Below are 55683 nucleotides of genomic sequence, written 5' to 3' on the forward strand. Positions count from 1 at the left end.
GTCGGCGATCTCCAGCCGCAGGGCGGTCAGCGCAGCACTGGTGGCTTCGCGACGGTAGGACGGCTGGCCGCCCACCTCGAAGGTCTGGGACAGACCCGCACCCCACTCACCGCGGCGTTCCGACCCGGTGGTCGAAGGCACGGATCGTCGCGTCTGGTCGACGGACAACTGCGGGTTGTTGTAGAGCCACGCGCTTGCGTCGGCACGCTGCCCTTCGGCCGCCGACAGTTCGGCCATCTTCAAGCGCAGGGTCGGGCTTGCCGCCTCGGCCAGCGCAAGGGCTTCCGCAAGGCTCAGACCCTGCTGGGCCTGATTCGCTGAGGCTTCAGGGGGGAGGACGCCAGGCTTTTGCGCCGGGACTTGCGCCTGCCCGATGTTGGACAGGCAGAGCAGGGCACCGGCAAGGGCCAGCGACTTCGTTCGCATCGAATTCTCCAGGTTGCAATGAACAACAAGGCGGAAGAATTCGGCGAGGAGTAAGTCGCAAGGGGGCAACCTCAATGGATGTGACAGTCCCTCGCCGAATCAGGCGGCGAGGAGCCATTTGGGGCGTTCGATTCGGCCAGGGCGACCGGAATCCGGAAGAAGAAGCGTGGTCAGCGCCAGGACGGAGGACTGGATCGCAGAAACCGAAGCGGTCTGACTGGCACAAGGTTGCACACAACCCAGGTGGCAAAACGCACAGTCTAGATCGTCTGCGAGCACCGAGGACGTTTTGGCAGCGGAGCCTGAATCGGACTCCGCCTTGGCTTGGTGCTGATGGCTATGGTGCCCGAAGTGCCCTGAACTCGGAGCCTTCTCATGTCCGCAGTAGGGCGCAGCCGCACCCCAGGCAAACTGGAGCGGCAGAACGGCCAACAGGAAGAGTAGGACCAAGCGACGCACAACAAGAGTTTAGCGGACACGGACGGAACGCTGCTTGCCTGACCTCATCGCGGACATTCCGGTGGAATGTGAAACGCCCGCACGGCGCGACATGTTGCCGGTTTGGGTCGGCACCCCCAGTGGCTCAGTTTTCGGTCGGCGCCAACAAGGTGGTCGGTTACAAACTGGCAGCAGGTGGTCCAGGCGACCCGACCTTGCACTGGACGGTGCTGCCGCAACGGCGAGAGGTAGTTCGTCAAGGCAACTAGGTGCAGATGTGGGTCAGCCACTGCTTGAACGCATCGACCCTGCTGGACCTCTGGCCATCGCGCCAGGATCTGGATGAGTTCATGGTCAACGGTGTGCAGCAGGATCCCAAGCGCCAGCGCCGCAAGCCCTTGTCATGGTGGGCGTGGCTGGCGACGGATGGCAACCTGCAGTTCGGCGTCTACCGGCGCGCGCCTGGCTGGATTGCAGCGCCCCGCACCGGCAAGGCTGAACGGCGGGCTATCCTCGTTGCGCGCTATGCCGCACAACAGCGAGAACTCGCCCAGATCGTCAGCGAACCAGCGATGACTCGCGACGCTGATGGGCAGTGGCGCAGCGAGGGTCGTTTGGATCTGGCGGCGGGAACGACCTACAAGCGGACTTGGCTGCTGGCGGGCCGGCGAACGCATTGCAATGTCGTCATCGCGCCCCAGGGCCATGCCGACGGCCGCCAGGGTTGGATTCTTCGATGCGTTCAGTTGCCCGTGCGGGTCATTTCGCCCGACATCAATTCCGGCTTCGCCAAGCTCAAGGTCGATGTACGCGAGTACGGCCAATTCATCTGCACCACCGCCGGCAACCACGTGGCTGCGATTCGGTGCCGCCTCATGCCTTGGCCAGCAGTTGGGCGCCACTGACTTTTGCGGCGTCCTTGTCGAAGGTCCACAGGGGCGGCTCGCCGGCATGCGTGGCCAATGCGACGTGCAGGCAATCCGCGAAGTCTGCCGAAGCCTTGCGGAACAACTGCAGCGCGACCTCGAGCGCGCGCTCGGACTCGAAGGTCAGCTCGGCGGCCGAGAAGAGGCTGGACAGGGTCATCAGCACGTCGTCCTTGCCGAACTCGAAGCTGGACCGCAGCACCCACTCGAGCTCCAGCACGACCGTCAAGGGCACGAACAGCGTCGCGCCTTCGGCGACGCAGCGGCTGATGAGGCGCTTGGCTGCGGCCAGCTGCGCTGCGTCGTCCTGGACGATGTAGCGCACCAGGACGTTGGTGTCGAGCGCTGGCATCGATCCGCCGAATTCAACGCCAGGGGTTCATGTCGTCGATGCCGACGTGCTTGCCCTTGGGGGCCTTGAGCATGCCGGCCATGTCGAGGATCGACTTGGTCTTAGCCCGAACGATGATGGTGCCGTCGGGCATCGCCGACCAGACCAGCCGCGTGCCGGGCTTGGCATCGACGAGCGCCCGGATGTCGGCGGGCACAGTGGTCTGGCCCTTCGCGGTGATGGTTGATTCAGCCATGGCGTCAGTCCTTACATCTGGCGCCATTGTAATGCGAATGCGCTGGATTTGGTTGGCGCCTCAGCCGGCTGTCGCAGACTGCCAAGAGTGGGCTGGAACATTCGTTAGAAGAAACTAGGAACAGTCCTTAGAAAATGAACGCGTACCGCGAACCGGGCGGCCCCGGAACCGCGCGCCTGACGCCCGCCCGAGTTGACATAAACATTAAAGTCGCTCACTCCGCCTGCTTGCGACCATTGCGCCGAGGTGACGCAAGGTGGCGGTTGCGTCCTCGGATCTCTCTGGCCAAAGACCTCAACGTCACCGCTGTCGTGGACCGCGCCGCCTCCCTGGCGGAGGCGTCGAATCGTAGGGCCACGAGTTCCGTGGCCGGCTTGGACAACTGGCGATCCGAGCCGGCATTCTTACTGAATCGCGCCCCCGGCGCACACGGCCGTTGCGCAGGGTCAGTCAAATGCTCATGATGCTTCCATCTTGAGTGCGATGGAACCGTCGCCAAGACTCGACCACCTCCGAGAACGACATGAGCCGCAGCGACGCCAGCCAAGCCGAACTGATGCGAACCGGCCATCAGCCCGCAGCTCACAACCGATGGCTCGCCGCCGAGATCCAGGACGCGCTGCGCGATCCGCGGCCAAGCGTCCCTCTCGAACAGGCCATGGCCGCCATGGAAGCTGAGATCGACGCGGTCGAGCGCGAGTCGGCCATCGATCGCGCTCCGGCTGAACAGCCATTCCCTTCCAGAGCCCCGCGTCGACAGTGAACATCAGCATGTTCTTCGCCTGGTGAGGTTCCCTGCAGGAGGTTTGCGCACGATGTTGCCTGGGGAGATCAAGGATCAAGGGTCGGAACGAGGCGGCTTGGTAGCTGCTAAGGCCCGGGGCGCAGCGGCGCGCGCCCGATGGATCGAGGAAGGACTCGTGGTGCCTGGTCCGCAACTGGCACAGGCGTGGGGGATCTCCCAGGAGACCCTGGCGACCGCCACCGCAAGTAGCGAGGTGGTCAGCATCGCCATCGACGGCAGCGAGTACTTCCCCAAGGCGTTGCTGAGCCTGGATCGTTTGACCGCAGGTGCGATCTGCCGCGCGCTGCGGCAGCTCCAAGACATCGAGAAGCTGATGTTCTGGCTGCGCGACCACGGAGCCCTTGGGGGCAGGAGCGTAGCTGCAGCATTGGAGGCCGGGACGCCGACCGCCAAGGTGACCGCTTTGGCGGAGGCCTGGGCGCGCGAGCGGACAGACGCAAGGGTCCAGATCGACGACGTGGTCGGGTGTCCTGATCGCAGTTCGTGACCAGGAGGGGAAGGCCCATTTCGGAGCCCAATGGTCGCCGGAGGTAGACGGGCGGACCGCTTCGTCGAACGGCGCGAGTGCTGTCGCGTCGCATGTCCCGCGGTCATCTGCGGGCTCCGTCGGGCCTGTGAGGGGTCACGAAAAGCTGAAGGCCGACAAGGGGTTACGTCGGACCTGGCCCCGCATGACGCCGAATGAGGACGTCCAATGTCGAACGCCAACATCCAGCCGTGGCAGTCTCATAACCGTCGCAGGTTCAAATCCTGCCCTCGCAACCACGAATCACCGAAGCCCGCCCCGTGCGGGCTTCGTCTTTTCCGGCATGCACAGCCCCAGTGCCGGCCCCGATGGCCGCCGTTTCGCCGGCGCGGCTAAGCTGCGGCGAGGAGGTCACCGATGCTGCCCCACGACCCGCACCGACGCGCGCATGCGCCGCGCGACAAGATCGTCAGCGCCGCCGAGGCCGTGCGCCTGATCCACGACGGCGACACGGTGGCCACCGGCGGCTTCGTGGGCATCGGCTTCGCCGAGGGCATCGCCGTGGCGCTGGAGGAGCGGTTCCTCGCCACGCAGGCCGAGACCGGCCGCGGCGCGCCGCGCGACCTGACGCTGGTCTACGCCGCCGGCCAGGGCGACGGGAAGGAGCGCGGACTGAACCACTTCGGCCACGAGGGCCTGGTGCGGCGAGTGGTCGGCGGCCACTGGGGCCTGGTGCCGAAGCTGCAGGCCCTCGCGGTGGCGGGGAAGATCGAGGCCTGGAACCTCCCGCAGGGCGTGATCACGCACCTGTTCCGCGACATCGCTGCCGGCAAGCCCGGCACGCTCTCGCGCATCGGCCTGGGCACCTTCGTCGACCCGCGCCTGGGCGGCGGTCGCATCAACGACACGAGCCGCGACGAGCTGGTGCGCCTGATGGACATCGACGGCGAGGAACTGCTCTTCTACAAGGGCTTCCCGATCCACGTGGGCATCATCCGCGCCACCACGGCCGACGCCGACGGCAACCTCACGATGGAGCGCGAGGCGCTGACGCTCGAGGCCTTGGCGATTGCGATGGCGGCGCACAACAGCGGCGGCATCGTGATCGCGCAGGTCGAGCGGCTGGCCGAGCGCGGTTCCCTGAACCCGCGCCAGGTGAAGATCCCGGGCGTGCTGGTCGACTGCGTGGTCGTGGCCGAGAAGCCCGAGCACCACCAGCAGACCTTCGCGACGCCCTACAGCGCCGCCTATGCGGGCGAGATCCGCGTGCCGGTGGCCACCCTGCCGCCGCTGCCGCTGACCGAGCGCAAGGTGATCGCGCGGCGCGCCGCGCTCGAGCTGCAGCGCAATGCGGTGGTGAACCTCGGCATCGGCATGCCCGAAGGCGTGGCCGACGTGGCCACCGAGGAGAAGATCTTCGACCTGCTGACGCTCACCGCCGAGCCCGGCGTGATCGGCGGCATCCCGGCCTCGGGGCTGAACTTCGGTGCGGCGGTCAACACCCAGGCGATCATCGACCAGCCGAACCAGTTCGACTTCTACGACGGCGGCGGGCTCGACCTGGCCGTGCTCGGCCTCGCGCAGGCCGATGCCCAGGGCAACCTGAACGTCAGCAAGTTCGGCCCGCGCCTGGCCGGGGCGGGCGGCTTCATCAACATCAGCCAGTCGGCGCGCGAGGTGGTCTTCGTCGGCACCTTCACCGCCGGCGACCTGCAGGTCGAGGTGCGCGGCGGCCGCCTGCACATCGCCAGCGAAGGCACGATGAAGAAGTTCGTGCGCGAGGTCGAGCACCGCACCTTCAGCGGCGCGGTCGCACGCCGGCGCGGCCAGCGCGTGCTCTACGTCACCGAGCGCTGCGTGTTCCGCCTGGTCGACGGCGGGCTCGAGCTGATCGAGATCGCGCCGGGCATCTCGCTCGAGCGCGACGTGCTGGCGCAGATGGAGTTCGAGCCGGCCATCAGCGCGCAGCTGCGCCCGATGGACCCGCGCCTGTTCGAGCCCGGCCCGCTCGGCCTGCGCGAGCGCCTGCTGGCGGTGCCGCTGGCGCAGCGGCTCGAGCTCGACGCGGCACGCCGGCTGCTGTTCATCGACTTCGAGGGCCTCGCCGTGGCGAGCGCGGCCGATGTCGATGCGATCGAGCGGGCCGTCGGCGCGCTGCTGGAGCCGCTCGGCCAGCGTGTCGACGTGGTGGTCAACTATGACCACTTCAGCATCCCGGCCGAGCTGATGGACGCCTACACGGCGATGGTGCAGCGGCTGGCGGCGCGCTACTACGGCCGCGTGACACGGTATGCGGCCAGCGGCTTCCTGAAGGCGCGGCTGGAACGCGAGAATCCTGCCCGATGAGGACGCAGGTCGCGCTCCACCACGCCAGCCGCCTGATCAACCACGGGCCGACGGTGCTCGTCACCAGCGCGGCCAACGGGCAGCGCAACGTGATGGCGGCGGCCTGGTCGATGCCGGTCGAGTTCACGCCCCCGCGCGTGGCGGTGGTGATCGACAAGAGCACCTTCACGCGCGAGCTGGTGCTGGCCGGTGCGGCGTTCGCGCTCAGCATTCCCGGCCGCGCGCTGGCCGACCTGACCTATACCGTGGGCAGCGTGTCCGGGCGCGACGGCGGGGACAAGTTCGCGCGCTACGGCATCGAGACCTTTGCCGGACCGGCGCTCGGCTTGCCGCTGATCGAGGGCTGCATCGCCTGGCTCGAGTGCCGCCTGATCCCCGAGCCGCATGCCCAGCAGGCCTACGACACGTGCTTCGGCGAGGTGTTGTCCGCCTTCGCCGACGAGCGCGTGTTCGCCCAGGGGCGCTGGTCGTTCCGCGACGACAACCTCGAGCAGCACACGCTGCACCACCTCGGTGGGGGACAGTTCGCCTGGCCGGCGCGTTCCCTCCAGGCGAGGGTGCTGCCGAACGTGCGCTAGTTGACGGCGTACACGTCCTGCAACCGCTGAAACCGTTGCGGGCCCCCACGCCCGCGCCCGCCGCGGCCACACTGCGGCCATGCCTTGCCCGATCCTGCTCCGTGCCACCGCCGCCGTGCTGCTGCTCGGCGCCGCGGCCGCGCAGGCCGAGCCCTGGCTCGATGCGGATGACCTGCAGCGCAACGGCGCCGTCTCGCGGCGCCTGTGGTCGCCCGAGTCGGCCTCGGTGACCTGGGGCGGCGTGCGCCTGTCGGCCGGGGTCGCGCTCGGCCTGCGCGGCCCGCTGCAGGCACAGCTCGGCCGGCGCCACACGCCGGCCCTGACGATGGAACTCGGTGCCCGCTCGTCCGTGTCGCTGCTGCCGGGCAACGACGGCGCGATGCTGGTCTGGCAGACCGCGCCGTAGCGTCGTCGTTCAGGCCGCCTGGCCGGCCAGCACCTGCGCGCGCAGATCGTCGTACTCGCGCTTGGCCACCGGTTCGGCATCCTGGCGGCCGAGGTCGTTCATGTGCAGGCGGTAGGTCTCGCGCGCCGTCCAGGCCGAGATGGCCGCCACCACCGTGATCGCCAGCGTGATCGCGCCGACCGTCAGTGGGATGTTGCTCGCCCCCGGGGGCGCCACGGCCACGAACAGCGCCGGCAGCAGCGCCGTCACGGCGGTGCCCAGGTTCTGCGAGATCGCCATGCCGGAGACGCGCGTGCGGGTCGGGAACATCTCCGGGTAGAAGCTCGGGAACACCGCGTTGTAGCCCTGGTAGACCACGCCCCACATCAGCAGCGACATCGCGACGGCCAGCCACACGTTGTGCACGCTGATCGCGTACAGGTAGCCGAACGACAGCAGACCGGCGAGCACCGAGCCGACGATGATCGGCGGGCGCCGGCCGATGCGGTCGGACAGGTTGCCGACGAACGGGATCACGATGCAGGCGACGATGTTGCCCAGCACGGGGATCCACAGGTACACGTCCTTCTCGAAGCCGATGCCGTAGCCCGGCTGCACCGCGTAGGCGGCGCCGAAGATCGTCGTCACGACCGGAATCACGTTCATCAGCGAGCACAGCATAACGCGCAGCATGTCGCGCCAGCTCTCGGTGACGGCCTGGATGACCGGCGCCTTGGGCACCGCCTTCTGCTCGCTCTCCTCGGCGAAGGCGGGGGTCTCCTGCACCTCGCGGCGGATGATCCAGCCGGCGATGATCACGACCACGCTGAGCAGGAACGGGATGCGCCAGCCCCAGCTGTTGAAGTCGTCCTTGGGCATGTAGTGCGCCAGCGGCAGGAACACCGCGGCGGCGAGGATCTGGCCCGCCTGCACGCCCTGCAGCGTGAAGCTGGCGAAGAAGCCGCGCCGGCCGAACGGCGCATGCTCGAGGATCATCGAACTGGCGCCGGAGATCTCGCCGGCCACCGCGAAGCCCTGGATCAGGCGCAGCAGCACCAGCAGCGCCGGGGCCAGCAGGCCGACCTGCTCGTAGGTCGGCAGCAGGCCCACCGCCACGGTCGAAAAGCCCATCAGGAACATGCACAGGATCAGCACGTTCTTGCGCCCGTGCGTGTCGCCCCAGTGGCCGAGGAAGAAGGCGCCGATCGGCCGCGCCACGTAGCCCACGCCGTAGGTGGCCAGCGAGGCGATGATGGCCACGGTCGGGTCGGTGTTCGGGAAGAAGACCTGCGGGAAGATCAGCGAGGCGGCGGTCGCGTAGATGAAGAAGTCGTAGTACTCGAGCGCCGAGCCGATCCAGCCACTGGCGGTGGCCTTCCTGGTCTGGTGCGCCCCGTGCGGTTCGTGCTCGGTGAGGCTGGACATCGATGTCTCCGATGGTGTGGACGTGTCCGGGCACTGTAGGCAGCGGGGCGGGCAAATCCCAGTGCCGTCCCGAGGAGAACGATCGATGATCGATCGCATTCGCGCGATCATCGATCGCAGTTCGGGTTATCCCTGGTCAAGCCCCGCGCCACCGTCGACCGCTCCCTGCTGATCGAGGGGCTGGGCAAGGGCTTGCGTGTGATCGAGTCCTTCTCCGACGAGCAGCCGCGCCAGACCGCCACCGAGGCCGCGCGCCGCACCGGCCTGACGCGCACCGCCGCGCGCCGCTACCTGGTGAGCCTGGTGCACTACGGCTATGCGGCCACCGACGGCAAGCACTACTGGCTGCTGCCGGCGGTGCTGCGGCTCGGACGCAGCTACCTCGAGTCGGCGCGCCTGCCGCGCCTGGCGCAGCCCTTCCTGCAGCGGCTGTCGATGCAGATCGGCGAAACCGCCAACCTCGGCGTGCTCGACGGCCACGAGATCGTCTACCTGTCGCGCAGCAACTCGCCGCGGGTGCTGTCGATCGGCTTCCATGCCGGCGCGCGGCTGCCGGCGCATGTGGTCTCGCCGGGCTACGCGATCCTGTCGACCTTCGACGAGGCGGCGCTGGAGGTCTGGATCGCGGCGCACGACTTCGCCAAGTTCACGCCGCAGACCATCGCCGCGGCCGAGGGCTTCCGTGCCGCGGTGGAGGCCACGCGGCGGCTCGGCTACGCCTTCGTCGACCAGTACATCGATGCCGGCCTGTGCGGCCTGGCCGTGCCGCTGACCGACCGGCGCGCTCGCTGCGTCGGCGCGATCAGCACCACCTTCCAGGCTCAGGCCTGGCCGCGCGAGGCGGCCCTGACGCGCCTGCTGCCGGCGCTGCAGGACGCGGCCGGCGCCATCCGCGCGGTGCTGTGATCACGCCAGGCCGGCGTCGGCGTTGACGGTCGCGGGGTCGACCTGCAGCGTCGCGGCCGCCTCGAGGATCTCGCGCCAGGTGGTCGGGTCCACCGGCACGCCGTCGCGGCGGCGCTGCGCGCGCGTCGCCCGTTCCGCGTCACCGGCCACCTGCACCGCGCCGAAGCCCTCACGCAGCGGGCTCTCCTGCACCCAGTCGATGAAGGCCCGCGCCTGCGCCTCGAAGGCCGCCGCATCGCCCAGCGCCGCCGGGTCGATCAGCACGCTCAGCATGCCGTTGAGCACGCGGCGCCTGCCGTCGTCGGCATCGTGCAGCGTCCGCCCGGCGGCCAGCGCGCCGCCCAGCAACTCGCACAGCAGCGCCAGCCCGTAGCCCTTGTGGCCGCCGAAGGCGAGCAGCGCGCCCCAGGGCGGCGCCACGGTGTAGCGCGGCTCGGTCGTGGGGCGGCCCTGGTCGTCGAGCAGGCAGCCCGGCGCGACCGGCTCGCCCTTGTTGTGCGCCACGCGTGTCTTGCCCTGCGCGATCACGCTGGTGGCGAAGTCCAGGATCACCGGCGCGCGCCCGGCCAGCGGCACGCCGGCGCAGAACGGGTTGGTGCCGAAGCGCGCGTCCGCACCGCCGTGCGGCGCGACGATCGGCCGCGAGATCACGTTGACGAAGTGCACCGACACCAGCCCGCTGTCGGCGCACTGCTCGGCCCAGGCGCCGATGCGGCCGAGGTGGTGCGCGTTGCCCAGCGCGACGATGCAGCTGCCCGCGGCACGGGCGCGCTCGATGCCCAGCGCCATCGCCTCGCGCCCGATCACCTGGCCGAAGCCGGCCTGGCCGTCCAGCCGCAGCAGCGTGCCGGCGTCGGCCAGCAGCTTGACGTGGGTGTTCGGCTGCAGGCCGCCTTCGCGCCACGCGTCGACGTAGCGCGGCAGCATGCCGATGCCGTGCGAGTCGTGCCCGGTGAGGTTGGCCTCGACCAGGTTGGCCGCCACCGTGGTCACTTCCTGCGGGGCGCTGCCGAAGCCCCGCACGACGCGCTCGACCGCGCGCTGCAGCCGGTCCGCCGGCACGAGATGTTGCTTGTCGCCCATGGTTCTGATTCTGCAATGGGCACAATGCGCGCTGCAGAACCGGGCGGCAGCTGGACCGTCGTCGGGCCTGCCAACGACCAAGGAACGCCGATGAAAAGCTACAAGGCCCTCCGGGCCCAGATCGCCAAGCTCGAGCAGCAGGCCGAGGCCATGCGCCAGACCCAGGTGAAGGCCGTCGTGGCCCAACTGAAGAAGACCATCGCCGAATACGGGCTGACCGCCGAGGAGCTCGGCCTCGTACCGGGTGGCCGCGGCGGACGTCGCGCCGCCAAGCCGGCGGCCACGCGCCGTGCCGGCAGCGGGGTGGCCAAGTACCGCGACCCGAAGACCGGCCAGACCTGGACCGGCCGCGGCCGCCCGCCGGCCTGGATCGCCGGGGCCAAGGACCGCGACGCCTTCCTGATCGCCGCCGCGCCGGCGGCCGAGGCGGCAGCCGAGCCCGCTGCGCCCGCCGCGCCGCGTCGCGCCAAGGCGGCCAAGGCCGCCAAGACCGCCAAGACCGCCAAGGGGCCCAAGCGCGCCGCGCCGCGCAAGGCGGCAGCGAAGAAGGCGCGTCGCACCAGGGCGGCGAACAAGACGCCGGCGGTGCAGATCGAGGGCGGCGTCGCGATGGAGTGAGTCCGCGGGGCGGTCGGCGCCCCGAGTCCGCTCAAGTGTGGCCAAGTTCACTTGCGGCGCGCCGCGCGCTTCGCTACCGTGCGCGCTTTCTTGCGTCGGAAACGTCCTGACACCACATGCCGCAACGCACGCCTGTCTCGGATGAGCAGCTGGCCCGTGCGCAGTACCAGGCCGACCCGCTGGCGGATGACACGATCGCTGCCATCCTCGGGCCGTGGCCCGCGGACCTGGCGGTGCTCGGCGGCGATGGCGCGCTCGCCGCGCTCGAACCGCAGTGGGAGCGCCTGCGCCAGGTGAACCTGGCCATCGCCGGCTGGCAGACCAACGCCGACGTGGCGCACTGGCAGGCCCCGGTCGACCTGCCCGCGGCCATCGCGCAGCCGCTGCGCCGCTACCTCGAGGCGGCGCACCGCCTGCCCGACTGGGCCGACCGCGCGGCGCTGGCGCGCGCCGAGGCGATGTTCTTCGACCAGGGCCTGCTCTCCGTGCTGCTGCTGTTCTGCGCCAGCCTGCCGGAGTGTTACGTCGTGCCGGACCTGGCCGAGGTGCTGCACACCACCGGCGCGCTGGAGCAGCGCACCGACTACCGCATCCGCAGCACCGCCGCGATGATCTTCCCGGTGATGATGAGCGGCGGCCTGACCGACCCGGCGGCCGGCGGCGTGGCGCAGGTGCTCAAGGTGCGCCTGATCCACGCCACCGTGCGCCACCTGATCCTGCGCGGCACCCCCGCCGACGCGGTGCTGCCCGGCGCGGCGGCGCTCGCGCCGCTGGCGCTGCACGGCCCGGCGGCCGGCATGCACCAGGCGCTGTTCGCGCACGGCTGGAACGTGCCCGAACGCGGCCTGCCCAGCAACCAGGAGGAGCAGGCCTACACGCTGCTGACCTTCGGCTACGTGCCGCTGCGCGGCATGCGCAGCCTCGGCGTGCCGGCCACGCCGCAGCAGGAGCGCGACGTGCTGCACGCCTGGAACGTGGTCGGGCACCTGGTGGGCATCCGCGACGAGCTGATGGTCGAGTCGATGGGCGAGGCGCAGGCGCTGTTCGAGCGCATGCAGCAGCGTGGCCGCGCCGAGCCGCGCCAGCCCGACCACCGCGGCGCACTGGCCGGCGCGTTGTTCGCGACGCTGGCGCAGGTGATCCCGGTCGCCGTGCTGCGGCCCTTCCCGCTGCTGCTGTGCCGACGGTTGATCGGCCCGCGCTCGTCGGCCGACCTGCGCCTGGACGGCCAGGTCGGCTGGCTGAGCACGCTGCTGTTCGCGCTCGCCATGGGACTGGTGCGGGCCATCGACACGGTCGGCCGCTGGTTCTCGCCCGGCTTCTCGCTCGCGCGCCTCATCAGCCGGCTGCTCGGCACCCAGCTGATCACCGGGCTGCTGATGGACCAGACGCGCCCGCTCAAGCTGCCCGAGCACCTGCGGGCCAAGACGGACCAGATGCTGCGCGCCTGGGCGGCCGGGGGGCGCGCGTGAGGGCGCTGACGGTCCTGCTGCGCTGCCTGCTGCTGGGGCTGCTGCTGGCGGCCGTGCTGCCGGCCCGGGCCGGCGGCGAACTGCTGCTCGAGGATGCCCGGACCCGTGTCGAGGCCTGGCCGGTGGTGGAGGTGCTGCCGGATCCGCAGCGACGGCTCGACTGGGTGGCCGCGCTGCGCGCCGCCGACCACTTCGAGCCGCCCGATTCGGCACGCCAGACGCTCGGGCTGCGCAAGGAGGCGGTGTGGCTGCGCATTCCGCTGCGCACGGCGCCCGACAGCCGCGCCCGCTGGCTGCTCGACATCGACTACGCGGTGTTGAACCGCATCGACGTGCACCTGCTGCGCGAGGGGCGGCTGGTGCAGCAGGCGCGCCTGGGCAACCTGCAGCCCTACGCCGAACGCCCGGTGCGCTCGCGCTCGCACGCTGTCGCGCTCGAGCTGACGCCGGGCGTGCCGCACGAGCTGCTGCTGCGCGTGGACACGCTGGGCGCGATGATCCTGCCGATCACGCTGACGCGGCTGACCGAGTTCCACAGCCGCGCGCAGGACGAGATGCTGCTGCAGGGCCTGCTCACCGGCCTGGCGCTGTGCCTGGTGCTCTACACGCTGGCGCAGTGGGCCTCGACGCGCGAGCCGCTGTTCCTGAAGTACGCGCTGCTGACCTTCGGCAGCATGATGTTCTCGGTGGTGCAGTTCGGCCTGGGTGGCATGTACCTGTGGCGCGACAACCTGTGGCTCGAGCAGCATGCGGCCGGGCTGGCGGCGCTGCTCGCCTCAGGCTGCACCTTCCTGTTCGTCGAGGAGGTGCTGCGCGGGACGGACGTGGGCCGGCACTTCAGCCGCGTGATGTTCGGCGGGGCTGCCGCGCTCGGGCTGACGGCGCTGCTGTACGCGCTCGACCTGATCCACGTGCACCTGGTCAGCACGGTGGTCGGCTCGCTCGGGCTGCTGCCGGCGCTGATGGGCCTGCCCGGCGCGGTGCGGCGCGCGCGCCGCGGCGACTCGATCGGCTGGTATTTCCTGGTCGCCTGGCTGGGCTACTTCGTCTCCACCGCCACCATGGTCGGCGTCATCAAGGGCCATGTGGACGCGAACTGGTGGACGCTGCATTCGTTCCAGGCCGGCGCGGCGCTGGACATGGTGCTGTTCCTGCGCGTGCTGGGCCTGCGTATGAAGGCGGTGCATGCCGCCGCTGTGCATGCGGTGCGCGAGCGCGACACCTTCGTCTCGTTGGCCCACACCGATGCGCTGACCGGGCTGCCGAACCGGCGCGGGCTCGACACCCGGCTGGCCCAGGCGATGCGCGACTGCGCGCCCGAGCGGCTGCTGGCCGTCTACATGATCGACCTGGACGGCTTCAAGCAGGTCAACGACCGCCACGGCCACGACACCGGTGACGAACTGCTGGTGCAGGTGGGCCGGCGCCTGCAGTCGCAGCTGCGCTCCAGCGACGTGGTGGCACGCCTGGGCGGCGACGAGTTCGTCGTCACCGCCGCCGGCCTGGCCGACGAGCAGCAGGCGCGCGACCTCGGTGCCAAGCTGGTGGAGGCCTTCCGCACGCCCTTCGAGCTGTCGGGGCAGCGTCGCATCGAGGTCGGCCTGACGATCGGCTTCGTGCTGGTGCCGCAGGACGGCGTGGATCCGGTCAGCCTGCTGCGCCAGGCCGACGCCGCGATGTACGCCGGCAAGCAGGGCGGCAAGGGCTGCGTGCGCCGCGGCGTGCCGCCGGCCCAGCCCGGTTACGCCGGCAGCGTGTAGCGCGTGCTCGGGCCCTTGCCGGTCTGCTGCAGCAGACCGCGCTCGGCCAGCAGGCCGAGGTGCTTGGAGGCGGTGGCCGGGCTCAGCCCGCACAGCTCGGCATAGCGGCTCTTGTTCAGCGTGCCCTCGGCCAGCAGGTGCTGCAGCAGCGCCTGGCAGCGCTGGTTGGTGATGAGGTCGGCCGTGGCCGCACGCCAGGCGGCAGCCAGGCGCTGCTCGCGCGAGATCTGGCGCTCGAAGGTGCGGCGCAGGCCGTCGAGCTCGTCGGCGAAGCGACCGCCCAGCGCGTGCCGCTCGATCAGCGCCAGCGCCGCCTCGCGCTCCTTGACCGCCACCGCGAGGTAGGCGTTGGCGATCGCCAGGCGGGCCCGCACATGCTCCTCGGGTGCCGCCGGCACGGCGAGGCGCTCGCGCTGGCGTGTCACCTCGCTCATCTCGGGCAGGTGGTCCACCGCCTCGGCGCTCAGCAGCCGGTCGCGCGAGCGGTCGTCGGCAGGGCCGAGGATGTCGCGCTTGAGCCGGTTCGTGCTTTCGGCATGCGACGGGTCGCTCTCGTGCGGCCAGACCGCCACGGCCGCGGCGGCATGGCGGTCGCCGCGCTGCTCGTCGGCCGGGTCGCGGGTCTGCTTGAAGCGCAGGTAGGCCACCTCGGCGAGGTTGTAGTGCGCCACGCCGGCCACCCGGCGCAGCTGCGCGCGCAGCGCGATCTCCAGAGCCTGCTCGTACTCGACGCTCGCCTCGGCGTAGTGGCCCTGCCAGAAGTGCGCCACGCCGAGGTTCAGGTGCGTGCTGGCCAGGATCTCGGGGTCCACCGCCATCGTGTCGGCCAGCGCCAGCACGCGCCGCGCGTACTCGCGGGCGCGCTCGTAGTCCTTGGCCTCGCCGTAGATCAGGCTCAGGTTGCCGCAGGTCTTGAGGATCGCCTGGCGGTCGTCGACCCGCTCGTACAGCAGCAGCGCGCGGTGGCGATGCTCGATCGCGCCGGGCAGGTCGCCGCTGCGCCGGCAGCATTCGCCCCAGGTCTGCTCGAGCATGGCCTGCGTGGGCAGCGTGATGCCCGGCCGTGCGCACAGCTGCTGCGCCCGCTCGAGCACGGGGCGGGCGCGCGGGTCGTTGCGCAGCACGTACAGCCAGGCGAGGCGCACCAGCGTCACCGCATAGGCCTCGATGACGCGGTCGGTCGCGGCGCGGTCGTCGGCCACGCCCGAGCGCAGCAGCGCGTCGGCGCTGTCCTGGTAGCAGGCGAAGGCGCGGTCCATGTCGCGCAGCTCGTGGAACTTGCCGAGCTCGCCGTAGACCACGCCGAGCATCAAGGTGTCGTCGCCGGCGGCCGCCTCGCGCAGTGCCTGCTCGCAGGCCTGCAGCTCGCGCTCCGCCTGGCCACGCATGCGCCACAGCGAGGCCTCGGCCAGCAGCAGCTCGCAGCGTTCGCGCACGCCGACGGCGGTGCCGTGCATCGCCTCCAGCAGGGCATCGGTCTCCGGTTCGCTGGCCAGCTCGACGCTGTGCCGCTGCAGCGCCTGCGCGAAGCCGGCCTGGTCGCCGGCCTGGGCCAGGTGCCACAGGGCCGAGGCGCTGTCGTGCCGGGTCAGCGCCTCGCCCGCGCGCTGGCGGTGCCAGGCCTGGCGCTGCGGCACGCCCTCCAGGCCGAGCCGCGCCAGCGCTTGGTCGCTGGCCATGCCACGCAGGGCCAGGCGCGCGGCCGCCGGGCCGGGGGGATCGCCGAGCAGCGCCGCCAGGCCGCGCTTGCCCTTGTCGAGGTAACGGTAGTAGGTGCTCGGGCCGACCGACCACAGCCCGCACAGGTGGCTGGCGGCCGGCTCGTCGGCGTGGCCGCGGTAGCGGTCGCGGAAGGCCGGCACCGAGCCGAAGCCGAACTGGCACCACAGGGCCAGCATCGGGCGCCAGCTGGTGCGGTCCAGCCAGGCCTCGCGCGGCACCGGCACGTCCTCGCCGGCGCGGTCGGGCCGCAGCTGCAGCACGGCCCAGCGCAGCAGCAGGCCGACGGCCGCGGCGCCCGCGCCCTCGCGGGCCGTGTCGCCGCCGCTGGCCAGCACCGGCGCCAGCCAATGCCCCTGCAGCCAGCGTGCGATGCGGCGATGCCGGCGCAGCCAGCCTTCGAGCGTGCCGGCCTTGTGGGCCGCCAGCAGGGCGCCGACCAGCGCCTCGGCCAGCGCCGGTGGCGGCATGCGTCGCCGCGCCGCGGGCGCCGGGACGGGAGAGAGGCTGGGGGTTTCCATGGGCGGCCGAAATCGTCTCACGATCGTCTGAGCAGCACCATCCCACCGAGGGACGAGATGCTTGTGAATGCAATTCGGGCAGGATTACCGTTGCCGGCCTGAACAAGAACGAGGAGCTCCCATGACCCTGCCCCGGCTGTTGCCCGAGAAGCCCAACGACCCGGCGCGCACCGACAGCGTGCTGCTGGCCGTGTACGCACCGTTCGGCACCGACCCCGTGCTCAGCACCTTCCCCGACGGCGACAGCCAGACCCTGGCCCAGCACCCGCTGGTGCAGGGGCTGCTCAAGGTCGCCGATGCCGGCGTGCACGTGTGCGCGCTGATCGACCGGGTCGACGACGACACCTGGCTGGTCGAGATCGAGGCCGGCAAGCCGGCCGGCATGGTGGTCACCTCGCGCTGGAAGCAGGACATGTCCCAGCCGCGCAACTTGGCCGGCTTCCTGCGCCACGCGCACCGCAGCCGCCCGACCGCGGCCATCGTGCTGGCGCTGGAGGGTCATGGTGCCGGCTTCCTGCCCGAGATCGACCGCACCCAGCTCGACACCGCCACGCTGACCGACAACGGCCGCTTCGAGTGGCGCTTCGACGACGACAGCGCCGCCCCGGTGCTGCCGGGCGATGCCCCGCTGCTGCCCGGCGGCTCGCCGATGCTGCCGGGCGGCTCGCCCATGCTGCCCGGCGGCTCGCCGATGCTGCCGGCCAATCACATGCCGCTGTCCACCTGGGGGCTGGGCGCGGCGTTGAGGATGGCGCTGGAGGCGGGCGTGCCGCGGCTGTCGGTGATCCACTTCGACAACTGCTTCAACATGTCGGTCGAGGTGCTGCACACCGTGGCGCCGTATGCCGACTACGCCACCGGCTACCCCAACTACAACTTCTTCACCGCCGGCGCGCCCTACCCGGGCGTGTTCGACAAGCTGCGCCAGCAGGGCAGCGCGACGGCCCAGCAGCTCGCGCTCTGGTTTGCCGAGGGCAACCACGCCATCCTGCAGGCCAAGGGCAACCACCCGACCGCGGGCTGCGTGGTGCGGCTGGCGCGCATGGGGGCGATCGCCGAGCGCGTGGACGACCTGGCCGACGCGCTGCTGGCGGCGATGCGCAGCGCGCCCGGGGCGGAGCAGCGCAAGGTCGTCGTGCAGCGCATCATGAACGCCATCATCCTGGCGCAGCAGTACGACACCGAAAGCGGCTTCTCGCTCGAGACACCCGACCAGCTGACCGACCTGTACAGCTTCGCCTCGCAGCTGCTGAAGTTCGACTTCCGGCCGCACCCGGTGCACCCGGCCTGCCGCGCGCTGCAGGATGCACTCAAGGGCATCAAGGTCTACGGCGACGCCGACCAGCCCTGGGTGGCCGACGGCACCGGCATCACCTGGAACTTCGGCTCGCCGCTGCTGGCGATGAACATCTTCCTGCCCGACCCGCTGCTGCGCGGCGTGTGGGACTGGCGCAGCCCGTTCTACCTCGACGTCAACCCCGATCCGGCGCGACCGCCGGTGCAGCCCCACATCATCGAGTTCGTCAAGGTGACCGACTGGGTCGACTTCCTGATCGAGTACCACCGCGACTCGCCGCTGGATGGCAGCTACGTGCGCCTGCTGCCCGCGGCGATCCCCGAGTTCCCGGTCTTCAACGCGAGCTTCAAGCCGAGCCAGAAGGTCCCGGGCAGGCCCGGCAGCACCGGCGCGGCCGGCACGCTGCCGCACCTGCCCTACAACCCGCCGGCCGCGGGCCGGACCCGTCGCACGCAGGGCTGACGCCGTCGCTGCCCGCGCGGGCCACCCCGGTGTCCGGCCGGGGTGGCCCGCGCCGCTTGCGGGGGCGGTCGGCGGCGCGACGATCGTCTGTCGATCGTCGCCGCTCCCCCCCCATCCGGACCGGCCGTGGCTGCGTCGCAATGGGAAGCACGGTGGACTGAAATGAACCCAGGACGACACCGCAGCGCGGATCGTCCGGATCACCGACACCGAGGACCATCATGCTGAACACCCAACTCCTCCATGCCCTTCCTGCCGAACAGGCACGCTGCCGCGAGCTGGTCCGCAAGTACGTTGCGATCGGTTCGGCAGGGGCGTTTGCCTCGGCCCTGATCGAGGCCTCGCTGCGCCGCGCCGACCGCGCGGTGATCGACGGCGACGAGCAGGACATCCGCCGCGCGCTCGAGGAACTGCAGGCCTACGAGGGCGCGCGCCGCGCGCCGCTGCGGCTGGCGGCCTGAGCCGCGCTGCGGGCCCCGGGCGGGGGTACGATCCCCGCCCGGACCATTTGGAGGAGCCCGCATGCAGCCATCCGGCAAGATCCTCGTCGCGCAAGGCGGCGGACCGACCGCAGTGATCAACCAATCGCTCGTCGGCGTGGTGCTGGAGGCGCGGCGCTTCCGCGAGATCCGGCAGGTGTACGGCGCGCGCCATGGTGTGCGCGGCATCGTCAACGAGGACTTCGTCGACCTCACGCAGGAGACCAGCCACAACCTGGAGATGGTGGCCGGCACGCCCGCCTCGGCGCTGGGCTCGACACGCGACAAGCCCGACCTGAAGTACTGCCGGGAGATCTTCAAGGTGCTGCAGGCGCACGAGATCGGGCACTTCTTCTACATCGGCGGCAACGACTCCTCCGACACCGTGCGCATCGTCAGCGAGGAGGCGCAGAAGGCGAACTACCCGCTGCGCTCGATCCACATCCCTAAGACGATCGACAACGACCTGGTCGGCAACGACCACACGCCCGGCTTCCCCTCGGCGGCGCGCTTCGTCGCGCAGGCCTTCGCGGGCGCGAACCTCGACAACGCCGCGCTGCCCGGCGTCTACGTCGCGGTGGTGATGGGGCGGCACGCCGGCTTCCTGACCGCGGCCTCGGCGCTGGGCAAGAAGTTCCCGGACGACGGCCCGCACCTGATCTACCTGCCCGAGCGCACCTTCGAGCTGCCGAAGTTCCTGGCTGACGTGAAGGCCGCCTACGAGCGCTTCGGCCGTTGCGTGATCGCCGTCTCCGAAGGCATCCACGATGCCAGCGGCCAGGCGATCGCCGCGCAGCTCGCCAAGGACCTGGAGCACGACGCACACGGCAACGTGCAGCTGTCGGGCAGCGGCGCGCTGGCCGACCTGCTGTGCGAGGAGATCAAGGCCAAGCTTGGCATCAAGCGCGTGCGCGGCGACACCTTCGGCTACCTGCAGCGCAGCTTCATCGGATGCGTCAGCGACGTCGACCAGCGCGAGGCGCGCGAGGTGGGCGAGAAGGCGGTGCAGTACGCGATGTGGGGCGACCGCGACGGCTCGGTGGCGATCAAGCGCACCGGCTACTACTCGGCCGACTACGAGCTGGTGCCGCTGGCCACCGTGGCCGGCAAGACGCGCACGATGGACGACGCGTTCATCAGCGACTCCGGCACCGATGTGACCGACGCTTTCCGCCTCTACCTGCGCCCGCTGCTCGGCTCCGGCATGCCGGATGCATTCCGGCTGCGGCCGAATCCGGTGCCCAAGGTGCTCAAGCGCTAGACAGACGCTACGGCCGCACCGCCGGCGTCTCCAGCGGCATGCCAGCGGCGCGCTGCATCAGGTACAGCTCGAGCTCGACCCATTCCGGCGCGTCCGGGGCGAAGGGCTCGGCGCGCACGCCGGCCAGGCAGCCGCGCAGGCGCCGCTGCAGCGAGCCGAGCGCCTGCCATTCGAGCCGGTAGACCGGGTAGCCGGTCGGGTGGCCCTGCGGGATCGTGCTGCCGCCCAGCCGCCCGCCGGCCAGGCCGTCGTGGCAGTGGGTGCAGGCGAGGTTGAGCTGGCCGAGGCGTTGCCCGTACAGCACGCGGCCGCGGTCGCGCCAGGGGGCCAGGCGCGGGTCCGGGTCGGGCGTGATCGGCAGGGCGCGCGACTGGTGCGCCACGTAGGCCTCGAGCGCGAGCCGGTCGCCGTCCTCCGGGCCGGGGCGCGGCAGGCCCTGGCGCACGCGGCAGGCCGCGATGCGCTGGCCGAGGGATACCGGCCGGCCGCTCGCCGCATCGAAGCGCGGATGGCGCGTGGCCGCGCCGCGCATCGACCGGGGTGCCTCGCCATGGCAGTCGCTGCAGCGCTGCCCCCGCGGCCCGGCCGGCTGGTCCCACAGCGCCGCACCCTCCAGCACCGACAGCAGCCCGGGGTTCTGGGCGTCGTCGCGCTGCAGCGCCTGCAGCGCCGGGCTCATGTCGTCGAAGCCGGAATGGCGCGCCGGCGGGGCGGGGGCCGGGGCCTGCGCGCAGCCGGCCGCCAGCATCAGCGCCGGCAGCCAGCGCGTCATCGCGCCATCCAGTCGGCCAGGAGGCGGCGCAGCCCGGCCCAGCCGGCCACGCTGGCCGGATCGCCGTCCGCAGCCCGGCGTTCGAGCTGACGGGCCTGCTCGCTCGCCACCTCGTCGCCGAGCAGCAGCAGCACCGACTTCAGGCTGTGCGCCAGGCGCCGCAGGGCCGGCAGGTCCGCCGCCGCGGCGCAGCGGTCTCCCTCGGCCAGGTCGGCGGCGAACTGCTGCACCGCCTGGTCGCGGAACGCGGCAAACAGCGCGGCGTCGCCACCGAAGTGGCGCTGCACCGCGTCGCCCGAGGCGGGGGCCGCCGGCGCCACCGGGGCCGGTGCGGCCCCGAGCGCCGATTCGACCGCCTCGAGCAGCGCGCCGATGGACACCGGCTTGTCGAGGATGCGCCAGACACCGAGCGCCTGCAGCCGCTCGCGCAGCGCCGCATTGACCCCGGCGCTGAAGACAATGCTGCGCGGCTGCGGCGGCGGCCCGGCGAGCAGCTCGATGCCGTTGCCGTCGGGCAGCATCAGGTCGGTGACCAGCAGGTCGGCGGGCTCGGCCAGCGCGGCGCGACCCGCCTGCAGGCTGGCGCATTCCACCAGTGTCAGCGGCAGCTCCTCCAGGGCCAGCGCGACGAAGCGGCGGATCGACGCATCGTCCTCGACGAGCACGACCCGTGCGCCCATCGCCGTCGCCGTGCGCCCCGTCAGCCGGCCTGCTCGGCGGCGGCCAGGCACTCGCGCAGGCGGCGCGGCAGCTCGGTGACCAGCTGCGACTTGTGCACCACCGGCACGCCTTCGAGCGCGAAGCGGTAGGGGCCGCGGTCGGCCTCGTCCAGCGAGGTGACGACGATCAGCTGGATGCCGTCGAACTGGCGGTGCGAACGCAGGCTCGTGATCAGCGTGGCGCCGTCGATGCCTGGCAGCAGGATGTCGACGATCAGCACGCGCGGGCGCAGCTGGCCGGCCATCGCCAGGCCGGAGATGCCGTCGTCGGCCACCTCGAAGGCGAGCTCCGGGAACTGCTGCCGCAGCAGCAGGCCGATCAGGTTCTGGTAATGCTTCGAGTCCTCGATCAGCAGCACCGTCGCCGGGGCCGCAGCGGACGGCCTGGGCGCGGGTTCGGCCGGCGCAGCGGCATGGCGCCGGTCCAGCCACTGCTGCACCGATTCGGCGGAGATCCGGCGGTGGCCGCCGGGGGTCTTCCAGGCGGACAGCTCGCCGCGGTCGACCATCAGCTGCACCGAACGCACGGCCATGCCGAGCATGCGCGCCACCTCGAGGGTGCTGAAGTCGCCGCTGGCGGTGTCGATGGCGGGGCGGTCGGGTTTCATCCCGAGCGATTTTGCCAAGAGTTGCCGCCCGGCGGGCCCCCGATTTGGGATCGATTGCCGCCCAAAGATGATAATAATGATCGTGAGCCCGTTCCTGTCTTCCTCCTTCGCCGTCACCGCGCCGCCCCCGCCCATGCCGGACTCGGGCGGGCTGTCGTTCGAGCCGGCGGCAGCGGCGCAGATGGAGCGCCTGGTGGCCGACCTCGGGCGCATGTACCGCGAACGCAACGACGCGCTGCGCGAGGTGGCGCGGGCCCACCACGACGCGCTGTTCCGCCTCGCGCTGGCGGCCGACTACCGCGACGACGACACCGGCGTGCACATCGTGCGCATCGGCTTCCTGGCCGAGGCGCTGGCGCGTGACGCCGGCTGCCCGGCCGACTGGGCCGCGATGCTGCGCACCGCCGCGCCGATGCACGACGTGGGCAAGATCGGCGTGCCCGACGGCGTGCTGAAGAAGCCCGGGCCGCTCGACGCGTCCGAGCGCGCGGTGATGAACCAGCATCCGCGCATCGGCGCGGAGATCCTCGGCCAGTCGCGCATCCCGCTGTTCCGCCTGGCGGCCGAGGTGGCGCTGGCGCACCACGAGCGCTGGGACGGCAGCGGCTACCCGAGCGGCCTGGCCGGCGAGGCGATCCCGCTGGCCGGCCGCATCGTCGCGGTGGTCGACTTCTTCGACGCGCTCACGATGGACCGCTGCTACCGCCGGGCCTTCGACGACGCGCGGGCGCTGCAGATGCTCGCCGAGCAGCGCGGCCGCGCGTTCGACCCGCGCCTGGTCGACCTGTTCCTGGCCGACGCGCCGACCTACGTGGCGCTGCGCGAACGGGTCAACCGGGCCGCGCCGAGCTTCGCCGACCTGGTGCGCGGCGTGGACGCGCTGGCGCAGATGAACGAGCAGGTGCAGCCGTGATGCGCCGGCTCGTGTGGGCACTGCTGGCGGCCGCGCTCGGCCTGCCGATGCCGGCCGCGGCCGGGCCGGTGCTCGATCGCATCAAGGGCAGCGGCGTGCTGCGCGTCTGCATCTGGCCCGACTACTACGGCGTCAGCCTGCGCGACCCGCGCAGCGGGCGCCTGTCGGGCATCGACATCGATCTGTCGGCCGAACTCGGGCGCGACCTCGGCGTGCGCATCGAGCATGTCGACTCCTCGTTCGCGACGCTGATCGCCGACCTGAAGGAGGGCCGCTGCGAGGTGGCGATGTTCGCGGTCGGCATGCTGCCGAAACGCATGGAGCAGCTGCGCTTCACGCGGCCCTACCTGCGCAGCGACGTCTACGCCATCGCGCCCAAGGGCAGCCGCGTGGTGCGCAGCTGGGCCGACATCGACCAGCCCGGCGTGCAGGTGGCGGTGCAGGCCGGCACCTTCATGGAGCCGGTGATGGCCGCGGCGCTCAAGCGCGCCACGCTGGTGGTGGTGCGACCGCCGGCCACGCGCGAGCGCGAGCTCGAGGCCGGCCGGGTCGACGTGTTCATGACCGACTACCCGTACAGCCGCCGCCTGCTCGACAACGCCGACTGGGCCGTGCTGATCGAGCCGCCGGCGCCGTTCCATCCGCTGCCCTACGCCTATGCCGTCAGGCCGGGCGACGAGGACTGGCTGGCCACGATGGACGGCTTCGTGCAGCGCATCCAGCGCGACGGCCGGCTCGACGCGGCGGCGCGCCGCCACGGCCTGAGTGCGATCGTGGCGCGCTGATCGATCCCGCCGATGCAGCGCACAGCGTTCGCCAGCCTGGCCCTGAGCCGCTGGGTGCAGCTCGCCGGCGTCGCGCTGGCCATGACGGTGATGGCGGTGGCCGGCTTCGAGCTGCGCCACGAACGCCAGCGCGAGGTCGACGAAGCGCGTGCGCGCCAGGCGCTGCACGCGCGCGTGCTCGAGGACCAGGTCACGCGCAGCATCGAGTCGACCCGGCTCGCGCTCTCCGCCGTGGCCACGGCGCTGGCCGCCGGCGAGCCGCGGGCACCGGGCGCGAGCGGCTTCGCGGTCGAACTGGCGACGCTGCCGCAGCTGCGGGCACTCGCGGTGCTCGACGCACAGGGCCGGGTGCTCGACAGCAGCGCGCCGCGCGAGGTCGGCCAGCGCATCGATCCGGCCCGGCTGGGGCCCTGGCCGGCGCCCGGGCGCGACCGGCTCGGCGCCTACCTCGGCGTGCGCAGCATCGGCGACCTCGCCGAGGGGGCCGCCGCGGTGCCCTCCGGCATCGGCTCCGTGCCGCTGCTGCTGGGTGCCAGCGGGCGCGACGGCCGGCCGCTGCTGGTGCTGGCGCTGCTGCACGCCGACGGCTGGGGCAGCCACATGCGCGTGGCCATCGACGAGCCGGCGACGCTCGGCATGCTGCTGTCCTTCGACGGCCAGGTGCTGGCCAGCACCGATGCGCGGCTGGCCGAGCCGGGCCGGCCGACGAGCGCACACACCGCGTGGCGCGAGCGCCTCGTCCGGCGCGACCATGACGACGGCGTCGGCGCCGGCCTGGGTGGCGCCGACCAGGTGTTCGCCTACCGCGCGGCGCGCCGGCTGCCGCTGGTGGTGGTGGTCGAACGTGCGCGCCACGACGTGATCGCCGGGCGGCGCGCCGAGGAGTTCGGGTTGCTGGGCGGCGCCGGTGTGGTGGCGCTGTTCGTGCTGCTGGCCTCGACCGTGGCCGCGCGCAGCCTGCGCGGCCGCGAGGCGGCGCGTGCCCAGGTGGTGCGCAGCGAGCGCGAGCTGAGCCTGATCGTCGGCAGCGTGCAGGAGCTGCTGTTCCGCACCGATGCGCAGGGCCGGCTGACCTTCGTGAACGCACGCTGGAACGGCGCCGCCGAGCCGCTCGGCCGCACGCTCGCCTCGCTGGCCCTGCCGGGCGACGCGGCAGCGCTGCAACAGCTGTTTGCCGACGACGGCGGCCAGGCGCCGCGTTCGGTGCAGGCGCGCCTGCGCGACGCCCAGGGCACGCCGGGCGGGCGCCGCTACGGCATCAGCGTGACGCCGCTGCGCGAGCCCGGCGGAGTGCTGGCCGGCTTCGCCGGCAGCGCGGTCGACGTCACCGAGCGCTGGGTCGCGCAGCAGCGCCTGCAGGCGCAGCTCGACTTCACCGAGCTGCTGCTGGAGATCGTGCCGATCCCGATCGCGCTGCTGGACGCGCAGGGGAGCTACCTGACCGTCAACCGGGCCTGGGAGCAGTTCTCCGGCCGGCGCCGCGCCGAGGTGCTGGGCCGCGCGGCGCGCGACTTCCAGACCGCCGAGGACGCCGAGCGGCACCAGGCGGTCGACCGCGAACTGCTCGCACTCGGTGGCAGCCGGCGCTACGAGGCCGGCTTCCTGCGGCACGACGGCAGCCGCGCCGACCTGCTGGTCAGCAAGATCGCGGTGCCGGGCGAGGACGGCCGGCCCAACCGCATCCTGTCGGCCTTCATGGACGTGTCCGAGCTGCGCCGCGCCGAGCGTGCGGTCGGCGAGGCGCGCGACGCGGCCGAGGAGGCCTCGCGCGCCAAGTCCGAGTTCATCGCCAACATCAGCCACGAGCTGCGCACGCCGCTGCAGTCCATCATCGGCTTCTCCGAGCTGGGCATGGTGCGCGGTCGCGCGCACGAGAAGCTGGCGGCGATGTTCACCGACATCCACGCCTCGGGCCAGCGCATGCTGGCACTGGTCAACGATCTGCTGGACGTGGCCAAGATCGAGAGCACGGTGGGCACCTTCCACCTCGAGCGCACCGACCTGCGTGCGCTGCTGCGCGAGGTGGTCCGCGAGCTCGACCCGCTGCTCGCGCCGCGCCAGCTGCGCATCCAGGCGCAGCTCGCCGAGCAGCCGCTGGTGGCCAAGGTCGACCCGCTGCGTTTCCAGCAGGCGGTGCGCAACATCCTGGCCAACGCCATCAAGTTCTGCGCCAGCGGCCACGCGATCGACCTGCTGGCCGAGGCCACGCCCGAGGGCGAGGCGCACATCGCGGTGCGCGACCGCGGCCCGGGCATCCCCGAGGCGGAGCTCGAGAGCATCTTCGAGGCCTTCGTGCAGTCCAGCCAGACCAAGGACGGCTCGGGCGGCACCGGGCTCGGCCTGGCGATCTGCCGCAAGATCGTCGCGGCCCACGGCGGGCGCATCCGCGCCGAGAACGCCGCCGGCGGCGGCAGCGTGTTCCACATCCACCTGCCGCTGCGCGGCTTCGCCGACACCCAGCCGGCCGACATGGTCTGAACCCGCGCAGGCGGGCTCGGCGTGACGGATTGCCTTGTCCGTAAAATGATAAAAGTGATCCAATCGCTTCCAGGAGATCACTCAATGCACGCCACCCTCACCGAACTGCTGGAAAACCTGAAGCCCGGCTTGCTGTGGGTCAGCCGCGAGGGCGTGGTGCGCTACGCCAACGGCGACGCCAGCCAGCGCACCGGGCTCGCGCCGGGGCGCAAGCTGTACGACCCCGACCTCACGCGTGCCGTCGCCGCTGCGGTGGCGGGCCGGGTGCCGCGCGCGGTCCGATCGGTGGGTGCGGTGCCGGCGCCGGGCGACGCGGCCGCCGAGCTGCAGTGCCGCGTGATCCCCGGGCTGACGGCGGACGACGCCTTCGTGCTGATCTCGCCCGATCCGGTGACCGACCACGGCACCGCCTACGACAACCTGATGCAGGTGATCCGCTCCGACCTGCGCGACCCGCTGGCCGAGCTGCACCGCGCGCTGCAGCTCGAGGGCGCGCGTGACGCGGCCGCCAACGACGTGCTGCTCGAGAAGGTGGACGACGTCACCCGCACCCTCGACAAGCTGCTCGACCTGGCCTCGGTGTGGGGCAGCGCCGCGCTGCTGGCCAGCGACCGCATCGAGCTCTGGCAGATGCTGCAGCAGGCCTGGGCGGGCGTCGAGCCGCTTGCCGTGGCGCGCTCGGTCAAGGTGCGCTTCCGCGCACAGACGCCGGCCGAGCAGCTGGCCACGCTGTACGGCAGCGAGTCGTGGCTGCTGCGCGTCTTCTCCGAGTGCCTGGAGATGGCCGTGCGCGCCGCGCCGCGCGGCGCGACGATCGACATCGAGCATCGCCAGATGGGGCCGCGCGCAGTGGTCGTGTTCCGCGACAGCGGCCTGTTCGCGCCGCGCAGCGCCGACGCCGTCGAGTTCAGCGGCGGCAAGGGTCGCGGTGCGCCGCTGCCGGCGCGCGAGCACATCAGCCTGAAGCTGTGCCAGCACATCGTGTCGCTGCACGGCGGCCAGTTGCGCGAGGAGACCGAGGACGGCCTGCGCAACTTCCTGATCGACCTGCCGACCGGCGCCCCGGCGCGCGAGGACGGTGCGCAGCTCGACATCGCCCAGGCGCAGCAGTACGCGCGCGACCTGGCCGCCCTGATGAGCCGCGCGCGCACGCAGCGCCGCGAACCCAATGCCAAGGGCTGAAGCGCCCGCGTACCGGAGAGACCCCATGAAGCGCATCCTGATCGTCGAGGACCAGAGCGACATCCGCAAGCTGATCCGCATGACGCTGGAGTTCGAGGACTACGAGATCCACGAGGCGGCCGACGGCGCGTTCGGGCTGCGCATGGCCTCGGCCGTGCAACCCGACCTGGTGCTGCTGGACGTGATGATGCCTGGCGAGCTCGACGGCCTGCAGGTCTGCAAGGCGATCAAGTCCAACCCGGCGCTGGCGCGCATGAAGGTCGTGCTGCTGACCGCGCGCGGGCAGGCGCGCGACCGCGAGGCCGGCGCGCTGGCGGGGGCGGACGAGTACCTGGTCAAGCCCTTCAGCCCGCTGCAGCTGATCGAGACCATCGAGCGGCTGCTGATCGCCGCCTGAGCCATGGGCCGCCCTGACGCATCCGGAGGCGGCCGGCCGCGCTGGTGGCCGCGCCGCCTCGGCACGCAGGTGCTGCTGGTGCTCTCGCTGGTGACCCTGGCGACGATGGCGGCGCTGTACGGCGCGACCACCCGGCGCGTCGACGACGTCGCGCTGGCGGCGAGCCGGCAGTGGGCCGAGGGCATCGCGCGGGCGGCGGCGGCCCAGGCCGGGCCCGCGCTGGCCCAGCACGACGCCGCGGCGCTGGAGCGCGCACTGCTGCCGCTGGCACGCCTGCCCGGCGTGCTGCGCATCGACACCATCGACGCCGCCGCGCAGCCGCAGCTCGCGCTGCAGGTCGCGCCGCACGGCGCCGTCGGGGTGCTGCGGCGGCCCGCCGACGTGCACCTGCCGCAACCCGGCGAGCCGGAGCCGGCGCGGCTGCGCATCGGCTCGATCGAGGCCATGCGGGTCTGGGCGCCGGGCGGGGCCGGCAGCGTCGGCGTGACCTACGCGGTCGCTCCGGCCCAGTCGCTGCTCGAGCGCCTGCGCTACGACAGCGTGGCGGCGATCGCGATGGTCTCGCTGCTGACCATCGTCGCGGCCCACCTGCTGCTGCATGGCGCGCTGGCGCCGCTGCGGCGCCTGGCGGCCTTCTCGCGCACCATGCACCGGGCGCGCGGGGCGACGCTGGACATCACCCCGCGCAGCCAGGAGCTGGCCGACCTGAGCGAGGCGCTGAACCACGCGTCGACCGCGATGCATGCGCAGTTCGAGGCGATCCGCGCCACCGAGGAGCGCACCCACGCCGTGCTGGACGCGGTGCCCGACGCGGTGATCGGCCTGAACGCGCAGGCCCATGTCGACTTCGCCAGCCCGGCGGCCACCAGCGTGTTCGGACTCGCGCCCGACCAGTTCGCCGGCCTCGCGCTGGAGCAGCTGCTGCCCGGCATCGACGCCGCGGAGGCGCGCCGGCGCGCCGACGGCGGGCTGTACATGCGCGCCAGCGGCACGCAGCTGGCGCGCTTCGAGACCCTGGCGCGGCGCCACGACGGCACCGAGTTCCCGGCCGACGTGTCGCTGGCGCGCATCGAGCGCCCGGGCGGCATGCGCTTCACCTGCGTGATCCGCGACATCACCGAGCAACGCATGGGCCTGTCGATGCTCAACCTGTACGGCCGCGCGCTGGAGTGCACCACCAACGGCATCGTGATCTCGGACCTGAACATGCCCGGCCAGCCGGTCTTCTATGCCAACGCGGCCTTCGAGCGCATCACCGGCTACGCGCCGCACGAGGCGATCGGCCGCAACTGCGACTTCCTGCAGCGCGCCGACCGCGAGCAGCCGCAGATCGCGCAGCTGCGCGCGGCCGTCGCGCGGCGCGAGAGCTGCTCCGTGGTGCTGCGCAACTACCGCAAGGACGGCTCGCTGTTCTTCAACGAGCTGGCGATCGCGCCGGTGTCCGAGGCCGACGGCAGCGTGCGCCACTACGTGGGCGTGCTCAACGACGTGACCGAGCGCGAGCGCACCCGGCTGGCGATCGCCGAGCGCAGCGCCCGGCTGAACGCGGTGTTCGACCTGAGCCCGGACGGCTTCGTCGTGCTCGACCGCAGCGGCACGCTGGTCTATGCCAACCGCGCCTTCGTGGCGATGACCGGCTGGGAGCCCGACCGCGGGGACGAGGCGCTGACGCTGCAGGACTTCGACCGCCGCTTCGAGCGCCTGTGCGACCCGGCCCAGCCGCCGCGCAGCGTGCAGCAGGTGCTCGACGAGGACGACAACGACACCGTGCCCGACACGCTGGTGCTGACCCTGCCGCAGCGCCGCGTGCTTGCGCGCGTGGTGCGTCGCCAGCACGATGGCGAGACGATCCTGTTCTTCCGCGACATCACGCGCGAGACCGAGGTCGACCGCATGAAGAGCGAGTTCCTGACCACCGCCGCGCACGAGCTGCGCACACCGATGGTCAGCGTCTACGGCTTCACCGAGCTGCTGCTGCACCGCCAGGTGCCCGACGCGCGGCGGCGCGACATGCTGGAGACCATCCACCGCCAGAGCTCGCTGCTGATCAACATGGTCAACGAGCTGCTCGACCTGGCCCGCATCGAGGCGCGCCAGGGCAAGGACCTGAAGTGCGAGCCGTGCCGGCTCGGCGCGCTGGTCGACGAGGCGTCCGCGGCGTTCGCGGCGCAGGGCGGCGCGCAGCGCCTGCAGCTGCGCCTGGGGCATGCCGACACGGCGGTGATGGTGGACCCGGAGAAGACCCACCGCGCCATCACGAACGTGCTGTCCAACGCGTTCAAGTACTCGCCCGGCGGCGGCGCGGTGGAGCTCGCCACCGTCGCCGGCGAGGTGCACGGCCGGCCGGCGGTCGGCCTGCGCGTGCGCGACCACGGCATCGGCATGACGCCGGAGCAGCTGGCGCGGGTGTTCGAGCGCTTCTACCGCGCCGACCCGTCCGGCAACATCCCCGGCACCGGCCTGGGCATGAGCCTGGTGAAGGAGATCACCGAGCTGCAGGGCGGGCGGGTCGACATCCGCAGCACCGCCGGGGAGGGCACCGAGGTCGTGCTGTGGCTGCCGCAGGCGGAGGCGGCCGCGCTGCTCAGCGCCGGCTGAGCGTGCGCGTCTCGCGGTGGGCGAAGCCGTTGTCGCCCTCCCACTCGAACTCCAGCCGGCCGGGGCCGTCGCCCACCTGCAGCCAGAAGGCCAGGTAGGGGTTGGCGGCCACGGCCGCGTGCAGCTCGGCCTCGATCACGGTCTCGCCGTCGCAGCGGCAGCGGAAGCGCCGGATCAGGTCGCGCGGCAGCATGCGCCCGTCGGCGTCGCGCCGGTAGCCGGTTTCCATCGGGTGGCTGACCAGCACGCGCAGTTCGACCACGTCGCCCGGACGCGCCGGCGGCGGCAGCGTGACGATCGCGCGGGTGGTCGACATCACGACTCCACGCAGGCGGCCAGCGTCACCACCACCTCGGCGCTGCGGCGCCAGCAGCTGCCGTCGGCGAACTGCGCCAGCGCGACCACGGTCTGCGAGCTGGCCAGGCGCATGCGCGTGTCGAGCCGGGCGCGGCCGCTGCGCGGGCCGAAGCGCGCGACGATCACGCCGGGCTGCGGGTTGCCGGACGTGAACAGCGCCAGCGCGCGCACCGCGCCGGGGGCGGGCGCCTCGTCCACCCCGAGCCCGACCGGCACCGCGTTGCCGTTTTCCACCAGCGGCGCGATCTCCAGCGTCACGCGGCCCTCGCGCAGCGGCGCGCCGCCGGTGAAGGCGGCGATCGCCAGCTCCATCTCCAGCGGCGTCGCGTGCGCCGGGCGCAGCCACACGGCGGCGCCGGCGGCGACCAGCAGGTGGCGTCGTGGCAAGCTCATCGCAGTGTCTGCAGCCAGGCCACGATGTCCTCGACCTGCTGCGCGTCGAGCACCGGACGGCCCTGCCAGGTGCTGCCCACGCGCTGCAGCGCATCGGTGGCGTGGAACGGCGGCATGGTCGTGGCCGGGTTCAGGCGCCGCGCGTCGACGATGCGCGCGCGCAGCTGCGCGGCGTTCCAGCGCGCACCGGCGCCGGCAAGGTCGGGCGCCAGGTTGCCGGCCTGCTGCCCGGGGATCGGCGCCGGGTGGCACAGCAGGCACAGGCTGGTGCGGCGCTCGGCCACCAGCGCGCGGCCGCGGGCCGCGTCGCCCGGCGTGGCGGTGAGCGGCGCGGCAATGGTGTCGCCCTCCCAGGCCGGCGGCGCGGCTGCGGCGGCGCCGGCGCCGAGCAGGGCGCCGGCCAGCAGCGCCGGCTTCACGCGCGCTTCAGGCTGTGGTGCCTGAGCGGCAGGTCGCGGATGCGCTTGCCGGTGGCCGCGAAGATCGCGTTGAGCACCGCCGGCGCGGCCACCGCGATGGTCGGCTCGCCGACACCGCCCCAGAAGCCGCCGCTGGGCATCACGATCGTCTCGACCTTGGGCATGGTGTCCATGCGCATCACCGGGTAGCTGTCGAAGTTGGTCTGCACGATGCGGCCCTTTTCGACCGTGCACTCGCCCCACAGCGCGGCCGACAGCCCGTAGGCGAACGAGCCCTCGACCTGGGCCTCGATCTGCTGCGGGTTGACGGCGTGGCCGCAGTCGGTGGCGGCAACGATGCGGTGGATCTTCAGCGTGCCGTCGGCGGCGACCGACACCTCGGCGCAGGCGGCCACGTAGCTGCCGAAGCCCATGGTCTGCGCCAGGCCGCGGAACACGCCGGCGGGCGCCGGCTGGTCCCAGCCGACCTTCCTGGCCACCGCCTCGAGCACCGCCAGGTGCTTCGGGTGCTCGGCCATCAGGCTGCGGCGCAGCGCCAGCGGATCCTGCTTCGTGGCGTGCGCCACCTCGTCGAGGAAGCACTCCAGGTACAGCGTGTTCTGGTTCAGGTTCACGCCGCGCCAGAAGCCCGGCGGCACGTGCGGGTTGCGCATCGCGTGGTCGACCAGCAGGTTCGGCACCGTGTAGCCGAGCGAGGCCTCGGGGCCGGGGGCGTTCAGGCCCTGGAACACCACCGGGTCCTTGCCGTCCTTGATGTTCTGCGGAAAGATGCCCGCGAGGATGGACTGGCCCGAGATGCGCATGTGCAGCGCGGTCAGCCGGCCCTGCGCATCCAGCCCGGCGCTGAGCTTGCACATCGTCACCGGGTGGTAGCGGCCCTGGACCATGTCCTCCTCGCGCGACCAGATCAGCTTGACCGGCGTGCCCGGCAGCTCCTTGGCGATCGCCACCGCCTGGCGCACCCAGTCGTGCACCGCGCCGCGCCGGCCGAAGCCGCCGCCCAGGTGCAGCTTGTAGACCTCGCACTGCGCCGGCTTGAGGCCCGAGGCCTCGGCCGCGGCGGCCAGCGCGGCCTCGCCGTTCTGCGTCGGCGTCCAGACCTCGCAACGCTCGGGCGTCCAGCGTGCCGTCGCGTTCATGGTCTCCATGGTCGCGTGGTTCTGGTGCGGGTACGAGTACACCGCCTCGATGCGCCGTGCCGCGGCGGCCAGCGCGGCCTTCGCGTCGCCCGCGCTGTGGCCCACCACCGCGTCGCTTGCGTCCAGCCCGGCCTTCAGCGTGGCGGCGAAGGCGCTGCTGCTGGCCTGCGCATGCGGGCCCTCGTCCCACTCGATCGGCAGGGCGTCGAGCGCGGTCTTGGCGCGCCACCAGGTGTCGGCCACCACCGCGACCGCGTTGTCGCCCACGCGCACCACCTTCTTCACGCCCGGCCGCTTCGCGATCGCCGCGGCGTCGAAGGACTTCAGCTTGCCGCCGAACACCGGGCAGGCGCGGATCGCCGCGTTCAGCATGCCGGGCAGCTTCAGGTCCATGCCGTAGACCTGCGCGCCGGTCAGCTTCTCGTGCGTGTCCAGGCGCGGCAGCGGCTTGCCGGCGATCGTCCAGGCCTTCGGGTCCTTCAGCGCCACGTCGGCCGGCGGCTTGAGGCGCGCGGCCGCCGGCGCCACCGCGCCGTAGGTGGTGCGCCGGCCCGACGGGCCGTGCGTGATCACGCCAGCGGCGGTGCGGCACTCGCTGGCCGGCACCTTCCACTGCTCGGCCGCCGCCTGCACGAGCATCGCGCGGGCGGTGGCGCCGCCCTTGCGCACATACTCGTGCGAATCGCGGATGCCGCGGCTGCCGCCGGTGGAGAAGCTGCCCCAGACGCGGTTGCGCGCCAGGTTCTGGCCCGGTGTGGGGTACTCGGTGCTGACCTTGCTCCAGTCGCAGTCGAGCTCTTCGGCCACCAGCTGGGCCAGGCCGGTCAGCGAGCCCTGGCCCATCTCGGAGCGCGCGATGCGCACGATCACACGCTCGTCGGGCTGCACCACGACCCAGGCGTTGATCTCGGGCACGGCCGGCACCTCGGCGGCGGGCTGCGCCGCCGGCACCGGGAAGCCGACCACCAGGCTGCCGGTCACGGCGGCCGCGCCGCCCAGGAAGCCGCGGCGCGAGAGCAGGTTCGTGTCGCTCATGGCACGCTCCTCAGGCCTGCTGCGCGGCCACGAGCTTGATCGCGGCACGCACGCGGTTGTAGGTGCCGCAGCGGCAGATGTTGCTCATCGCGGCGTCGATGTCGGCATCGGTGGGGCGCGGCTTGTCCTTCAGCAGCGCGGCCGCGGTCATCAGCATGCCGCACTGGCAGAAGCCGCATTGCGGCACGTCGAGCTGCTGCCAGGCGCGCTGCAGCGGGTGGCGGCCGTCGCTCGACAGGCCCTCGATGGTGACGATCTTCTCCTGGCCCGTCAGCGTGGACAGCGGTCGCACGCAGGAGCGCGTGGCCACGCCGTCGACGTGCACGGTGCAGGCCCCGCACTGTGCGATGCCGCAGCCGTACTTGGTGCCGGTCAGGCCGAGCTGCTCGCGCAGCACCCACAGCAGCGGGGTGTCGGGCTCGGCGTCGACCTCGCGCGATTGGCCGTTGACGTTCAGGCGGGGCATGCGACTCTCCCGGGCAGTGACGACGGCGCGAACCGTACCATCGCTGCCCGCATGGCGCGCCGAATCCGCGCGCCGCGCCGGGGCAATCGGGGCCCCGTTTGACAGCGGCGCCCGGCAGCCCGCGCCGCCTCAGCTGCGCAGCACCAGCACGCGCACCGACTGTGCCGGCACCGTCACCGTCACGCTGCCGCCGGCGTCGGTGGCGAGGTCGGTGCCGCTGGGCGGGAAGGCGTTGCTCAGCGTGCTGCTGGCCGGCAGGCCGTCGACCGTGGCGCTCGCGTTGCCGCGCCCGTAGTTGATCAGCACCAGGCTTCGTTCGCCGGCCACCGCGCGCTGGAAGTGCAGCAGCGAGCCGTTGACCACGGCCGCTTCGTAGCTGCCGCCGCTCAGCGACGGGTTGGCGCGGCGCAGCGCGATCATGGCCCGGTACCAGGCCAGCAGCGAGTTCGGATCGGCCAGCTGCGCCGCGACGTTCTGCGACGCGATGTTGGCCGAGACGGCGCGAAACGGCGTGCCGCTGGTGAAGCCGGCCGGCGTGGCCGTCCAGCTCATCGGCGTGCGCAGCTTGGGGTCGCCGGTCAGGGCGGCGGCGCCGGCCATGCCGATCTCCTCGCCGTAGTAGATGAACGGCGTGCCGGGCATCAGCAGCAGCGTCGCGGCGGCCAGGCGGTACGGGGCCGGGTCGCCGCCGAACTGGTCCCACGCGCGCTGGCCGGCGAACGTGTCGTGGTTGGACAGCATGGTCGACATCGTCAGCGGCGCGGTCTCGAAGTAGTCGGCCACCGCCCGGATCGCGGCCGTGTCGCCCTTGGCGGCGGCGGCCAGGTTGCCGTGGTGCCCGAACGCAAACGCGCTGCCGCAGGCGTCGGCGAACGGCACCGGGTTGGCGGGCGACTCGCACACCACGAAGCGCTGCGCGTAGCCGCCCACGAGCTGGCGCACGTCGCGCATCAGCGTGTAGTTCTGCGGCTGGCTCTCCCAGGCGTTCGGGCCGTTCTCGACCAGGTTGCCCACCGCGTCGAAGCGGAAGCCGTCCACGCCGCGGTTGAGCCAGAAGCGCAGGTTGTCGTGGTGCCACTCGACGACCGAGGCGTTGCGCAGGTTGAAGTCGGGCATCTGGTCCCAGAACGCGCCGTAGTACCAGCCGCTGCCGCCGTTGCGCCACGGGTCGCCGCCGAACACGTTCCAGCCCGAAGGGCGACCGGACTGCCAGACGTACCAGTCGCGGAACGGGTTGCCGCTGCCGGCCTTCGAGTTGACGAAGGCCGGGTGCCGGGCTGCGCTGTGGTTCATCACGTAGTCGATCACCACGCCGAGGCCGCGGGCATGCGCCGCGGCGACCAGGGCGTCGAAATCGGCCAGGCTGCCGTAGTCGCGCTCGATGCGGCGGTAGTCGCTGACCGCATAGCCGTGGTCGGCGTCCTGGCTCGCGGTGACGGGCATCAGCCACAGGCCGGTGACGCCCAGGTCCTGCAGGTAGTCGAGCCGCGAGATCAGGCCCTGCAGGTCGCCGATGCCGTCGCCGTCGCTGTCCTGGTAGGCGCGCACGAAGATCTCGGCGAACGGGCCCTCGCGCCAGTTGGCCGGCAGCGTGCTGCCGGGGTCGTCCTGTGCGACGGCGCGGGTGTCGACCTCCGGCAGCGGGCCGGTCTCGCCGCCTCCGCCACCGCCGCCGCAGGCGGCGAGCGCGAGAAGCAGGAGGGTCAGTGCCAGGCGGCGCAGCGGGGGTGTCGACATCATGGCGCGCGACTCTAGCGGTGCCGCGCCGGGGTGTGTAGTCGAATTACCCTGAACTACGCTCGACTACATTGGCATGACACCCCGATCGCTAGGGTAAGCACGGGTTCTGGCCTGTAGTTTGACTTCAATACCATGCGTTCCCCGCCGCCTCCGGCGGGCCAGGAGGCAGCCATGGGCATCGCGACGAGTTGGCGTTTCGGACTGGTGCTGCTGCTGGCCCTGCTGGCCGGATGCGGTGGCGGCGATGAGGGCGGCGCGACCGCGCTCGACGAGCGCGCCACGGCACAGCATGCCGGGCGGGGCGACGACCTGGCGGTGTGCAACGCGGCCAATCTCTCCACCGTGCTGGCCGCCGTGCCCGCGCCGCCCACGCCGGCGCCCAGCGGCCAGGTCAAGGTGCACTACCAGCGCGCCGACGGCAACTACGCCGACTTCGGCCTGCATGTCTGGCAGGTGAATGCCGCCAACGCCTACATCGCCGACTACCCCAACGTCAGCTGGCCCAACCCGCTGCCGCAGGCCGGCACGGACGCCTACGGCGCCTACTGGCTGATCGACGCGAGTGTGTTCCGCAGCGATGCCGCGGGCTTCGGCTTCATCGTGCACAAGCCGAGCGCCGACGGCGACCCGCCGGGCCTGGACCGGATCTGGAAGTTCGCCGACGGCGACGAGCTCTGGCTCAAGTCCGGCGAGGGCACGGTCTATCGCACCAACCCGGACGCGCTCGCCTCGCTCGACCTGAACACGCTGCGCGTGCACTACCGCCGCTTCGACGCGAACTTCGAGCCCTGGGGCCTGCACCTGTGGGACACCAGCCGCATCGATGCGGCGCGCCTGCCGGGCCTGACGCTGAACGTGTGGGAGAACCCGGTGCGCTTCGCCTCGATGCCGGGTTACGCGGCCACGAGCGCGAACGAGATCGTGTTCGAGCTGCCGGTGCTGAACCCGAAGGATGACGCCTCGCGCACGTCCGTCGAGTTCATCATCCACGGCACGCCGGACAACCCGAACGGCGGCAGCGGCAACAAGGACGGCTGGAGCGACAACATCCGCGTGGCCTACGCCAACCTCGCGGCGGTCAACGGCGTCGCGGACATCTGGCTGGTGCAGGAGACGCCGCAGGTGTTCTACCGCGAGCCCGACCTGCGCCAGGTGTCGACCACCGACGCACGCGCCTACTGGCTGACCGATCGGCTGCTGCAGTGGCCGAAGGTGGATGCGGGCGGCAGCTTCAAGCTCTACCACTCGGCGCGCGGCCAGATCGTGGCGGCGCGGGATGCGGCGGTGAGCGGCGCGGACGGGGCGATCGCCTTGTCGGTCGACACCGCCGGCGTGCCGGCCGAGGTGGCGACACGCTTCAAGTTCGTCGCCCCCGGCGTGGTGCTCGCGGTCTCGCGGCGCGACGCGCAACGCCTCGCGCGCAGCCTGATCGCCAGCCAGCTGGTGCTGGTGCAGGAAGACGCGCAGGGCAGGGTGCAGAACGCCACTACCGCGCAGCTGCCCGGTGCGCTCGATGCCGCGTTCGCCCGCGCCGCGCGCGAAGACGACCTGGGCGTCGAGCTGCACGGCCGCTCGGCCCACTTCAAGCTCTGGGCGCCGACCGCGCAGAAGGTGCAGCTGTGCCTGTACGGCAGCGGCGACGGCCCGGCGCGTGCGATCGAGCCGATGCGGTTCAACCCCGACACCGGCATCTGGAGCGCGCAACGGCCGCATGTCGAAGGGGGGTACTACCGCTATGCCGTGCAGGTGTTCGTGCGCGGCACCGGCCTCGTGCGCAACCTCGTCACCGACCCGTACTCGATCGGCCTCACGACCGACTCCGCCCGCAGCTGGATCGCCGACCTGGACGATCGCGCGCTCAAGCCCTGGGGCTGGGACCAGCACCGCGCCCCGCGCATCCCGGCGCAGACCGACATGTCGATCTACGAGCTGCACGTGCGCGACTTCTCGATCAACGACCCGACGGTGCCGATCGCCGACCGCGGCAAGTACCGCGCGTTCACCTACGGCAGCTCGAACGGCATGCGCCACCTGCATGGGCTCGCGCAGGCCGGGCTGACCGACGTGCACCTGCTGCCGGTGTTCGACATCGCCTCGGTGCCCGAGAAGGGCTGCGTGACCCCGGCGATCCCGAACGATGCGCCCGATGCCGAGACGCAGCAGGCCGCGGTGAACGCGGTACGCGATGCGGACTGCTTCAACTGGGGCTACGACCCGTACCACTACACCGTGCCGGAGGGCAGCTATGCGAGCGACGCGGCCGATGGCGCTAAGCGCATCGTCGAGTTCCGCCAGATGGTGATGGCGCTGCACCGCGCCGGGCTGCGCGTCGGCATGGACGTGGTCTACAACCACACCTCGGCCTCGGGGCAGAACGACAAGTCGGTGCTCGACCGCATCGTGCCGGGCTACTACCACCGGCTCGATGCGAGCGGCAACGTCGAGCGCTCGACCTGCTGCGAGAACACCGCGACCGAGCACCTGATGATGGGCAAGCTGATGATCGACTCGGCCAAGACCTGGGCGACGCAGTACCGCATCGACTCGTTCCGCTTCGACCTGATGGCGCACCAGCCGCGCGCGGTGATGGAGCAGCTGAAGAAGACGGTCGACAAGGCCGCCGGCCGCCCGGTGCAGCTGATCGGCGAGGGCTGGAACTTCGGCGAGGTGGCCAACGGCGCACGTTTCGTGCAGGCCTCGCAGCTCTCGCTCAACGGCTCGGGCATCGCCACCTTCAGCGACCGCGCGCGCGACCACGTGCGCGGCGGCGGTCCGTTCGACGGCGGCGACAGCCTGGTGCGCAACCAGGGCTACATCAACGGCCTCTGGTACGACGACAACGGCAGTGGCGCCGGCAAGAGCAGGAACGACCTGATGTGGTCGGCCGACCTGATCAAGGTGGGCCTGGCCGGCTCGATCCGCGACTACGTGCTGACCACGCACTGGGACGAGCAGCGCCGCCTCGAGACGCTCGACTACAACGGCCAGCCGGCGGGTTATGTGACGAGCCCCGCCGAGGTGGTGAACTACGTCGAGAACCACGACAACCAGACGCTGTTCGACATCAACGCCTACAAGCTGCCGCTGGCCACGAGCCGGGAGGACCGGGCGCGCGCGCAGATGCTGGGGGCGGCGATCAACGCCTTCAGCCAGGGCATTGCGTACTACCACGCTGGCATCGACACGCTGCGCAGCAAGTCGATGGACCGCAACAGCTACAACTCGGGCGACTGGTTCAACCGGCTGGACTGGAGCGTCCAGGACAACTACTTCGGCACCGGCGTGCCGCCGCAGGGCGACAACGGCGACAACTGGTACCTGATCAAGCCGCGGCTGGCGAACCCGGACCTGAAGCCGGCGCCGGAGAACATCGCCTGGACCCGCGACGCGTTGCGCGACCTGCTCGCGATCCGCGCCAGCTCGACGCTGTTCCGGCTGCGCACGGCCGAGGACGTGAAGACGCGCCTGGCCTTCCGCAACACCGGCTCGGCGCAGGTGCCGACGGTGCTGGCCGGCCACCTGGACGGCCACGGCTACCCGGGTGCGCGGTTCCGCGAACTGCTCTACCTCGTCAACGTCGACAAGGTGGCGCAGACGGTCACGATCGATGCCGACAAGGGCAAGGCCTGGGCGCTGCACCCGGTGCACCTGGCGCCGGGTGCCGCCGACCGGCGCGCCGCCAACGACGCCCGCTACGAGGCGGCCAGCGGCGCCTTCACCGTGCCGCCGCGCAGCGCGGTCGTCTGGGTGCTGGAGTGAGTTGAGGGTGCCGACCGTCCGGGCCTTGAAAGCCCGGGCGGTGCCCCCATACTCCGGACCGCCGGCGGGTGGACCGGCGGGCAACGCATTCCCAGACCATGAGCAAACAGACCCTCTCCTTCCAGGCCGAGGTCAAGCAGATCCTGCACCTCGTCACGCACTCGCTGTACTCCAACAAGGAGATCTTCCTGCGCGAGCTGATCTCCAACGCGTCGGATGCCTGCGACAAGCTGCGCTTCGAGGCGCTGAACAACGCCGCGCTGTACGAGGATGCGCCCAACCTCGAGGTGCGCGTCGCCTTCGACGCCGAGGCGAAGACGATCACGATCACCGACAACGGCATCGGGCTGTCGGAAAGCGAGGCGGTGGCCAACCTCGGCACCATCGCCAAGAGCGGCACGCGCGAGTTCATGGCCAAGCTCGAGGGCGACCAGAAGAAGGATGCCAACCTGATCGGCCAGTTCGGCGTGGGCTTCTACAGCGGCTTCATCGTGGCCGACCGCATCACGGTCGAATCGCGCCGCGCCGGCCTGAAGCCGGAGGAGGGCGTGCGCTGGACGAGCGAAGGCGCGGGCGATTTCGAGGTCGAGACCATCACCCGGCCCGAGCGCGGCACCAGCGTGACGCTGCACCTGCGCGAGGGCGAGGACGAGTTCCTCGCCGCCTGGAAGCTGCGCTCGATCATCGGCAAGTACTCCGACCACATCTCGCTGCCCATCCTGATGCGCAAGGAGGAGTGGGACAGCGAGGCCGGCAAGCAGAAGCTCACCGACGAGTGGGCACCGGTCAACAAGGCCTCGGCGCTGTGGACCCGCGCGAAGAACGACATCACCAAGGAACAGTACGAGGAGTTCTACAAGCAGATCTCCTACGACACCGAGGCGCCGCTCGCCTACACGCACAACCGCGTCGAAGGGCGCAGCGAGTACACCCAGCTGCTCTACATCCCGGCCAAGGCACCGTTCGACCTGTGGAACCGCGACAAGCGCGGCGGCGTGAAGCTGTACGTCAAGCGCGTCTTCATCATGGACGACGCCGAGGCGCTGATGCCGGTGTACCTGCGCTTCGTCAAGGGTGTGATCGACTCGGCCGACCTGCCGCTGAACGTGAGCCGCGAGCTGCTGCAGGAAAGTCGTGACGTGAAGGCGATCCGCGAGGGCTCGACCAAGCGCGTGCTCTCGATGCTCGAGAGCCTGGCCGACAGCGAGGACAGCGCCGAGCGCGAGAAGTACGCCAGGTTCTGGAAGGACTTCGGCGCGGTGCTGAAGGAAGGCGTCGGCGAGGACCACGCGAACCAGGAGCGCCTCGCCAAGCTGCTGCGCTTCGCCTCGACGCAGGCCGACGAGGGCGTGTCGCTGAGCGAGTACGTCAAGCGCATGAAGGAAGGCCAGGAGGCGATCTACTACATCACCGCCGACACGCTGGCCGCGGCCAAGAGCAGCCCGCAGCTCGAGATCTTCCGCAAGAAGGGCATCGAGGTGCTGCTGCTGACCGACCGGGTCGACGAATGGATGCTGGCGCACCTGTTCGAGTTCGACGGCAAGCCGCTGCAGAGCGTGGCCAAGGGCGCGGTCGATCTCGGCAAGCTGCAGGACGAGGAAGAGAAGAAAAAGACCGAGGAAGCCGCCGAGGCCTTCAAGCCGCTGCTCGAGAAGCTGAAGGAAACGCTGAAGGACCGCGCCAAGGACGTGCGCGTGACCACGCGCCTGGTCGACTCCCCGGCCTGTCTGGTGGTCGACGAGGGCGACATCAGCGGCCACCTCGCGCGCCTGCTCAAGCAGGCCGGGCAGGATGCACCCAAGGGCAAGCCCATCCTCGAGGTGAACGCCGAGCACGCGCTGGTCAAGCGCCTGGACGGCAGCGCGCAGTTCGACGACCTGGCGCACATCCTGTTCGACCAGGCGCTGCTGGCCGAAGGCGGCCAGCTCGAGGACCCGGCGGCCTATGTGCGGCGGGTCAATGCGCTGCTGACGTCCTGAACGTCGGTCCTCAATCGGCGGGGCTGCCGAGCGGCGGCTCCGCCATCGCCTCGAGCTGCTCGCGCAAGCGCGTGGTCTGCTCGTTCCAGTAGGCCGGGCTCTCGAACCAGGGGAAGGCGATCGGGAAGGCCGGGTCGGCCCAGCGCCGGGCGATCCAGGCGCTGTGGTGGATCATGCGCAGCGTGCGCAGCGGCTCGATCAGGCGCAACTCGCGCCAGTCGAAGTCCATGAACTGCTCGTAGCCGTCGAGGATGGCGGCGAGCTGGCGCGTGCGCTCGGTGCGCGCGCCGGCGAGCAGCATCCACAGGTCCTGCACCGCGGGGCCGTTCATCGCATCGTCGAGATCGACGAAGTGTGGACCGGCCTCGGTCCAGAGGATGTTGCCGAGGTGGCAGTCGCCGTGCAGGCGCAGGCGCCGCAGCTCGGGCAGGGTGTCGAAGGCCCGCTGCGCGGCCGCGAGCGCGTCGGCACTGGTGCGCTCCCACGCCGGCAGCGCATCCGGCGGAATGCAGTCCATCGCCAGCAGCGCGTCGCGTGCACCGTGGCCGAAGCCGGCCACGTCCAGGGTCAGGCGGTGTTCGAACGGCCGCACCGCGCCGACGGCATGAAGCCGGCCGAGGAAGCGGCCGATCCATTCCAGCACCTCCAGGCTCTCGGTTTCGGGCGCGCGCCCGGCACGGCGCTCGGCCACGGCAAAGCGGTACGGCCCGTCGGGCGTGGCGAAGCTCGACAGCGTGGGGCCGCAGGGAGTCAGGCGGTCGGCGTGCAGCGATGTCGTATCCACCTGCAGCGGCCAGGGCGCGGCGAGCGGGATCTCCTGCGCGGCCAGCTCGGCCGCGAAGGCGTGCTCCTCCAGGATCTGCTCGTCGCTCCAGCGACCCGGGCGGTAGAACTTGGCCACCACCACGCGGCCATCTTCCAGGAAGACCTGGAAGACCCGGTTCTCATAGGAGTTCAGCTGGATCAGCCGGCCGTCGCCGCGCAGGCCGACGGCATCGAGCGCGTCGAGCACGGTCTCGGGCAGCAGGGCAGCGAACGGGGTGACGGAGGGCGCAGTGTCGGGCGCGGGCATCCCGCATCCTACGCGGCGCCAGGCTCAGAAGCGCGTGGGTGTCGAGGGCTGCGGGTTGTCGACCACCACGCCGGCGATGTCGTCACCCGCGTCGTCGCTGCCGCGCGCCGGGCCCGGAACCGTGCGCGGACCGGCCAGGCTGCCGAACTCGCTGCCGGAAAAGCCGTCCACGCGGGTGTCCGGCGCGAAGAAGGAATCCTGGAACAGGGTCGAGTCCTGCCACAGCGCGGTGCGCGCCGCGCGCCGGGTCGCGACCGTGCTGGCCAGGGAGTCGCGCGCCTGGTCGAGCGTCGGCGTCGAAGCCGGCACCGCCTGTGGCGCCCTTGGCGTCGACCCTGACTGCGGCACGAGCAGCTGCAGCTCGGCCACCGAGGGCAGGTGATCCACCGGGCAGCGCAGGTAGCGCACCCGGCAGGCGCCGAGCACCGACTGCTTGATCTGCATCACGCGGCGGGAGTTGCCGCGGTCGGTGTCGAGGTCGACCGCCGCCAGGACCCGGCCGTTGGCGCTGCACACCGCGAAGGTGACGTGGATCGACCCCAGCAGGTCGTACCAGAACCTCACCCGGCCAGGATCGACCGGCTGGCTGAATCGCAGCAGCGGCAGCTTGGACAGGATGATGTGGTGCGGCAAGGCCTCGCGCAGCAGGCGGTAGACACGCCGCTCGTCGCTCGAGAACACCGGTCTGGAGGCGAGCGCCCAGTCGGTCGGAAGCGGAATCGGTTTCGCCGGGCGGCGCTGCCACCACCAGCCCACCAGCGCCGCAAGGGCGAAGCCCGCCAATGCTGCTGTCACGATGATCCACGGTGGGGTTTGCATCTTCAGGGCCCGCTGCTGGCTGCCGGGGGCGCAGTCGATCGCAAGTCGCCCCCCCGGCGGCAATGTACAGGATGTTACGGTTGCCGTTTGTGGGGGCGAGAACCCCTGACCGGGGGCCGCCGGCAGCGAGTTCGCGGGGTGAGGCCGCGCGGGCGGCTACTCCCCGGCGATGTGGGCCGACTTGGAAATGTTGGCCTTTACTTCCGAGATGATGTCGAGAAGGCGACCCATGTGGCTGGCGTGGAGCTTCAAGTGGTAGTCGACCTCCGCGGCCTGGTCGCCCATGATCTGCTCCACGTGCGAGGCCAGCGTGTCCGGCGGGAGGCGCACCCAGGCCTCCGATTCGGGGCCGGCACGTTCGATGGTGGCGCCTGCATTGCGTGCGATCCTCAACATCGCCGCGTTTTCGCTCAGCGCGTGGATCGTCAAGGTCTGCACGCCGCGGTTGCGGGCGTGCAACATCGCATGCTCGAACAGGCGGGCGCCGAAGCCGCGCCCGCGCGCCTTGCGTACCACCGAGACGCCGAACTCGGCCACGCCGCCGTCGGCGCGGTTCGACGCCGAGTCGGGCATCGCCAGGTGAGCCAGTGCAATCAGCTCGAGGCGGCGATTGAAGATGCCGAACACCTCGTCCCGGTCGAAGTCGAGCATGTCGACGTACTTGGCGATCTGCGCATCGGTGGCCGGGTAGCCGAAGCGCAGGTAACGGTCCGCCTCGTCGAGACCGACGAGGTGGGCCATGATCCGGTCGCGGTGCCGGGCGCCGAGCGATCGGGTGGGCACCCAGGCCCAGCGCGTGCTGGACGGGGCGGCGTTCGGTGTGCCCGAGTCTTGTGGACCCGGCGTCGGCTCGGCGTTCGCCGGCCTGTCTTGGGGAAAGGTCATGAGGTCGACCTCCTGTATCAGGGTTAACCCCAGTCTACGCGAACCGATCCCCGTCTGCCCAACGCGCGTCGCGCCGGGGCCATCGCCAGGTCGACGGTTTCCTGGTAGCATCACGGGTTCTCCGTTTTGCCCCGCCGGGGAGCTCGACAGCGGCCGCCACACGAGAAGCGGCACCTGCCCGAGCCCGGGCCGATCCGGCCCAGGGGCGACCAGCGACCCACATCCATGAAAACCTTCAGCGCCAAGCCGGCCGAAGTGACGCATGAGTGGTTTGTGATTGACGCGACCGACAAGGTCCTCGGACGGGTGGCCAGTGAAGTCGCCCTCCGCCTGCGCGGCAAGCACAAAGCCATTTACACGCCTCACGTCGACACCGGCGATTTCATCATCGTCGTCAACGCCGACAAGATCCGTGTCACCGGCAACAAGGCCGAGGACAAGGTCTACTACCGGCACTCCGGCTTCCCGGGCGGCATCTACGGCACCAAGTTCAAGGACATGCAGGCCAAGCATCCCGGGCGAGCGCTCGAGAAGGCGGTCAAGGGCATGCTGCCGAAGGGCCCGCTGGGCTACGCGATGGTGAAGAAGCTGAAGGTGTATGCCGGTGCCACGCATCCGCACACCGCCCAGCAGCCCAAGGCGCTGGCGATCTAAGGAGCGGTGATGATCGGAAACTGGAACTACGGCACCGGCCGCCGCAAGTCGTCGGTGGCTCGCGTGTTCATCAAGAAGGGCACGGGGCAGATCCTCGTCAACGGCCGGCCGGTCGAGCAGTACTTCGGCCGCCAGACGTCCATCATGATCGTCAAGCAGCCGCTGCTGCTGACGGCCAACGATGCGGCCTTCGACATCAAGGTCAACGTGCACGGCGGCGGCGAATCCGGCCAGGCCGGTGCGGTGCGCCACGGCATCACCCGCGCGCTGATCGACTACGACGCGGCGCTCAAGCCCGAGCTCAGCCGTGCCGGCTTCGTGACGCGCGATGCGCGCGAGGTCGAGCGCAAGAAGGTCGGTCTGCACGGCGCGCGTCGCCGCAAGCAGTTCAGCAAGCGCTGAGGCTTCACGCCGACCCTGTCACGACGAGGCCGCCGCTGCGCGGCCTCGTTCGTTTCCGGGCCGGGCTTACGAAGCGATACGCCACACGCCATGCGCTGGAAACTCTTGCGCCGTCGTCTCTCGGTGAGTGCGCCGAGGATGATCGTCCGCAGCCACCTGCCGTGGCCGCTGCGCTGGGCGGTGGCGGCGCTGGCGCTCGGCTTCTCGGCGGCGATCGCGCTGTGGGCCTTCGAGTTCGGCAAGGACATCGCCGGCCTGGACCGTGGCGCCAAGGAGGAGCTCGCGCAGCTGCGCGTCGAGGTCGCCGACCTGCGCGCGGAGCGGGAGAAGGCCCTGGCCATCGCCAGCAGCGTCGACAGCCTGCTCAAGACGGAGCGGGCGGCACAGGAGAAGCTGGCCCAGCAGCTCAACCAGGTCGAAGCGGAAAACCTCGCGCTGAAGAACGACCTCGGCTTCTTCGAGCGCCTGCTGCCGGCCGGCACCGGCGACAGCGGGCTGAGCGTGCGCGGGCTGCAGGCCGAGGAGGCCGGGAACGGTCAGCTTCGTTACCAGCTGCTGCTGATGCAGACCGGCAAGGGGCGTGGCGAATTCAACGGCCGGCTCGAGGTCAGCCTCGGCGGGACGCTGGACGGCAAACCCTGGGTCCAGGCCGAACCCGGCGGCGCGAAGCCGCTGCAGCTGCGACAGTATCGCCGCATCGAGGGCGTGATCGAGCATCCGCCGCTGGCGCAGGTGCGCTCGGTGACAGTAAAGGTCACCGACGGACGCGGTTCGGTTCTTGCAACCCACACGCTGAAGATGTAATCCTTTGACCCGGAGGGACCCGCGCATGTTCGGCAAGAAGAAACAACCGCCCATCCGCACGCTGATCGGCGAGGGCACCGTGATCCACGGCGAGCTGAAGTTCGCCGACGGGCTGCGCATCGACGGCGAGGTGATCGGCGACGTGGTGGCCGAGGGCGACGCCTACAGCATCCTCGTGATCAGCGAGAAGGCGCGCATCACCGGCAAGGTCACCGCCGGCCACGTGATCGTCAACGGCACGGTCATCGGCCCGATCCAGTCGACGGACCTGCTCGAGCTGCAGCCCAAGGCGCGCATCACCGGCGACGTGCGCTACGAGGTGCTGGAGATGCATCAGGGCGCCACGATCGACGGCGAATTGCGCCCGCTCAAGGCCGAGGAAAAACCATCGTTGAAACTGGCCGCCGCCAACATGTGACAATCGGCGCCTCGGCAAGGTGCCGTAGGAGCAGACGATGAGTGCAGTGGCGGAGAACCTCCAGACCGCGGTCCCGATGGACGAGCCGCCGGCGCCGATCATCTTCACCGACAGCGCGGCTGGCAAGGTCAAGGAACTGGTCGACGAGGAAGGCAACCCGGAACTGAAGCTGCGCGTCTTCGTGCAGGGCGGCGGCTGCTCCGGCTTCCAGTACGGTTTCACCTTCGACGAGGTGGTCAACGAGGACGACACGCAGATGACGAAGAACGGCGTCACGCTGCTGATCGACGCCATGAGCCTGCAGTACCTGGTCGGCGCCGAGATCGACTACAAGGACGACCTGCAGGGCGCCCAGTTCGTGATCAAGAACCCGAACGCGACGACCACCTGCGGCTGCGGTTCCAGCTTCTCCGTCTGATCCGTTGTCCGTCGATACGAGGCCGCCTGCGGGCGGCCTTCGTCGTTTCTAGGCGGGATAGAGCGCCCCAAGCAGCCGTGGCCCGCGCGCGCCCGTGACCGACGTCAGGTTCCCCGGCCGGCGCTGCACGAAGGCCGCTGCCAGCCACGCGAAGGCGCAGGCCTCCACCTGGTCGGGCGGCAGGCCGTGTGCGGCCGTCGTCGCCACCGTGCAGGCCGGCAGGCGCTCGCGCAGGCGGAACAGCAGGTCGTCGTTGAACGCGCCTCCGCCGCAGACCAGCAGTTCGGTCGTTGCAGGGGCGTGCTGCTGAAGGGCCTGTGCGGCCGCCCAGGCGGTCAGCTCGGCCAGCGTGGCCTGGACGTCCTGGGCTGACAGGGCGTCCGGCCCGAACCGGCCCAGCCAATCGGCATTAAACAGGTCGCGCCCGGTGCTCTTGGGAGGAGGCAGGGCGAAATAGGGCTCACGCTGCAGCGCGGCCAGCAAGGTGGCGTCGACACGGCCGCCCGCCGCCCAGCGGCCGCCGGCATCGAAGTCCTGCCCGAGATGGCGCCGCGCCCAGTGGTCGAGCAGCGCGTTGGCCGGGCCGCAGTCGAAGCCCGTGACCGAGCCGTCCGCATGCAACAGGCTGAGGTTGCCGATGCCGCCGAGGTTCAGCACCGCAACCGCCTGCCCCGGCCGGGCGAAGCGGGCCCGGTGGAATGCCGGCACCAGAGGGGCGCCCTGGCCGCCCGCCGCTACGTCGCGGCTGCGCAGGTCGGCCACCACGTCGATGCCGCTGAGCTCGGCCAGCAGCGCGGGATTGAGCAATTGCAGCGTGTAGCCGTGGCCGTCGAACGACTGCGGGCGGTGCCGCACCGTCTGGCCGTGGGCACCGATCGCGCGGATGTCGCTTGCCGCCATGCCGGCGCCTTGCAGCAGGTCGGCCGTCACCGCGGCATAGGTGCGGGCCACGGCATTGCCGGCCAGCGCGGCGCGGTGCAATTCGTCCGGCCCCGGCGTGTTGAGCGCGAGCAGTTCGTCGGCCAGCGGGCGTGCAAACGGCTGGTGCACGTGGGCATGCACGCGCAAGGCCTCCGGCCGGTCGAGGTCGAGCTGGACCAGCACGCCATCGACTCCGTCCAGCGAGGTGCCGGACATCAGCCCGACGTAGGCCGCGCTGGCCATGACCGGAGCGCCCTATTCGGCGACGCTGCCGCCGAGCGTGCCGGCGGCCTCGAGCTGGCCGCGCAGCCCGGCAGCCAGGGCCGCGAAGCGCGGCCGCGCGGCGGCGCTCAGCTCGATCGCCTCCGAGTTCTGGGCGATGGTGATCGGGTTGCGCTGCTGGCCGGCGACCTTGACCTCGAAGTGCAGGTGCGGTCCGGTGGCCCAGCCGGTCGAACCGACCGCGCCGATGCGCGCACCCTGGTCGACCCGCTGGCCCTTGTGCACGTCGATGCGGCTCAGGTGGGCGTAGACCGTGGAGCGGTTGCCGCTGTGCTCGATCTCGACCACGTTGCCGTAGCCGTTCTGCCAGCCCGCGAAACTCACCACGCCATCGCCGACGCTGCGCACCGGCGTGCCGGTCGGGGCGCCGTAGTCCACGCCCTTGTGCTGGCGCCACTGGTTCAGGATCGGGTGCAGCCGCATCGCGAATCCCGAGGTGACGCGCGAGAACTCCATCGGGCTGGCCAGGAAGGCGCGGCGCTTGCTGCGGCCCTCCAGGTCGTAGTAGCCGCCCTTGCCCTGCTCGTCGGTGAACCAGACGGCCGAGTGGCGCTCGCCCTTGTTGACGAACTCGGCGGCCACCACGCGGCCGCCGGCGTTGCTCCAGGTGATCGGCTCGCCGTCGGCGGTGAGCGCCTCGTAGACCACCGAGAAGGTGTCGCCGCGGCGCAGCTCGCGGTGGAAGTCGATGTCGGTCGAGAACACCTCGGCCAGCTGGCTGGCGACGTTGTCCGGGATGCGCGCCTCGTCGGTGGCGGCGAACAGCGAGCTCTGGATCGTGCCGCTGCCCAGGCGCACCTGGCTGGCCAGCACGTCGGTCTCGACCGCCGCGGTCAGGCCGACGGCGTCGCGCCGCACGGTCAGGCGCGTGAAATGGGTACCGAGCAGCTTCGCGTCGGCCGGCGCATAACGCGCGACGAGTTCGCTCAGCCGGCCGGTCTCGCCGGTCACCACCCGCACCATCTTGCCGGCCCGACCCTCGAGCAGGCGGCGCGCGACCGGGTCGCGGCGCAGGAAGGCCGCCGCCTCGGCATCGCTGACGCCCAGACGGGAGAGCAGGCTGTCGGCGGTGTCGCTGGCGCGCGTGAGGTCGCTGCGGTAGAGCTCGAGCTCGTGCTCGGCCAGCGCCTCGAGCTGCGCCGGCACGTCCTCCGGGGTGACCATTTCCGTCACCAGGCGACGCGGCAGGTCGGCTGCGTCCGGGCCCTGCGTGGCGATACCCCAGGCGGTGGCGCCGAAGCCGGCCAGCGCGAAGGCGACGGCCGCCGTCAGGCTGCGCGGGTGGGTGGCGACGAAGCGCTGCACGCCGGCCAGACCGGCGGCGAGGCTGCGTTCAGCGGAATCCAACGACTTCAATTCTGTTATCGGGAGCGCGTGGCTCCGGCGGTCATGGGTCGGACGGCGGGATGGTCCGGAGCGCCGAGGCGCGTCCACTAGAATCCCTGCGCTTGACGGGCCCCTCGCGGGCCGGTCGCAGGCGGTGCAAGACCGCGCCGCAGTATACCGGCCGGGTGCTGCGGGCCATTGCGTAGAACCACTAAAGCCCTCGAATGTCCCCAGGCACGCCCCCCCCGTCCTATCCCATCGACGATCGCGTTCGCGAGGCCCTTGCCATATCGCGCCGCGGTTGCGACGAACTGTTACCGGAGGCGGACTGGACCGCCAAGCTCGCCCGGTCTGCAGCAACCGGCGTGCCACTGCGAATCAAGCTCGGCCTGGACCCGACCGCGCCGGACATCCACCTCGGCCACACCGTGGTGCTGAACAAGATGCGCCAGCTGCAGGACCTGGGGCACACGGTGATCTTCCTGATCGGCGACTTCACGTCGATGATCGGCGACCCGTCCGGCCGCAACACCACGCGCCCGCCGCTGACGCGCGAGCAGATCGAGGCCAACGCGCAGACCTACTACCGGCAGGCCAGCCTGGTGCTGGATCCGGACAGGACCGAGATCCGCTACAACTCCGAGTGGAGCGACCCGCTCGGCGCGCGCGGCATGATCCAGCTCGCGGCGCGCTACACCGTGGCGCGCATGATGGAGCGCAACGACTTCGCCGAGCGCTTCAAGGCCGGCACGCCGATCAGCGTGCACGAGTTCCTCTACCCGCTGATGCAGGGCTACGACTCGGTGGCCCTGAAGAGCGACCTCGAGCTCGGCGGTACCGACCAGAAGTTCAACCTGCTCGTGGGCCGCGCGCTGCAAGCCGAGTACGGCCAGGAGCCGCAGTGCATCCTGACCATGCCGCTGCTCGAGGGGCTGGACGGCGTCGAGAAGATGTCCAAGAGCAAGGGCAACTACATCGGCATCACCGAGCCGGCGAACACCATGTTCGCCAAGCTGCTGTCGATCAGCGACACGCTGATGTGGAAGTACTTCACGCTGCTGAGCTTCCGCAGCGAGGCCGAGATCGCGAAGCTGAAGGCCGAGGTCGAGGCCGGGCGCAACCCGAAGGAAGCCAAGGTGCTGCTGGCCAAGGAGATCACCGCACGCTTCCACTCGGCGGCGGCGGCCGACGCAGCCGAGGCCGATTTCGAGAACCGCGCGCGTGGCGGCATCCCGGACGAGATCCCCGAGCTCACGCTGTCGGGCGCGCCGCTGGGTCTTGGCGCGCTGCTCAAGCAGGCCGGCCTTGCGCCCTCGAGCAGCGAGGCGCTGCGCCTGGTCGACGGCGGCGGCGTGCGCATCGACGGCACGGTGGTCGGCGACAAGGGCCTGAAGCTGCCCGCCGGCACCTACGTCGTGCAAGTGGGCAAGCGCAAGTTCGCGCGGGTCACGCTGAACTGAGTCGGATGCAGGCCAAGACCCTGCTGAAGCTGTCGGTGGTCGCGGCGGTCGCGACCATCACGCTGAAGACGCTGGCCTGGTGGCTCACCGGCTCGGTCGGCCTGCTGTCCGACGCGATGGAGTCCTTCGTCAACCTCGCCGCGGCGCTGTTCGCCGTGATGATGGTGACGATCGCCGAGCGCCCGGCCGATGCCGACCACCCCTTCGGCCACCACAAGGCGGAGTACTTCTCGAGCGGCTTCGAGGGCCTGCTGATCGTCGGCGCCGCGGCCGGCATCATCTGGACCGCGGTCGACCGCTTCCTGCACCCGCAGCCGCTCGAGCAGCTCGGCTGGGGCCTGGCGCTGTCGGTGCTCAGCTCGGCCATCAACGGCCTGCTCGCCTGGCGCATGCTGGTCGCCTCGCGCGAGCAGCGCTCGATCGCGCTCGAGGCCGACGCGCGCCACCTGTTCACCGACGTCTGGACCTCTGCCGGCGTGGTGCTCGGCCTGCTGCTGGTGTCCGTCACCGGCTGGCTCTGGCTCGACCCGGTGCTCGCGATCGGCGTCGCGCTGAACATCCTGCACGAGGGCTGGCGGCTCGCCTCGCGCTCGGTCGACGGCCTGATGGACACCGCCGTCGAGCCCGAGGTGCGCAAGACCATCGATGCGACGCTGGCGCAGTTCGCGCACCACACGATCCGCTTCGACCACCTGGTGACGCGCCGCGCCGGCACGCGCCGCTTCGTCGACGTGCACATGCACATGCCGGCCAACTGGTCGCTCGGCCGCGCCGCGGCGCTGCGCACGACGGTCGAGCAGGCGCTGATGAGCGCGGTGCCGGGCCTGCGCGCCTCGATCCAGCTGCTGCCCTCGGACGTCGAGGCGCATTTCGACGACCCGCGGGACCTGGTGTGATCGCCCTGCTGCAGCGGGTCGCGCGGGCGCATGTCGAGATCGCGGGTTGCACGGTCGGCGCGATCGGACCCGGCCTGCTGCTGTTCGTCTGCGCCGAGCCGGGCGACGACGAGGACACGGCCGACCGGCTGGTCGCCAAGGTCCTCAAGCTGCGCATCTTCGGCGACGCGGCCGGCAAGATGAACCGCAGCGTGGCCGACGTGGCCGGCGGCCTGCTGGTGGTGAGCCAGTTCACGCTGGCGGCCGACACCTCGGGCGGCAACCGCCCGAGCTTCACCGGGGCGGCGCCGCCGGAGCTCGGCCGGCGCCTCTACGAGCGCATGCTCGCCACTGCGCGCGCCTCACACCCGCAGGTGGCCTGCGGGGAGTTCGGCGCGGACATGCAGGTCCATCTGGTGAACGACGGACCTGTGACGATCAGCCTGCGCCTCAGTCCGCGTACTGACCGGCAGCCTTGATGACCGGGCCCCACTTGGCGATCTCGGCCTCGACGAACTTCTTGTGCTCGGCGCCGTTGGTACGCGCGTCGGTCACCACCACCGCACCGAGCGCTTCCTGGTTCTTGATGAACTGCGGTTCCTTCAGCGCGAGCTTCAGCGCGGCGTTGATCTTGTCGGTCACCGCCTTGGGCGTGCCCTTGGGCGCGTACAGCGCGTGCCAGATGCTGACGTTGAAGCCCTTGAGCCCGCTCTCGTCGAGCGTCGGCAGCTTGGCCAGCGCCGGCGTGCTCAGGCGCTTGGCCGTGGTCACCGCATAGGCCTTCACCTTGCCGGCCTCGATCTGGCCGGTGGTGTTGGTGGTCTGGTCGCACATCAGGTCGACCTGGCCGCCGAGCAGGTCGTTCATGGCCGGCGCGGTGCCCTTGTACGGCACGGTCTGCATGTCGATCTTCACGCTCTGCTGGAACAGCAGCCCGCACAGGTGCGAGGCCGCGCCCAGGCCGGCGTTGGCGAGGTTGACCTTGCCCTTGTTCTCTTCCAGCCACTTCATCAGCTCGGCATAGCTGTTGGCCGGCAGCGTGGGCTTGCCGATCAGCGTCATCGGCACCTCGTTGATCATGCCGAGGTACTCGAAGTCCTCCAGCGTCTTGTACTGCAGCGAGCGGTACAGCGCCGGCGAGGTGGCCATGCCGATGTGGTGCAGCAGCAGCGTGTAGCCGTCGTTGGCCGCCCGCGCCACCTTGGTGGCACCCAGCGTGCCGCCGGCGCCGCCGGTGTTGTCGATGATGATGGTGGCGTTGTTGAGATGCTTGCGCAGTGCCTCGGCCAGGTCGCGTGCGACCTTGTCGGTGGGGCCACCGGCGGCGAAGGGCACGACGATCGTGACCTGCTTCTCCGGGTACTCCGCGAACGCGGCGGTGGTCGTGAGGGCGGCCAGCGCGGCCAGCATGTAGCGCTTCATCGGGGCGTCCTTTCGGGGCGATAACAGGATGGGGCGGATTGTGGTGGGCCCCCCCTGCCCCGGCATGGCGGAAACTACGTAAGCGCCCCCCCTGGAAACCCCGGGGGCCTCACGCGCCGCCCGGCAGCTCCAGCACGAACTCCGCCCCGCCGACGGGATGGTTGCCCGCCGTCAGCCGCCCGCCGTGCTGCTCGACGATGCCGTAGCTGATCGACAGCCCGAGCCCGGTGCCCTTGCCGACCGGCTTGGTGGTGAAGAAGGGGTCGAAGATGCGCGACAGGTGTTCCGGCGCGATGCCCGGTCCGTTGTCGCGCAGCCGCAGGCGCACGCGGTCGGCCTCGCGCTCCAGCGTGATCCACAGCGCCGGCGCGGTGTCGGGCCGCGTGGCGGCCGCGTCGTAGGCGTTCTGAACCAGGTTCATCAGCACCTGCAGCAGCTGGCCGGCGCTTCCGGTCACCGGGCAGGGTGGCCCGGGCGACCAGTGCACCGCGAAGGCCGGCGCCGTGCCCTTGCGCACCCAGTGGATCGCGCGTTCGACCACGCCGTTCAGGTCGACCGTGCCGCGTTCCTCGCGGTCGACCGCGGAGAAACGCTTGAGGCCCTGCACGATGTCGGCGGTGCGCTGCGCGCCCTCCAGCGTGCCCTCGATCAGCGAGGGCAGGTCGGCCAGCAGGTGGTCGATGCGCAGCTTCGCGCGCAGCCGCGCCTGCTCGTCGCCCGGGCTGCCGGCGTGCAGCGCGGCCAGGTACTCGCGCAGCCGCTCGCTGTAGCGCTGCAGCGCGTGCACGTTGCCGAGCACGAAGCTGATCGGGTTGTTCAGCTCGTGCGCCACGCCGGCGACGAGCCGGCCGAGCGAGGCCATCTTCTCCGAGTGCAGCAGCTGCTGCTGGGTGCGCTTGAGCGCCTCGTGCGCCTCGCGCAGCTCGCGGTAGGCGCGCTTGAGCTCGCCCAGCGGCCGGCCGACGAACAGGTGGCCGACACGCTGGCCGGCGGCGTTGAAGCGCGGCGTGACGTTCAGGTCCACCGGCACCGGCTGGCCCTGCGCGTCGCGCAGGTCGATCTCCACCGAGGCGCCGCCGCGGCCCGTGCTGGCCAGTGCCGCGCGCAGCCGCTCGCCGCTGGCGGCATCGGCCAGCAGTTCGGCCAGCGGCAGGCCGCGCAGCGCGTCGTCCGGGCGCCCCACCAGCGCGCACAGCGCGGCGTTGGTCTCCTCGATGCGGCAGGCCTCGTCGCAGGCCACCAGCACGTCGCTCATCGCCGACAGCAGGCCGAAGATGAACTGCTGGCTCTGCTCGAGCTGGACGTTCTTCTCCTCCAGCGCGATCTCGTCCTGCACCAGCTGCGAGTAGACCTCGTCCATCTTCTGGATCACGTCCAGCCAGGCCGAGTCGTCCACCCCGTCCAGGCGCGCCAGCGCGTCGAGGCTGGGCCGGTCGACGGGCGGACGTTCCATCGGGCAGCCTCTCAATGCACCGTGCAGACCATGCACGGATCGAACGAACGCACCACGTGCTGCACGGCCACCGGCGTGGGCTCGTCCGCGGGCACCGGCACGCCCACCAGAGCGGCCTCGAGCGCGCCCGGCGTGCCGGCGGCATCACGCGGCGAGAAGTTCCAGCCGGTCGGCGCGACGATCTGGTAGTGCGCGATGCGGCCGTGGCGCACGCGCAGCCAGTGGCCGAGCGCGCCGCGCGCCGCTTCGGTGAGGCCGCTGCCCTCGGCGTCCTCGGGCAGGCGCTCGGGCGCGCAGAAGGGCTCGCGCGGCTGCAGCGCCGCAAGCCAGCGCTCCATCATCGGCAGCACGCGGGCCGTCTCGACCAGCCGCGCCAGCACCCGGGTGTAGACGCTCGCGCCGTGGCGTGCCACCGCGTCGCGCAGCAGGCCCTGGCCGTCGGCCAGCTGGCGCGCGATCGCGCCGGTCTCGACCACCCGGCCGGCCAGGCGCGGCGCCTTGTTCCAGGTGTAGCCGCCGGGCTTGTCGGCCTGCGGTTCGGTGTGGCCCTGGGCCGGGTGGCGCGGCACGTCGGCGGCCAGCCAGGCGTGCGTGCTGTCCTCGGTGATCGTGCGCAGGTCGAGCGGCTCCAGCACGCCGGCGGCCGCGTCCCACAGGCCGGCGGCGAGGGCGTGCGTGCCGCCGGGCTGCGGGTAGGCGCCGTAGCTGAGCATGCGGCCCGGCCCGCGGCCGAGCCGGTGCAATGCCACGTCCGCCGCGATCGTGAGGAACAG

General features: G+C 71.4%; 52 protein-coding genes and 1 pseudogene (1 of these 53 cut by a window edge). 29 read left to right on the top strand and 24 right to left on the bottom strand.

Annotation, left to right across the window (positions count from 1 at the left end; genetic code table 11):
* Positions 1-426, bottom strand: a pseudogene (locus tag D9C15_RS06990) (TolC family protein); the annotation flags it as partial.
* 99 nt (positions 427-525) lie between these two features.
* A complete protein-coding gene (czcI, locus tag D9C15_RS34530; protein WP_375138755.1) occupies positions 526-885 on the bottom strand; it encodes a cation efflux protein, CzcI family in 360 nt (119 codons plus the stop codon).
* Between the two features lie 248 nt (positions 886-1133).
* Between czcI and D9C15_RS06995 the strand changes: the two genes are divergently transcribed.
* A complete protein-coding gene (locus D9C15_RS06995; RefSeq protein ID WP_127996735.1) occupies positions 1134-1769 on the top strand; it encodes a hypothetical protein in 636 nt (211 codons plus the stop codon).
* Here D9C15_RS06995 and D9C15_RS07000 read toward each other — a convergent pair.
* Positions 1738-2142 carry a type II toxin-antitoxin system VapC family toxin gene (locus tag D9C15_RS07000; RefSeq protein WP_127996736.1) on the bottom strand — a complete coding sequence of 135 codons (405 nt, stop codon included), beginning with the start codon at positions 2140-2142 and terminating at the stop codon, positions 1738-1740. The genes D9C15_RS06995 and D9C15_RS07000 overlap by 32 nt on opposite strands.
* A gap of 13 nt (positions 2143-2155) precedes the next feature.
* Positions 2156-2377, bottom strand: a complete 222-nt coding sequence (locus D9C15_RS07005) for an AbrB/MazE/SpoVT family DNA-binding domain-containing protein (RefSeq protein WP_127996737.1) — start codon at positions 2375-2377, stop codon at positions 2156-2158.
* 523 nt (positions 2378-2900) lie between these two features.
* On the opposite strand from D9C15_RS07005, the gene D9C15_RS07010 reads away from it, so the two are divergent.
* From D9C15_RS07010 to D9C15_RS07030, 5 genes are all read left to right on the top strand, one after another.
* On the top strand, positions 2901-3140 hold the full coding sequence (locus D9C15_RS07010) for a hypothetical protein (RefSeq protein WP_127996738.1): 240 nt from the start codon (positions 2901-2903) through the stop codon (positions 3138-3140).
* A gap of 160 nt (positions 3141-3300) precedes the next feature.
* On the top strand, positions 3301-3669 hold the full coding sequence (locus D9C15_RS07015; RefSeq protein WP_127996739.1) for a hypothetical protein: 369 nt from the start codon (positions 3301-3303) through the stop codon (positions 3667-3669).
* A 396-nt stretch (positions 3670-4065) separates the two neighbouring features.
* A complete protein-coding gene (locus D9C15_RS07020) occupies positions 4066-5994 on the top strand; it encodes an acyl CoA:acetate/3-ketoacid CoA transferase (protein WP_127996740.1) in 1929 nt (642 codons plus the stop codon).
* Positions 5991-6572, top strand: coding sequence for a flavin reductase family protein (locus tag D9C15_RS07025; protein WP_127996741.1), 582 nt, complete (start codon positions 5991-5993; stop codon positions 6570-6572). The genes D9C15_RS07020 and D9C15_RS07025 overlap by 4 nt, the downstream gene beginning before the upstream one ends.
* Positions 6573-6651: 79 nt before the next feature.
* The gene (locus tag D9C15_RS07030; RefSeq protein WP_127996742.1) at positions 6652-6978 is read left to right on the top strand and encodes a hypothetical protein; all 327 of its coding nucleotides are present in this window, start codon (positions 6652-6654) and stop codon (positions 6976-6978) included.
* Positions 6979-6987: 9 nt separating this feature from the next.
* On the opposite strand, the gene D9C15_RS07035 is transcribed toward D9C15_RS07030, so the two are convergent.
* Positions 6988-8382 (bottom strand): MFS transporter, encoded by a 1395-nt coding sequence (locus D9C15_RS07035; RefSeq protein ID WP_127996743.1) that lies wholly within the window; start codon positions 8380-8382, stop codon positions 6988-6990.
* Between the two features lie 180 nt (positions 8383-8562).
* On the opposite strand from D9C15_RS07035, the gene D9C15_RS07040 reads away from it, so the two are divergent.
* Positions 8563-9288: an IclR family transcriptional regulator domain-containing protein gene (locus tag D9C15_RS07040; RefSeq protein ID WP_259372595.1), complete on the top strand. Its 726-nt coding sequence runs from the start codon at positions 8563-8565 to the stop codon at positions 9286-9288.
* Here the strand turns inward: D9C15_RS07040 and D9C15_RS07045 are convergent, their stop codons facing one another.
* A complete protein-coding gene (locus D9C15_RS07045; RefSeq protein ID WP_127996745.1) occupies positions 9289-10371 on the bottom strand; it encodes a malate/lactate/ureidoglycolate dehydrogenase in 1083 nt (360 codons plus the stop codon). It abuts the gene before it with no gap.
* Positions 10372-10461: 90 nt separating this feature from the next.
* Between D9C15_RS07045 and D9C15_RS07050 the strand changes: the two genes are divergently transcribed.
* The 3 genes from D9C15_RS07050 to D9C15_RS07060 all read left to right on the top strand — a co-directional run bounded on the left by D9C15_RS07050 (position 10462) and on the right by D9C15_RS07060 (position 14221).
* Positions 10462-10989 carry an H-NS histone family protein gene (locus tag D9C15_RS07050; protein WP_127996746.1) on the top strand — a complete coding sequence of 176 codons (528 nt, stop codon included), beginning with the start codon at positions 10462-10464 and terminating at the stop codon, positions 10987-10989.
* 116 nt (positions 10990-11105) lie between these two features.
* Positions 11106-12461: an oxygenase MpaB family protein gene (locus D9C15_RS07055; protein WP_127996747.1), complete on the top strand. Its 1356-nt coding sequence runs from the start codon at positions 11106-11108 to the stop codon at positions 12459-12461.
* A complete protein-coding gene (locus D9C15_RS07060) occupies positions 12458-14221 on the top strand; it encodes a diguanylate cyclase (RefSeq protein ID WP_164886672.1) in 1764 nt (587 codons plus the stop codon). Before D9C15_RS07055 ends, D9C15_RS07060 begins: the two co-directional genes overlap by 4 nt.
* Here the strand turns inward: D9C15_RS07060 and D9C15_RS07065 are convergent.
* Positions 14203-16461 carry a tetratricopeptide repeat protein gene (locus D9C15_RS07065; protein ID WP_127996748.1) on the bottom strand — a complete coding sequence of 753 codons (2259 nt, stop codon included), beginning with the start codon at positions 16459-16461 and terminating at the stop codon, positions 14203-14205. The two genes, D9C15_RS07060 and D9C15_RS07065, sit on opposite strands and share 19 nt — an antisense overlap.
* Positions 16462-16582: 121 nt before the next feature.
* On the opposite strand from D9C15_RS07065, the gene D9C15_RS07070 reads away from it, so the two are divergent.
* From D9C15_RS07070 to D9C15_RS07080, 3 genes are all read left to right on the top strand, one after another.
* Positions 16583-18220 (top strand): clostripain-related cysteine peptidase, encoded by a 1638-nt coding sequence (locus D9C15_RS07070; RefSeq protein WP_127996749.1) that lies wholly within the window; start codon positions 16583-16585, stop codon positions 18218-18220.
* A gap of 221 nt (positions 18221-18441) precedes the next feature.
* A complete protein-coding gene (locus tag D9C15_RS07075) occupies positions 18442-18681 on the top strand; it encodes a hypothetical protein (RefSeq protein ID WP_112189892.1) in 240 nt (79 codons plus the stop codon).
* A 61-nt stretch (positions 18682-18742) separates the two neighbouring features.
* Positions 18743-19960: a 6-phosphofructokinase gene (locus tag D9C15_RS07080; protein WP_127996750.1), complete on the top strand. Its 1218-nt coding sequence runs from the start codon at positions 18743-18745 to the stop codon at positions 19958-19960.
* Between the two features lie 7 nt (positions 19961-19967).
* On the opposite strand, the gene soxA is transcribed toward D9C15_RS07080, so the two are convergent.
* Genes soxA through D9C15_RS07095 form a run of 3 tightly spaced genes read right to left on the bottom strand, consistent with a single transcriptional unit; the run spans position 19968 to position 22059 of the window.
* Positions 19968-20732, bottom strand: coding sequence for a sulfur oxidation c-type cytochrome SoxA (gene soxA, locus D9C15_RS07085; protein ID WP_127996751.1), 765 nt, complete (start codon positions 20730-20732; stop codon positions 19968-19970).
* Positions 20729-21412, bottom strand: a complete 684-nt coding sequence (locus D9C15_RS07090) for a response regulator (protein ID WP_127996752.1) — start codon at positions 21410-21412, stop codon at positions 20729-20731. Before D9C15_RS07090 ends, soxA begins: the two co-directional genes overlap by 4 nt.
* Before the next feature lie 20 nt (positions 21413-21432).
* Positions 21433-22059: a response regulator gene (locus D9C15_RS07095; protein WP_127996753.1), complete on the bottom strand. Its 627-nt coding sequence runs from the start codon at positions 22057-22059 to the stop codon at positions 21433-21435.
* A gap of 133 nt (positions 22060-22192) precedes the next feature.
* Here D9C15_RS07095 and D9C15_RS07100 point away from each other — a divergent pair, with 133 nt between their 5' ends.
* The 6 genes from D9C15_RS07100 (at position 22193) to D9C15_RS07130 (ending at position 30412) form a co-directional block, all read left to right on the top strand.
* Positions 22193-22972 carry an HD-GYP domain-containing protein gene (locus tag D9C15_RS07100; protein WP_240668330.1) on the top strand — a complete coding sequence of 260 codons (780 nt, stop codon included), beginning with the start codon at positions 22193-22195 and terminating at the stop codon, positions 22970-22972.
* A complete protein-coding gene (locus tag D9C15_RS07105) occupies positions 22972-23757 on the top strand; it encodes an ABC transporter substrate-binding protein (RefSeq protein WP_127996754.1) in 786 nt (261 codons plus the stop codon). The genes D9C15_RS07100 and D9C15_RS07105 overlap by 1 nt, the downstream gene beginning before the upstream one ends.
* A gap of 12 nt (positions 23758-23769) precedes the next feature.
* Positions 23770-26235 carry an ATP-binding protein gene (locus D9C15_RS07115; protein WP_205854746.1) on the top strand — a complete coding sequence of 822 codons (2466 nt, stop codon included), beginning with the start codon at positions 23770-23772 and terminating at the stop codon, positions 26233-26235.
* Between the two features lie 84 nt (positions 26236-26319).
* Positions 26320-27417: a sensor histidine kinase gene (locus D9C15_RS07120; protein WP_127996756.1), complete on the top strand. Its 1098-nt coding sequence runs from the start codon at positions 26320-26322 to the stop codon at positions 27415-27417.
* Between the two features lie 25 nt (positions 27418-27442).
* Complete coding sequence (locus tag D9C15_RS07125) at positions 27443-27814, top strand: response regulator transcription factor (protein WP_127996757.1); 372 nt, start codon at positions 27443-27445, stop codon at positions 27812-27814.
* 3 nt (positions 27815-27817) lie between these two features.
* Complete coding sequence (locus D9C15_RS07130; RefSeq protein WP_127996758.1) at positions 27818-30412, top strand: PAS domain-containing sensor histidine kinase; 2595 nt, start codon at positions 27818-27820, stop codon at positions 30410-30412.
* Here D9C15_RS07130 and D9C15_RS07135 read toward each other — a convergent pair.
* The 6 genes from D9C15_RS07135 to D9C15_RS07160 form a co-directional block, all read right to left on the bottom strand.
* Complete coding sequence (locus D9C15_RS07135) at positions 30399-30728, bottom strand: thiosulfate oxidation carrier complex protein SoxZ (protein WP_127996759.1); 330 nt, start codon at positions 30726-30728, stop codon at positions 30399-30401. The genes D9C15_RS07130 and D9C15_RS07135 overlap by 14 nt on opposite strands.
* Positions 30728-31162 (bottom strand): thiosulfate oxidation carrier protein SoxY, encoded by a 435-nt coding sequence (locus D9C15_RS07140; RefSeq protein WP_127996760.1) that lies wholly within the window; start codon positions 31160-31162, stop codon positions 30728-30730. Before D9C15_RS07140 ends, D9C15_RS07135 begins: the two co-directional genes overlap by 1 nt.
* Positions 31159-31581 carry a sulfur oxidation c-type cytochrome SoxX gene (gene soxX / locus D9C15_RS07145; RefSeq protein WP_205854747.1) on the bottom strand — a complete coding sequence of 141 codons (423 nt, stop codon included), beginning with the start codon at positions 31579-31581 and terminating at the stop codon, positions 31159-31161. Before soxX ends, D9C15_RS07140 begins: the two co-directional genes overlap by 4 nt.
* Positions 31578-33755 carry a xanthine dehydrogenase family protein molybdopterin-binding subunit gene (locus D9C15_RS07150; RefSeq protein ID WP_127996761.1) on the bottom strand — a complete coding sequence of 726 codons (2178 nt, stop codon included), beginning with the start codon at positions 33753-33755 and terminating at the stop codon, positions 31578-31580. Before D9C15_RS07150 ends, soxX begins: the two co-directional genes overlap by 4 nt.
* Before the next feature lie 10 nt (positions 33756-33765).
* The gene (locus D9C15_RS07155) at positions 33766-34221 is read right to left on the bottom strand and encodes a (2Fe-2S)-binding protein (RefSeq protein ID WP_127996762.1); all 456 of its coding nucleotides are present in this window, start codon (positions 34219-34221) and stop codon (positions 33766-33768) included.
* A 129-nt stretch (positions 34222-34350) separates the two neighbouring features.
* Positions 34351-35961, bottom strand: coding sequence for an alpha-amylase family glycosyl hydrolase (locus D9C15_RS07160; protein ID WP_240668322.1), 1611 nt, complete (start codon positions 35959-35961; stop codon positions 34351-34353).
* A 171-nt stretch (positions 35962-36132) separates the two neighbouring features.
* Between D9C15_RS07160 and D9C15_RS07165 the strand changes: the two genes are divergently transcribed.
* Complete coding sequence (locus D9C15_RS07165; protein ID WP_127996763.1) at positions 36133-39720, top strand: alpha-1,6-glucosidase domain-containing protein; 3588 nt, start codon at positions 36133-36135, stop codon at positions 39718-39720.
* 98 nt (positions 39721-39818) lie between these two features.
* On the top strand, positions 39819-41699 hold the full coding sequence (gene htpG / locus D9C15_RS07170; RefSeq protein WP_127996764.1) for a molecular chaperone HtpG: 1881 nt from the start codon (positions 39819-39821) through the stop codon (positions 41697-41699).
* Positions 41700-41709: 10 nt separating this feature from the next.
* On the opposite strand, the gene D9C15_RS07175 is transcribed toward htpG, so the two are convergent.
* The 3 genes from D9C15_RS07175 to D9C15_RS07185 form a co-directional block, all read right to left on the bottom strand.
* Positions 41710-42771: a serine/threonine protein kinase gene (locus D9C15_RS07175; protein WP_127996765.1), complete on the bottom strand. Its 1062-nt coding sequence runs from the start codon at positions 42769-42771 to the stop codon at positions 41710-41712.
* 24 nt (positions 42772-42795) lie between these two features.
* Positions 42796-43590, bottom strand: a complete 795-nt coding sequence (locus D9C15_RS07180; RefSeq protein WP_127996766.1) for a DUF2726 domain-containing protein — start codon at positions 43588-43590, stop codon at positions 42796-42798.
* A 156-nt stretch (positions 43591-43746) separates the two neighbouring features.
* On the bottom strand, positions 43747-44475 hold the full coding sequence (locus D9C15_RS07185; RefSeq protein ID WP_127996767.1) for a GNAT family N-acetyltransferase: 729 nt from the start codon (positions 44473-44475) through the stop codon (positions 43747-43749).
* 225 nt (positions 44476-44700) lie between these two features.
* Here D9C15_RS07185 and rplM point away from each other — a divergent pair, with 225 nt between their 5' ends.
* The 5 genes from rplM to erpA all read left to right on the top strand — a co-directional run bounded on the left by rplM (position 44701) and on the right by erpA (position 47171).
* Complete coding sequence (gene rplM, locus D9C15_RS07190) at positions 44701-45129, top strand: 50S ribosomal protein L13 (RefSeq protein ID WP_112189880.1); 429 nt, start codon at positions 44701-44703, stop codon at positions 45127-45129.
* Between the two features lie 9 nt (positions 45130-45138).
* A complete protein-coding gene (gene rpsI, locus D9C15_RS07195; RefSeq protein WP_112189879.1) occupies positions 45139-45531 on the top strand; it encodes a 30S ribosomal protein S9 in 393 nt (130 codons plus the stop codon).
* Positions 45532-45669: 138 nt separating this feature from the next.
* Positions 45670-46335: a DUF6776 family protein gene (locus tag D9C15_RS07200; protein ID WP_310734463.1), complete on the top strand. Its 666-nt coding sequence runs from the start codon at positions 45670-45672 to the stop codon at positions 46333-46335.
* A gap of 25 nt (positions 46336-46360) precedes the next feature.
* The gene (locus tag D9C15_RS07205) at positions 46361-46753 is read left to right on the top strand and encodes a bactofilin family protein (RefSeq protein ID WP_127996769.1); all 393 of its coding nucleotides are present in this window, start codon (positions 46361-46363) and stop codon (positions 46751-46753) included.
* 37 nt (positions 46754-46790) lie between these two features.
* Positions 46791-47171 (top strand): iron-sulfur cluster insertion protein ErpA, encoded by a 381-nt coding sequence (gene erpA / locus D9C15_RS07210; protein WP_127996770.1) that lies wholly within the window; start codon positions 46791-46793, stop codon positions 47169-47171.
* A gap of 48 nt (positions 47172-47219) precedes the next feature.
* Here erpA and D9C15_RS07215 read toward each other — a convergent pair whose 3' ends face one another.
* Positions 47220-48335 carry an anhydro-N-acetylmuramic acid kinase gene (locus D9C15_RS07215; protein ID WP_127996771.1) on the bottom strand — a complete coding sequence of 372 codons (1116 nt, stop codon included), beginning with the start codon at positions 48333-48335 and terminating at the stop codon, positions 47220-47222.
* Between the two features lie 12 nt (positions 48336-48347).
* Positions 48348-49721, bottom strand: coding sequence for a M23 family metallopeptidase (locus D9C15_RS07220; RefSeq protein ID WP_310734464.1), 1374 nt, complete (start codon positions 49719-49721; stop codon positions 48348-48350).
* 203 nt (positions 49722-49924) lie between these two features.
* Here D9C15_RS07220 and tyrS point away from each other — a divergent pair, with 203 nt between their 5' ends.
* The 3 genes from tyrS to dtd are packed head-to-tail and all read left to right on the top strand — an operon-like array spanning position 49925 to position 52514.
* Complete coding sequence (tyrS, locus tag D9C15_RS07225; protein WP_127996773.1) at positions 49925-51160, top strand: tyrosine--tRNA ligase; 1236 nt, start codon at positions 49925-49927, stop codon at positions 51158-51160.
* Between the two features lie 5 nt (positions 51161-51165).
* A complete protein-coding gene (locus D9C15_RS07230; RefSeq protein WP_127996774.1) occupies positions 51166-52056 on the top strand; it encodes a cation diffusion facilitator family transporter in 891 nt (296 codons plus the stop codon).
* Positions 52053-52514 carry a D-aminoacyl-tRNA deacylase gene (gene dtd / locus D9C15_RS07235; RefSeq protein WP_127996775.1) on the top strand — a complete coding sequence of 154 codons (462 nt, stop codon included), beginning with the start codon at positions 52053-52055 and terminating at the stop codon, positions 52512-52514. Before D9C15_RS07230 ends, dtd begins: the two co-directional genes overlap by 4 nt.
* On the opposite strand, the gene D9C15_RS07240 is transcribed toward dtd, so the two are convergent.
* The 3 genes from D9C15_RS07240 to D9C15_RS07250 all read right to left on the bottom strand — a co-directional run.
* Complete coding sequence (locus D9C15_RS07240; RefSeq protein ID WP_127996776.1) at positions 52486-53457, bottom strand: tripartite tricarboxylate transporter substrate-binding protein; 972 nt, start codon at positions 53455-53457, stop codon at positions 52486-52488. The genes dtd and D9C15_RS07240 overlap by 29 nt on opposite strands.
* Positions 53458-53566: 109 nt before the next feature.
* Positions 53567-54910, bottom strand: coding sequence for a sensor histidine kinase (locus tag D9C15_RS07245; protein WP_127996777.1), 1344 nt, complete (start codon positions 54908-54910; stop codon positions 53567-53569).
* Between the two features lie 11 nt (positions 54911-54921).
* Positions 54922-55683: the 3' portion of a nickel-dependent hydrogenase large subunit gene (locus D9C15_RS07250; protein ID WP_127996778.1), read on the bottom strand. The gene runs 696 nt beyond the window's last position; the window shows 762 of its 1458 coding nt (coding positions 697-1458); its start codon lies off the right edge, out of view — the gene reads right to left on this strand; the stop codon is at positions 54922-54924.

This window comes from Piscinibacter defluvii, assembly GCF_004011805.1.
In the GTDB taxonomy this organism is placed as follows: Bacteria; Pseudomonadota; Gammaproteobacteria; order Burkholderiales; family Burkholderiaceae_C; genus Piscinibacter; species Piscinibacter defluvii.

Coding starts and splice junctions, on each gene's coding strand:
- D9C15_RS07125 (WP_127996757.1), top strand. CDS start 27,443: ATGAAGCGCATCCTGATCGTCGAGGACCAGAGCGACATCCGCAAGCTG.
- D9C15_RS07075 (WP_112189892.1), top strand. CDS start 18,442: ATGCTGAACACCCAACTCCTCCATGCCCTTCCTGCCGAACAGGCACGC.
- D9C15_RS07160 (WP_240668322.1), bottom strand. CDS start 35,961: ATGATGTCGACACCCCCGCTGCGCCGCCTGGCACTGACCCTCCTGCTT.
- D9C15_RS07105 (WP_127996754.1), top strand. CDS start 22,972: ATGCGCCGGCTCGTGTGGGCACTGCTGGCGGCCGCGCTCGGCCTGCCG.
- D9C15_RS07175 (WP_127996765.1), bottom strand. CDS start 42,771: ATGCCCGCGCCCGACACTGCGCCCTCCGTCACCCCGTTCGCTGCCCTG.
- D9C15_RS07230 (WP_127996774.1), top strand. CDS start 51,166: ATGCAGGCCAAGACCCTGCTGAAGCTGTCGGTGGTCGCGGCGGTCGCG.
- D9C15_RS07050 (WP_127996746.1), top strand. CDS start 10,462: ATGAAAAGCTACAAGGCCCTCCGGGCCCAGATCGCCAAGCTCGAGCAG.
- D9C15_RS07135 (WP_127996759.1), bottom strand. CDS start 30,728: ATGTCGACCACCCGCGCGATCGTCACGCTGCCGCCGCCGGCGCGTCCG.
- D9C15_RS07240 (WP_127996776.1), bottom strand. CDS start 53,457: ATGAAGCGCTACATGCTGGCCGCGCTGGCCGCCCTCACGACCACCGCC.
- D9C15_RS07035 (WP_127996743.1), bottom strand. CDS start 8,382: ATGTCCAGCCTCACCGAGCACGAACCGCACGGGGCGCACCAGACCAGG.
- D9C15_RS07065 (WP_127996748.1), bottom strand. CDS start 16,461: ATGGAAACCCCCAGCCTCTCTCCCGTCCCGGCGCCCGCGGCGCGGCGA.
- D9C15_RS07095 (WP_127996753.1), bottom strand. CDS start 22,059: ATGAAACCCGACCGCCCCGCCATCGACACCGCCAGCGGCGACTTCAGC.
- D9C15_RS07115 (WP_205854746.1), top strand. CDS start 23,770: ATGCAGCGCACAGCGTTCGCCAGCCTGGCCCTGAGCCGCTGGGTGCAG.
- D9C15_RS07245 (WP_127996777.1), bottom strand. CDS start 54,910: ATGGAACGTCCGCCCGTCGACCGGCCCAGCCTCGACGCGCTGGCGCGC.
- D9C15_RS07100 (WP_240668330.1), top strand. CDS start 22,193: ATGCCGGACTCGGGCGGGCTGTCGTTCGAGCCGGCGGCAGCGGCGCAG.
- D9C15_RS07155 (WP_127996762.1), bottom strand. CDS start 34,221: ATGCCCCGCCTGAACGTCAACGGCCAATCGCGCGAGGTCGACGCCGAG.
- D9C15_RS07165 (WP_127996763.1), top strand. CDS start 36,133: ATGGGCATCGCGACGAGTTGGCGTTTCGGACTGGTGCTGCTGCTGGCC.
- D9C15_RS07130 (WP_127996758.1), top strand. CDS start 27,818: ATGGGCCGCCCTGACGCATCCGGAGGCGGCCGGCCGCGCTGGTGGCCG.
- D9C15_RS07200 (WP_310734463.1), top strand. CDS start 45,670: ATGATCGTCCGCAGCCACCTGCCGTGGCCGCTGCGCTGGGCGGTGGCG.
- D9C15_RS07150 (WP_127996761.1), bottom strand. CDS start 33,755: ATGAGCGACACGAACCTGCTCTCGCGCCGCGGCTTCCTGGGCGGCGCG.
- D9C15_RS07180 (WP_127996766.1), bottom strand. CDS start 43,590: ATGCAAACCCCACCGTGGATCATCGTGACAGCAGCATTGGCGGGCTTC.
- D9C15_RS07120 (WP_127996756.1), top strand. CDS start 26,320: ATGCACGCCACCCTCACCGAACTGCTGGAAAACCTGAAGCCCGGCTTG.
- D9C15_RS07205 (WP_127996769.1), top strand. CDS start 46,361: ATGTTCGGCAAGAAGAAACAACCGCCCATCCGCACGCTGATCGGCGAG.
- rpsI (WP_112189879.1), top strand. CDS start 45,139: ATGATCGGAAACTGGAACTACGGCACCGGCCGCCGCAAGTCGTCGGTG.
- D9C15_RS07010 (WP_127996738.1), top strand. CDS start 2,901: ATGAGCCGCAGCGACGCCAGCCAAGCCGAACTGATGCGAACCGGCCAT.
- D9C15_RS07090 (WP_127996752.1), bottom strand. CDS start 21,412: ATGGGCGCACGGGTCGTGCTCGTCGAGGACGATGCGTCGATCCGCCGC.
- D9C15_RS07140 (WP_127996760.1), bottom strand. CDS start 31,162: ATGAGCTTGCCACGACGCCACCTGCTGGTCGCCGCCGGCGCCGCCGTG.
- D9C15_RS07045 (WP_127996745.1), bottom strand. CDS start 10,371: ATGGGCGACAAGCAACATCTCGTGCCGGCGGACCGGCTGCAGCGCGCG.
- D9C15_RS07000 (WP_127996736.1), bottom strand. CDS start 2,142: ATGCCAGCGCTCGACACCAACGTCCTGGTGCGCTACATCGTCCAGGAC.
- D9C15_RS07070 (WP_127996749.1), top strand. CDS start 16,583: ATGACCCTGCCCCGGCTGTTGCCCGAGAAGCCCAACGACCCGGCGCGC.
- D9C15_RS07055 (WP_127996747.1), top strand. CDS start 11,106: ATGCCGCAACGCACGCCTGTCTCGGATGAGCAGCTGGCCCGTGCGCAG.
- tyrS (WP_127996773.1), top strand. CDS start 49,925: ATGTCCCCAGGCACGCCCCCCCCGTCCTATCCCATCGACGATCGCGTT.
- htpG (WP_127996764.1), top strand. CDS start 39,819: ATGAGCAAACAGACCCTCTCCTTCCAGGCCGAGGTCAAGCAGATCCTG.
- D9C15_RS07080 (WP_127996750.1), top strand. CDS start 18,743: ATGCAGCCATCCGGCAAGATCCTCGTCGCGCAAGGCGGCGGACCGACC.
- D9C15_RS07185 (WP_127996767.1), bottom strand. CDS start 44,475: ATGACCTTTCCCCAAGACAGGCCGGCGAACGCCGAGCCGACGCCGGGT.
- D9C15_RS07025 (WP_127996741.1), top strand. CDS start 5,991: ATGAGGACGCAGGTCGCGCTCCACCACGCCAGCCGCCTGATCAACCAC.
- soxA (WP_127996751.1), bottom strand. CDS start 20,732: ATGACGCGCTGGCTGCCGGCGCTGATGCTGGCGGCCGGCTGCGCGCAG.
- rplM (WP_112189880.1), top strand. CDS start 44,701: ATGAAAACCTTCAGCGCCAAGCCGGCCGAAGTGACGCATGAGTGGTTT.
- D9C15_RS07020 (WP_127996740.1), top strand. CDS start 4,066: ATGCTGCCCCACGACCCGCACCGACGCGCGCATGCGCCGCGCGACAAG.
- D9C15_RS07005 (WP_127996737.1), bottom strand. CDS start 2,377: ATGGCTGAATCAACCATCACCGCGAAGGGCCAGACCACTGTGCCCGCC.
- erpA (WP_127996770.1), top strand. CDS start 46,791: ATGAGTGCAGTGGCGGAGAACCTCCAGACCGCGGTCCCGATGGACGAG.
- D9C15_RS07215 (WP_127996771.1), bottom strand. CDS start 48,335: ATGGCCAGCGCGGCCTACGTCGGGCTGATGTCCGGCACCTCGCTGGAC.
- D9C15_RS07030 (WP_127996742.1), top strand. CDS start 6,652: ATGCCTTGCCCGATCCTGCTCCGTGCCACCGCCGCCGTGCTGCTGCTC.